This window comes from Streptomyces neyagawaensis (genome assembly GCF_023516595.1).
In the GTDB taxonomy this organism is placed as follows: Bacteria; Actinomycetota; Actinomycetes; order Streptomycetales; family Streptomycetaceae; genus Streptomyces; species Streptomyces neyagawaensis.
Genome location: NZ_JAMGBG010000092.1, coordinates 1 through 57,671, shown reverse-complemented (window position 1 = coordinate 57,671; position 57,671 = coordinate 1). Strand labels below are relative to the sequence as shown.

The following is a 57,671-nucleotide window of genomic DNA, read 5'->3' as shown; positions in this document are numbered from 1 at the left end:
GGGGCTACATCTTCAAGCAGAACATCGCCCCCGTCTGGGTGGGCGAGTTCGGTACGACCCTCCAGGCCACGGTCGACCAGCGCTGGCTGGCCGCCCTGGTGACCTACCTCCGCTCCACCTCGACGTACGGCAACGACTCCTTCCACTGGACCTTCTGGTCCTGGAACCCCAACTCCGGTGACACCGGCGGCATCCTGAAGGACGACTGGCAGACCGTCGACACGGTGAAGGACGGCTATCTGACGAGCATCAAGGCGCCGGGCTTCCCGCCGGGCGGCGGCTCCGGCGATCCGGGCGGCCCCGGTGACCCCGGGGGGCCCGGCGGCGGGACACCCGCCTGCGCCGCCGTCTACACCGTCAGCAGCGACTGGGGCGGCGGCTTCAACGCCGAGGTGAAGGTGACCAACAGCGGGACGACCGCGCTCAAGTCCTGGAAGGTCACCTGGACCTGGAGCGGCTCCCAGAAGGTCACGAACATGTGGAACGCGTCGTACACCCAGAGCGGTGCGACGGTCACCGCGACGAACGCCACCCACAACGGCGCCCTCTCCGCGGGCGCCTCGGCGACCCTCGGCTTCGGGGGCACGCCCGGGGGCGGAGGTGTGCCGAGCGTGAGCTGCACGGCGACCTGAACCCGAGGGGCGCCCGGTGACCGCCGGGCGCCCCGTCGACGTGATACCCGATCAGCCTGTTCTCGCGAGGAATCCCAGGGTTTCAGCCCTGGGAGGAAGCACATCCTCGTGCTCGTGGCGCGCAGCGCCGCGGTATCGCTGCCCGTACCCGGCCGCGGAGCGGCCGGGTGTCGTCTCCCGCGCAAACCCGGCCCTTCAGCGCCGGGTGGTTGACGAAAGGCCGGCGAGCAGGCTCTCGCCGACGGTGACGGCCGGCTCGGCGGCCTTGCGGGGGTCCGCCCCGGACGGCTGGTCCTCGACGCGGACGGCGACGGCGACCGGGTGGCCCTTCGCGCCGTCCGTGTACGCGATGAACCACGCGCTGCCCGTACCGTCCCGGCCGTCCGAGACCCACGCCGCCTTCGCGCCCGTCCCGGACCCGGCCTTGTCCCCGCCGCTGGACAGCACCTCGCCCGCGGTGGCCCCGAGCGCGTCCCTCAGCGCGTCGGCGGTGCGGGCGGAGACGGCCCGGCCCGTCCGGCCCTTCGCCTTGGACCGTACGGTGCCGCCGTCGGCCTTCGTCACCCGCTCCACCAGCGTAGGAGCCACCAGCCGTCCGCCGCTCGCGACCGCCGCGGCGACGCGGGCCATCGCCAGCGGGGTCGCCCGGAGGTCCCCGGCGCCGATGCCCGTGAGCGCCGTCGCGGGACGCGACACGCCCGCCCGGGGATAGACGCTCTCGGCGACCCGCACGGGCACGGTCAGCGTGTCGTCGTCGAACCCGAACCTCTCGGCCACCGAGCGCAGTTCGTCCGCACCGAGGTCGGACGCCATCTTGGCGAAGACGTTGTCGCAGGAGAGGCTCAGTGCCCGCGCGATCGGGGCGTCCTCGCACCCGGAGGACGCGCCGGTCACGCTGGTCGTCGACTGGGGCAGCACATAGGTGAGAGGGCTGTCGGTGCGCTCGTCCACCGACGCGTACAGCCCCTTCTCCAACGCGGCAGCGGCGACCACGACGTTGAAGGTCCCGCCCGGCGCGCCGACCTCGCGCAGCGCCCGGTTGAGCAGGGGCGAGCGCCGGTCGGCGGTGAGCGCCTTCCACGCCTTGGCGTCCGCCCGGCCGTGACCGCTGAACGTCGTGGGGTCGTACGAGGGCGTACTGACCACCGCGAGCAGCGCCCCCGACTCGGCGTCCAGGGCCACCGCGGCGCCCCGCCGGTCGCCCAGCGCCTCGAACGCGGCCTTCTGGGCCTTCGGGTCGATCGTCGTCATGACGTCGCCCGAGGCGTTCCCGGACGCGTCCGCGGCCAGGATGTCGCCGTACACGGATTCCAGGCCCGCGTTGCCGAAGGCCGTCGACCGGTATCCGGTGACCGCCGCGTAGAGGGGCCCGTCGGTGTAGGTGCGTTCGAAGGGCGCCTTGTCCTCGCCCGTCCTCCGTGAACCCGTGACGGGTTCGTCCCCGACGAGGATGTCGCCGAGGCCGGGGTGCGGCGGCGTCCTGTCCGTGCGCCGAGTGCCGTCCCCCGTGGCCGGTTTGTCGGCGGAGCCGGTCGGTGAGCCGCCCTGGTCGCAGCCGGCCGACAGAACGGCCAGCGCGACGAGAGCACTCGAGACGCCGAGCGCCCCCCTGATCGTCGAGTGCATGAGTACAGCGTAGAGAGTTCCGGAGCGACGGGGGCGGTGGACGGTTGTCCCGGTTGTGGGCAACTGGCGTTGTCTGTGGGCAATTTGAGTAATTCCAATGACTCAATTCAGTCAAGTCTTGGTCGAAACTGTTTATGCGCGGCGTGATCTTCAGGAACCATGCGGCACGGGCCGCGAACCTCGCGGACCTGGAACCCCCCTCACTGTTCAGAGAGAACTCCATGAAGAGAAGCGCAGCCGTGTTCAGCGGCGCCACTGTCGTACTGGCCGGGACGCTCGCAGCCGCCCCCGCCAGTGCCAACGCCGGCGCGCCGCACTCCGTGAACACCGTGCAGGTCGCCGCCGCGAAGGTCTCCTGGAAGAAGTGCGCCACGGACAGCGCCCCGACGATGCAGTGCGCGTCGGTGAAGGTACCGCTGGACTACGCCAAGCCGGGTGGGAAGAAGATCACGCTGGCTCTGTCCCGCGTGCCGCACACCGCGAAGAAGTACCAGGGCCCGCTGCTGGTCAACCCCGGCGGTCCCGGCGGCAGCGGCCTGGGCCTGGCCGGTTTCGTCGCCGGCTCCCTGCCCAAGGCCGTCGCGTCCCAGTACGACGTCATCGGCTTCGACCCGCGTGGCGTGGGGGCCAGCAAGCCCGCCCTGAACTGCAAGCCGGGCTACTTCAACCCGGTGCGGCCCGACTCCGTGCCCAGCACGCCCGCCCTCGAGAAGGCCAACCTCGACCGCGCCAAGTCCTTCGCCGCGGCCTGCGCGACCAAGTACAAGGACGTCCTGCCGCACATCAACACGGCCAACGCCGTGAAGGACATGGACGCGATCCGCAAGGCGCTCGGCGCCAAGAAGATCAACTACTTCGGCTACTCGTACGGCACGTACCTCGGCGCCGTCTACGCCAAGCAGTACCCGGACCGCGTGCGCCGCCTGGTGCTCGACTCCATAGTCGACCCGACGGGCGTCTGGTACGAGGACAACCTCGACCAGGACTACGCCTTCGACAAGCGCCACAAGGCGCTGATGAAGTGGATCGCCAAGAACAACGCCACCTACAAGCTCGGCACCGACCCGGCCAAGATCGAGGCCGAGTGGTACGCCATGCGGGCCGCTCTCGCCAAGAAGCCCGTGGGCGGCAAGGTGAAGGTGGGCGCCTCCGAGCTGGAGGACATCTTCATCCCCGGCGGCTACTACAACGGCTACTGGCCCACGCTCGCCGAGGCGTTCGCCGCCTACGTGGGCGACAAGAACGCCGAGCCGCTGGTCGAGGCGTACCAGAACATCGCCGCCGTCGACGCCTCCGGCGACAACGGCTACAGCATCTACACCGCCGTGCAGTGCCGTGACGCGTCCTGGCCGCGCAAGTGGAGCACGTGGCAGAAGGACAACTGGGACGTCTACAAGAAGGCGCCCTTCATGGCCTGGAGCAACGCCTGGTACAACGCGCCGTGCGCGTTCTGGCCGACCAAGACCCTCAAGCCGGTGAACGTCGCCAACTCCAAGCTCCCGCCGGTGCTGCTGTTCCAGGCGACGGACGACGCGGCCACCCCGTACGAGGGCGGCCTCACCGTCCACAAGCTGCTCAAGAACTCCAGCCTGGTCGTCGAGCAGGGCGGTGGCAACCACGGCATCTCGCTGAGCGGCAACTCCTGCCTCGACAAGTACCTGGCGACCTACCTGAGCAACGGCAAGGTGCCGCACGGCAAGGGCCAGATCGACGCCGTCTGCAAGAAGCTGCCGGACCCGAAGCCGCAGGCCGCGCAGAAGATGTCGGCGCAGTCGGGCGCGTCCACCGCGACGGGCGGTGCCGCCCTGCACGGCATCCTCGGCTTCCGCGGCTGATTCCGCACGACACGGGCAACACCCCGTAGGACGACACGAAGGGCGCCCGGTGACCCCACCGGGCGCCCTTCGGCGTCGTACCGCTGAACGGCTACGGCTAGAGCTTCTCGATCACGTAGTCGACGCACTTCGTGAGGGCCTCGACGTCCGCCGGGTCGATCGCCGGGAACATCGCGACGCGCAGCTGGTTGCGGCCGAGCTTGCGGTACGGCTCGGTGTCGACGATGCCGTTGGCGCGCAGGGCCTTGGCGACGGCCGCGGCGTCGATCTCGTCGGCGAAGTCGATCGTGCCGATGACCTGCGAGCGCTTGGCCGGGTCAGAGACGAACGGCGTCGCGTACTTGGACTCCTCCGCCCAGCCGTACAGGCGGGTCGAGGAGTCCTTCGTGCGGGCCGTGGACCAGGCGAGACCGCCCTGGCCGTTGATCCACTCCAGCTGCTGGTTCAGCAGGAACAGCGTGGCGAGCGCCGGGGTGTTGTACGTCTGGTTCTTGCGGGAGTTGTCGATCGCCGTCGGCAGCGAGAAGAACTCCGGGACGTGCCGCCCGCTCGCGTGGACCCGCTCGGAGCGCTCGATCGCGGCCGGGGAGAACACACCGATCCACAGGCCGCCGTCGGAGGCGAAGGACTTCTGCGGGGCGAAGTAGTAGACGTCCGTCTCGGCGATGTCCACGGGCAGACCGCCCGCGCCGGACGTGGCGTCGACCAGGACGAGGGCGCCCTCGTCGGCACCGGCCACCCGCTTGATCGGGGTGGCGACACCGGTGGAGGTCTCGTTGTGGGTGAAGGCGTAGACGTCGACGCCCGCCTCCGCGACCGGCTCCGGGTGCGTGCCGGGGTCGGAGGAGACGACGGTCGGCTCGGCCAGCCACGGGGCGAGCTTGGCGGCCTTGGCGAACTTCGAGCTGAACTCGCCGAAGGTCAGGTGCTGGCTCTTGTTCTCGATCAGGCCGTGCGTCGCGACGTCCCAGAACGCGGTGGAGCCGCCGTTGCCGAGGACCACCTCGTAGCCCTCGGGCAGGGAGAACAGCTCGCTGATGCCCTCGCGCACCTGGCCGACCAGGTTCTTCACCGGGGCCTGGCGGTGGGAGGTGCCGAGCAGGGAGGTGCCGGTCGCGGCCAGGGCGTCCAGCGCCTCCGTCCGCACCTTGGAGGGGCCAGCGCCGAAACGTCCGTCGGCGGGCTTGATGTCAGCGGGGATCTGGATATCAGCCACGGGTGCGAGCCTATCGGCTCCGTGAAACCTGGGCGAAACGTCGTCCGTCGGATGAGACGGGGTCCGTGCCGGGGCCGATGTCGCGGGCCCGGTCGCTCATCTGGTCCCAGAACCGGCGCATCCCGGCGACCGGCACCCCGCGCTGCCACGGCGCCTCCCGCCGGAACCGCAGCGAGGCCCACGCCCACGGCTGCCACTTCTTCAGCAGGTCCCGCTGGTGCAGGCAGAAGACCTCGCTGAACTCCATGCGCAGGCTCTCCACCTTGGCCGGGTAGGGGCACATCCGCAGCCAGCAGTCGTGTGTGCAGTTCGAGCCCGGTTGCGCGACGCGTTCCGCCCCGCGGACCGGACGCAGCCGGGTGCGGTCCCTGCGCAGGCACGACGGCGTCCGGGCCGGCTCCCGCGCACACCGCTCCAGGATCGGGAAACTCTCGTTCGGCCGGTGCGACCGCTCGCCGAGCACCATCAGCAGCAGGACGTCCGCCAGCAGCTGCTGTGCCCTCGGGTCCAGGGTGCTCCAGCCGGTGGACGGCGGTATCCACAGGTTGTGGGCCCGCTGTTCGCCCGGGGCCCCCACCTCGGTGCCGATGCAGGAGGCCAAGGCCGCCTCGTCGATCCACAGGAACCGCTCCGGCCGCCGGGTCTGCAACGCCCGCACCGCCAGCTTCGCCGCCCCCGCGACCAGCGGGTGCTCCTCTCGGCCCCGGTCGCCCAGCGCCAGCCACTCCCGCACCTGACCCCGGGGGTCCGAGCCGGGACCGCGGATCGGCTGGTCGGCGGTGACGTCATCGGGCAGGCTCCACAGCGTCAGGGCGTGCAGCAGGGTCAGCCGCGTGTACCAGAAGGTGCTCTGCTTCAGCAGGTCCCGCGCCTGTTTGACGAGGAAGTCGCGGGCCCCGCGGTTGACACCCGGACCCGGTCGCCGGTTGGCGGCGTACTTGAAACCCTGGGCCAGCGTCACCCCCAGGCCGACGGCCGCGCCGGGCCCGTCGTCGGTGATCGGCGCACGGGCCGCCCCGGTCGCCACCCGCACCCAGTTGTCCAGGTCGTCACGGGGACTGGCCCGGCGCCGGGCCATCACGGACGAGTCCACGAGCAGCGGCAGCAGCCAGGCCCGCATGGCGTTGCAGTTCCACCGGCCCTTCTCCGCCAGGGCCTCCTCCTCCGCCGCCCTGCGCTCCTCCCGCTCCCGCTGCTCCGCGAGATCCCACGAGAACGGGAGATGGCCGTCCACCTCGTCCGCCGACGGCGTCACCCGGCCCGCCGGACCCCTGCGCCGTCCGGCCTCCAGGGTGGCGCAGGGCTCCGTGAGCCGGGAGCACAGCGCCTGGTACGCCGGCTCGCCGCCCGCGCCCACCTCCTTCACCAGCGCCTCCCGCACCCGGCGGTCCGTCTCCTTGCGGCCGATCCGGAACATGACCTCGTACACCGGGTACGCCGGATGCTCGTCCCCGGGCGCCCGGCTCCGCACGGCGGCGACGCGGCGCACGGCGGTGCCGCACTGCCTCACCAGCGCGAGCTTCGCCTCCCGAAGCCGCGCGGGGTCCTCGTTCTGGCCGAGCCGGAGCCAGTCCCGCTCGATCTCCTTCACCAGGTCCTGCTGCCGGGGCGCGATCCCCACACTGTCGATCTCCACGGCCGTGCCGTAGTTCTCCAACGCCCGCAGCCGGGGGCTGTCGTGGTCGTCGAGCCCTCCGCCCCCGCTGTCCTGGCCGACCGTGTGCAGGGCGTCGGTCGCCTCGGCCAGCAGGCCCTTGGCCTGCGCGGTGAGCAGTTCCCGGGTCCGGTCGACGAAGCAGGCGTGCCGGCCCGCACCCGAGGGCCCGCACACACACCGCCCCTTGGGGGAGCGGGAGTACAGGGTGAGCGCGATGAGCAGTTCCCGCCCGCCCTGCCGCAACGCCCCGGCGATGTGCGCGTCGGGCGGGGCAGCGGCGGACGCCGGGGCGCTGCTCGGCTGCGGGTCCGCCGCGTCCGGGGGCCCGAACATCTCGTCCAGGAACCGGGAGCCGAGATACGCCTGCACGATGCTGTGCTGGAAGCGGACCTTGTCACCGTTCTCGTGGACCAGTCCCATCCGGGTGCCCCAGGTCGCGGCGATCCGGATGTCGATCCTGGGCCCCACCCACCAGTCGGAGCCGCCCGGGGCGCTCTGGCAGGGGTGCTGTCCCACGGTCCAGGGCGCGCCGCGCCTGACGGCGTACGTCTCCGGGCACCAGCGCAGCTCCGCCATCCGCCGGTCCAGTGCGCGGGCGACCCGCCGGTTCCACTCCGTGTTCGGGGCCGCCCGCATCCCGAGCCCCCGGCCCCACGACGCGCTGTCCGCCTCACCGAGGGCCGAGCTCAGTTCCCCGAGGCCCACGTCCGCGCTGTCCGAGGCCAGCCCCACGCACGCGAGCGCCGAGATGTACTCCACCACCGCCAGCCTCGTGTCGTGGTCGATCGGCAGCTCGGGATGCACGTCCCCGTCGACCAGCGCGTGGATCCACGTCTCCATCAGCTCCGCCCGCAGCCGCCAGCTGTCGTACAGCTGGAGGTCCTGGTCACCGCCGCCGTCCCACAGGGGTTCCAGCAGGTCCTGGGCGTGCAGATCCCTGGCGATCTTCAGATAGATGGGGGACTCCGCCATGTCGGCGGCCTCCACGATGCGGTCCAGCACGGTCAGGTCGGCGCGCCAGCTGCCGCTGCCGGCGATGTACCGCAACGCCGCCTCGTTGCTCAGCGGTTCCAGCTCCGACACGGCCGCCTGCATCGCGCGCAGCGGGTCGTGCGGCCGCGAGGCGATGACCAGCGGCAGCCCCTCCTCCCCGGCCCGGCGGATCGCCTCCCGGATCAGATTGTCCCGGCGGCCGGTCAGACCGTCCTCCGCGAACGCCTCCTCCAGGCCGTCCGCGAGGACCACGATCCGGTCCGCCCGCTGTCTGAGCCACCGCCAGATCCGGTCGACCTCGCCCTCGGACCGCACCTTCGGCCGCACGATCTCCCGGAACCGGGCCAGCGCCAACTCGGAGAAGTCCAGCGGCTCGTCGCCCTGCACGTCCCGCAGCCGTACGGGGATGGGCACCGCCCCCACCGCGGCGAGCTTCTGGGCCAGCCGGACCAACAGCGCGGTCTTGCCCGCGCCGACGCCCCCGACGACGACATGGGGGCGCCGGACCTTCTTGTCGTTGAGGTTCTTCATGAGGGCGTTGCAGAGCTGGTCCCGTCCGACCACCTCGTCCATCAGGCTCCCGGCGGTCTGCACCAGCCGCCCGGGGTCGTGCCGGGCCTGGTACGTGCAGTAGCGGCGGACCTGCCAGAGGCGCCAGGAGAGGAAGAGGAGCGTGGAGGCGGCGAACAGCAACAACGGCATCGCGACGCCGCTGACGGTGTCGCACGCCGCGGCGTTGCCGTTGTCGCACATCCCCTGCGGCCCGAAGTCCTTCACCACCTTCTTGGTGCCGGCCAGGTCCAACACCGCCAGGACCGACCACACCACGAGCCCCGCCGTCAGCACGGCCACCAGCGCCACCAGCGCCGTCGTGAACGGCGGGTTCCACCACCGCCCGGCGCGGGTGACGCCCCGGTGCAGCAGCCAGCGGCCGCGGAGATGCCAGAAGACGGAGACGAAGGGGCGTCGGAGATGCGCCCAGAACTCATGGAGAGGGCCCGCCTGTGGTGGTCCCGTGACGATCTTGACCTTGTGCGGGTGGAGTGCGTATCCCATCGACCACCACTCCGTCGGCTCGGCCGGGATCGGCCGGGGGCCGACGCTTCCTGGCTGCGGGATGTCGAGGCGGAGGGATCCCTGCCTTCAGTTCACCAGCAGGGTCCCGACCCCGCCACTCGACGCGGCACGGGTCACCGGCCGCCGACCGCGGGCGACGGCGAGAACCGCACCGGCAGCTCCACCAACCCCCGCAGCCAGGGCGAGGGCCGCCGGACGAGGGTCTCCTCCGGTACGGCGAGGTCGAGGTCCGGCAGCCGGTCCAGGACGACCTCGATACCGGTGCGCGCGATGACCTCGGCGATCTCCCGCGCCGGGAACGGGCAGCGGTGCTCGCCGTGCCCGAAGGAGAAGTGCGCGTTGTTGCCGCCGGTGAGCGCGGAGCCGTGGGTGCGTACGCGGGGGTCGGAGTTGGCGCCCTGGAGGCCGAGGAGGACAAGGTCCCCGGCGCGCAGGGCACGGCCGCCGAGCCGGGTGTCGCGGGAGAGCCAGCGGCCCGCCGCGTTCTGGATGGGGGCGTCCTCCCACAGCACCTCGTTCATGGCCTCCGCCACACTGCTGCGCCCGCCGAACAGGGAGGCCGCGAAACGCTCGTCGGTCAGCATCAGCCGCAGGGAGTTGCCGATCCAGTCGGTGGTCGGCTGGTGTCCCGCGGCCAGCATGACCATCACGTCGTGTGTGACCTCCTCGACGGAGAAGCCCTGGGCGGAGGCGTTCGCCAGCAGACGGGACACCACGTCGTCCGCGGGACGCTCCCGCCGCTCCGCCACCAGCCGGGTCATCGCCGTCGTCAGCCGCGCCTCGGCGGCCTGCGCCCGGCCCTGCCCGTCGAGGATGTCGGTCAACGCGACGACCAGATCCGGCCCCTGCTCCTCCGGGAAGCCGAAGAGGTACGCCAGCACCCGGACCGGCAGCAGCGCCGCGTACTGCGCGACGAGGTCGGCCGTGCCCGCCCCGCATACCGCGTCGAGCAGCTCGTCCGCGAACCGCTCGGCGTGGCGGCGCAGCGTGAACGCGTCGACCGCCTCCAGCGCCTCACCGAGCAGCGCGGCCCGCCGCCGGTGCCGTTCGCCGACCGAGCCGAGGATCGACGGCTGCTCCCGGCTGATCACCGGCAACAGGGGCCAGTCGGCGGGGATGTTCGGCCACTGGTTCCACAACTCGGAGTCCCTGCTGAACAGTTCCGGGTCGCTCGTCACCTGGTGCAGCTCGCGGTAGCCCAGCACCAGCCACGCCGGCACGTCCCCGTCGAGCAGCACGGGGACGACCTCGCCGTGCTCACGCCGCAGTTCGCGGTAGAGGGCGGCGGGGTCACCGCGGAAGCGGGCGCCGGTGAGGGCGACGGGGACGGGGCCGGGCCCGGGTCCGGGCGTCCGGCTGTCCCCGCCGTGCTCAGAGGTTGCGAAGTCCAACTAGTACCTGCTCCAGGATGTCCAGATCGATCAGCGTGGCCTTGTGCGGGTGCCGGGCGCTGACCCGGCCCGCGGCGAGGAGGTCGGACAGCAGCACCTTGGTGATGCTCACCGGCAGCCCCAGCCCGGCGGCGATCTCCACGACCGCCGTGGGCCGTTCCGTCAGCCGCAGGATCGCCGTGTGCTCCGACTGCATCCCCGGCACCGGCTGCGACTCGGCGGTGACCAGGGTGACCAGGTCGAAGGGGGTGCCGGGCGCGGACCGGCTGCGTCCTCCGGTGAGGGTGTACAGCCGGTCGGGCAGGTCGTCCCTGCCGGGCCGGCTCATGACGTACGGGGCGCCAGAGCCGTAGCCGAAGTAGCCGAGGTGGACGCCGTCGTCGCGGGGGAAGCGGGTGCGGGGGAAACGGTGGTGGTGGAGGTGGAGGTGGTGGGGGAGGTGGTCGAGGCCGGGGTCGGCGTGGTCGACAGGGTGGGCGTGGTCGGCTGTGTGTGTGCGGTCGGGTCCGCGGGTGCCTCCGGCCGGTGGCGCGGGCGGGCGCTGAGGTGTTCGCCCAGCTGCTCCACCAGTTCGCTCATGGTGTGTCCGACGAGACCCGCGTCGGCGTCCTCGTCCGTGACGACGGCCAGATGCGCGCCCTCGCCCGCCTCCACGATGAACAGGACCCCGCCGTGGAACTCCGCCATCGCCGACCGCACGCCGCCGCTGCCGTCGCCGAACTCCACGGAGGCGCCGTGGGACAGCGACTGCATGCCGGCGGCGATCGCGGCGAGCTGGTCCGCCTGGTCCACGGACAGCTCCGGCGTACGGCACAGCTTCAGCCCGTCCCGCGAGAGCACGAGAGCGTGCCGGGCGCCCGGAGTGCGTTCCAGCAAACCCTCCATGAGCCAGGTGAGCCTGTCGTCGGCGGTGGTGCCGGTGCCGGTCATGGGGTGGGGTCGCCTTCCAGGTCGGGATGTGGATGGGGGTCCGGATGAGGGGCGGGTGCGGGGTCGGCGTCGGCGCTGCCGGGGGCCGGGTGCGGGGGCGTGGGGGCGTGGGACGACGGCGCGTGGGCGGAGGGCGTGTTGTCGTCGGCCGGCGCGGGCCGGCCGTCCCGCAGGGGATCCCGGGCCAGCTCCCGCAACGCGTCCAACTGCCACTGGATGTCACGCACCGCCTCGGATTCCGGCACGGCCTCGGCCTGCCACGGGGTCTCCTGGACCGGCTCGGGCTCGTGCGTCGGGGTTCGGGTGGGCTCGGCCTGCCATGCCGTCTCCCGGACCGGTTCGGGCTCGTGCGGCGCGGTGCCTGCGGGCTCGGCCTGCCAGGGGGTCTCCCGGACCGGTTCGGCCTCGTGCGTCGGGGTTCGGGTGGGCTCGGCCTGCCACGGGGTCTCCCGGGCCGGCTCGGATTCCCGGAGGGGGATGCGGGCGAGTTCCGGCTGCCACGGTGTGTCGCCCACCGGTTGCCACGGCTCGTCCCGTACCGGTTCGAACTCCCACCGCGCGCCGCGCACGGGTTCCGGCTCCCACCCGGGGTCCGGTACGGGAGCGGTCGGCTCCCACTCGGGCTCCGGCGCCGGGGACGTCTCCCAGGTCGCCCCCCGGGCGACACCCCACTCGGGCTCCCGTGCGGGCTCCAGCGCGAGCGGCGGTACGGCCGCGCCGGGCGGCGGGATCGGGGCGTCCGTGGCGAGGTCGGGCACCGACTCCGCCAGGGGCTCGCGCACCGGCTCCCGCAAGGGTTCCGGCAGGAGTTCCCGTACGTACTCCGACCGGGTCTCCCCCACGAGGCCCGGCAGACCGTCCCGTACGGGTTCCGGGAGGCTCTCCCCTCCGGGGTTCGGAAGGTACCCCGTTGCCGGTTGCGTGAGCGGCGTGCCCGTCGTGATCGGCGCACCGGGCGTTCCCGGCGACTCCGCGCTGTCCGGCCGCCCCGTGTTCTCCCCGTGCTCCGGCCCCTCCGCGGGCCGGTGGAGACCCGTGGACGGTTCGTCGTCCGTGGACGTGCCCTGGACGAAGGCCTGGTCGAGGCCGCTCGTGCCGCGGACGGCGCGGCGGAAGCTGCTGAAGCGGACCGCGCCGGTGCTGGCGTCCTCGGCGGGCCGGGAGTCGCGGGCCGGTGGGCCGTCGGCGGCCTGGGCGCGTGTGCGGGCCTCGGCCTCGGCGAGGGACCGGCCGCGGCGGCGCCGGGGGAGGCCACCGGGGCCCGTCGGGGGCTCCTCGGGGCCGGCGGAGGCGCCGTACGGGGACTCGTGGGTCGGCGTCGGTTCGTCGTCCAGGTCGTGCGGTGCGGGCACGGGGGTGAACGGCGTCGACCGCTCGGCGTAGGCGGGTGTCCGCTCACCCGTGGGGGCCGGGGCCTCCGAGGGCATCCCCGCCGACGGCACCGTACCGGCCAGCACGTCCTGCGGGACGAGCATCAGGACGCCCGTGCCGCCGCGGGCGGAGGGGCGGAAGGAGACCTTGAGGCCGTGCTTGCGGGCGAGGCGGCCGACGACGGCGAGACCGAGGCGGGTGCCGGTGAGGCCGGTGAGGTCGGAGTCCTCGCCGGAGACGGCGCGTTCGGCGCGGCGCAGCTGGACGTCGCTCATGACGAGGCCCGCGTCCTCGACGGAGATGATGACGCCGGCCGGGACCTCCTCGACGTAGACGTGGACCTCGGCGGTCGGCGGCGAGAAGTTCGCCGCGTTGTCGAGGAGTTCGGCGAGCGCGTGCATCACGCCCTCGGCGGCGTGCCCGGCGACGGCGGACTCGCTGGAGGAGTGCAGCCGCACCCGGCGGTAGGCGCCGATGCGGCCCATCGCGCCCCGCAGGATCGACTCCATCGGGATGGGCTTGGCCCAGCGGCGCCCGGAGCGGGCACCCGCGAGGACGGCGACGGAGTCGGCGAGACGGCCCGCCTGGGCGGTGCGGTGGTCGAGGTGGAGCAGGTCGGCGAGGACGTCCTCGTCGGCGTGGCGCTCCTCCATGGCGCGCAGGTCGGCGAGGGTGCCGGTGGCGAGGGCCTGCATCCGGCCGGCCACGTTGGCGGTGACGGCGAGGGCGGCCGTCCGCTCGGTCTCGGCCTGCCGGGCGCGGTCGAGGAGACGGGACCTCTCCTCCTCGGCCCTGGTCTCCAGTTGGGCGCGCTCGTCAGCGAGCCGGCCGCGCTCGTGGTCGAGTTCGGCGGTGAGCCGGGTCCGTTCGCGGGCGTAGTCGGCGGCGATCCGGGCGCGGTCCTGGAGGAACTCCTCGGTGAGCCGCGCCCGTTCCTGCCCGAACTCGGCCGTCATCCGGGCCCGTTCCTGGAGGAGCATCCCGGTGTCACGGGACACGGCGTCGAGTCGGTGCCGCAGCGACCGCGCCGACTGCCGGGCGTGGACGGCGACCGCGACGGCGAGCGTCAGCAGCAGGGCGGCGGCGCCCGCGCCACCCGCCACCGGGACCTGTAAGGACGCGGGCGCCAGCGCGACCGAACCGCCGGCCGCGGCGGCGGTGAACACGGCGGTGACCAGGGGCAGGGGCAGGACTGAGCGGAGCGCTGGGCGGTCGCCCGGAGGGCGTGGGGGGCTGGGCGCGGTCATGGTCTGCTGTCCTCGGTCGGTTCTGGACTCGGTAACTCAGTCGGTTCCTGGTCTCGGTAACACGGTCGGTTCCTGTGCGAGAAGCGACACCTGGTGCTCAATTGGGCGTCACTATATGGGAGTTCGTGACCGGGGTCGGGCGGTTTCCGGTTAGCTCCCCAGAATCCGGCCATCGCCCCGGTACCGCCCCGCCGTCACCGCGTGGTCACTGTCAGTGGTGGGATGCATGCTGGAGGGATGGAAGGTCCAGGGGAGACGCGAGCAGGGGCACGGTCCGGGCCGGCGGCGGAGCGGCCCGCGGCCGGGGCGCGCTCGACGGCTGAGCGGCACTCGTCCAGGTCCGTGACGACGGCGGGGCGGCGCTCGGCGCGATCGGATGCGACGGCCGGGATGCGGGCGGCGCTGACGGCGGCCGTGCGGGGCGAGGTCGCGTTCGACGCGACCGCGCGGGCGCTGATGACCATGGACGCGTCCAACTACCGTCGGGTGCCGCTCGGCGTGGTCGCGCCCCGGGACGCTGACGACGTGGCGGCCGTCCTGGCGGTGTGCCGGGAGCACGGCGTGCCGGTCGTGCCGCGCGGCGGCGGCACGTCGATCGCCGGCCAGGCCACGGGCACGGGCGTCGTCCTGGACTTCACCCGCCATATGAACCGGCTGCTCGCCCTGGACCCCGAGGCGCGCACGGCCGTCGTCCAGCCGGGCCTGGTCCTGGACCGCCTCCAGGACGCCGCCGCCCCGCACGGCCTCCGCTTCGGCCCCGACCCCTCCACCCACAGCCGCTGCACCCTCGGCGGCATGATCGGCAACAACTCCTGCGGCTCCCACTCGGTGGCCTGGGGCACCACCGCCGACAGCGTGCGCGAGCTGTCGGTCCTCGACGGCAGGGGCGGGGCCCGCCGCCTCGGGCAGCGCTGGTCCGGCGCCCCGGAGGGCTTGCGGGCCCTGGTGGAAGGGGAGTTGGCGCTGCTGCGCACCGGCTTCCCCGACCTGCCCCGCCGCATCTCCGGGTACGCCCTCGACACCCTGCTCCCCGAGCGGGGCGCCGATGTGGCCCGCGCCTTCTGCGGCTCCGAGGGCACCCTCGGCGTCCTCACGGAGGCGGTCGTACGCCTCGTCGAGGCGCCCCGCGCGCGTGCCCTCACCGTCCTCGGGTACGCCGACGAGAGCGCGGCGGCCGAGGCGGCCCCCGCGCTGCTGCCGCACGGCCCGCTGACCGTGGAGGGCATGGCGGCGGACCTCGTACCCCCGGGCACGTCCGGGCTGCCGGCGGGCGGGGCGTGGCTGTTCGTGGAGACCGGCGGGGACACGGCCGCCGAGGCGCGGGCGCACGCCGACGCGATCGTGCGCGCGGCGGACGCGGCCGACGCGCTGGTGGTCACCGAGCCCGCCGCCCAGCGTGCCCTGTGGCGGGTCCGCGAGGACGCCAGCGGGACGGCGACGAGGATGCCCGACGGCAGCGAGGCCTGGCCCGGCTGGGAGGACTGCGCGGTCCCGCCCGCCCGACTCGGCACGTATCTCCGGGACTTCCGGGGCCTCCTCCGCGCCCACGACCTGCGCGGCACCCCCTACGGCCACTTCGGCGACGGCTGCATCCACGTCCGTATCGACTTCGACCTCCTCACCGGGCCGGGCGTCGCCCGTTTCCGCCGCTTCTCGGAGGACCTCGCCGACCTGGTGGTCTCCCACGGCGGCTCCCTCTCCGGGGAACACGGCGACGGCCAGGCGCGGGCCGAACTGCTGCCGAGGATGTACGGCCCCGACCTGATCGCGCTGTTCGAGCGCGCCAAGGCCCTCTGGGACCCCGACGACCTCCTGAACCCCGGCATGCTCGTCCGCCCGGCCCCCCTCGACACCAACCTGCGCTTCGCGCCGCTGCCCCGCGACCCGGTCCCGGTGGTGTTCGGATACCCGGAGGACGGCGGCGACTTCTCCGCGGCCGTACGACGCTGCGTGGGCGTCGCCAAATGCCGTACGACGGAGGCTGCCGCGGGCTCCGGCACGGTCATGTGCCCCTCCTTCCGCGCGACCGGCGAGGAGGAGCACTCGACGCGCGGCCGGGCCCGTCTCCTGCACGAGATGCTCGCCGGCGAGGTCGTCACCGCCGGCTGGCGCTCGCCCGAGGTACGGGACGCGCTGGACCTCTGCCTGTCCTGCAAGGGCTGCCGTTCGGACTGCCCCGTCGGCGTCGACATGGCCACGTACAAGGCGGAGTTCCTCCACCACCACTACGCGGGCCGCCCCCGCCCCGCCGCCCACTACACGATGGGCCGCCTGCCCGTATGGCTCCACCTGATCGCCCGCACCCGCACGGCCGGCCTCGTCAACCTCCTCGCCGGCGTACGCCCCTTGGCCGGCCTGGCGAAACGGCTGGGAGGGATCACGGGGGAACGGGACCTGCCGAGGCTGGCGCGGGTGCCGTTCTCACGGTGGTACCGGGGGTGGGGCGGGGAGGGGGACGGGCCGGATCAGGGGGACGAGCTGGACGAGGGTGTCGAGCCGGGTGAGGGTGTCGAGTGGGTCGAGTGGCTGGAGCGGGACCGTCCGAAGGAGCGGGGACCGAGGTGGGGGCCGAGACAGGTCCTCCGTCCGCCGGGCTCCGACGAACTGGCGGCGGGCGGCCTCGATGGCGCCGGGCTTCGGGCGGGTGACGAGGCCAAGCCCCGGGCGGGCGACGGGGCCATGCTCGGGTCGGGTCACGAGGCCGAGCCCCGGGCGGGTCGCGAGGCTACGCCCCGGGCGGGTCGCGAGGCCGGGCTCGGGGCGGGTGACGAGGCCAAGCTCGGGGCGGGTGACGAGGCCGGGCTAACGGCAGGCGCCGAGGACGGTGGGCGCGACGGGGACGGCGACGCGTACGGACTGCCGCCGGCCACCGTGTTGCTGTGGACCGACACCTTCACCGAGTACCTCTCCCCGTCCGTGGGGAAGGCCGCGCTGCGCGTGCTGGAGGCGGCCGGGTTGAAGGTGATCGTGCCGCCGACGCGCCGGACGAGCCGGAAACCGGCCTGGCTGAAGCGGAAAAAGGCGGGCCAGGGGGCCGACCTCACCCGAGGGCCACTCGCCCGCACCCCGTCCACGTCGCGACAGGGCAGGCCCTGCTGCAGCCTCACGTACATCTCGACGGGCCAGCTCGACCAGGCCCGCTCGGTGCTGCGCCGCACGCTGGACCTGCTGGACCCGTACCTCGCCTCCTCCCCCTCCCCGGCCCCGGAGGCGTCGCTGGAGGAGGGCACCGACCCCGCCCCGGCCGGTCTGCCCCTCGTCGTCCTCGAACCGAGCTGCGCGGCGACCCTCCGCTCGGACCTCCCCGAGTTGCTCCACGACGACCCGCGGGCGGCCAGGGTGGCCGCCTCCGTCGTCACGTTCGCCGAGGCCCTGGAGCGGTACGCCCCCGGCTGGACCCCGCCCGCGCTCGACCGCCCGGTGGTCGGCCAGACCCACTGCCACCAGCACGCGGTACTGGGCGACGCCCCCGACCGCCGCCTCCGCGCGGCCGCCGGCCTCACCGGCGACCTCAGCGGCGGTTGCTGCGGACTGGCCGGCAACTTCGGCTTCGAGAAGGGCCACTACGAGGTGTCCGTCGCCTGCGCCGAGGAGCAACTCCTCCCCGCGGTGAGGGCGGCGACGGAGGACACGCTGATCCTGGCGGACGGCTTCTCCTGCCGGACGCAGCTGGAGCACCTGGCGGGACGGCGGGGTGCGCACCTGGCGGAGGTACTGGCGGAAGGGCTGGACCGGGGAAAGAGGGGAGAGGGATGAGGGGAGAGGGATGAGGTCACCGGAACTGGACCGCGTGGCAGTGCTGTCGGACATCCACGGGGTGCTCCCCGCCCTGGAGGCCGTGCTGGCGGAGCCGGACGTGCGTACGGCGGACCGGATCGTGCTCACCGGTGACATCACGGCGGGCCCGCAACCGGCCGAGGTGCTGGACCTGTTGCGCGGGGAGGGCGACCGGGTGGTGTGGATCGGGGGGAACGCGGACCGTGAACTGGTCGAGTACCGCCGGGGCGACCGCGCCACCATCCCCGACCCGATCGGCCCGTACGCCGCGGAGGCGCTCAGCGACGAGCAGGTCGACTTCCTCGCGTCCCTGCCGAGGACGCGCACCCTGGCCGTCCGGGGCCTCGGGCCCACCCTCTTCTGTCATGCGACGCCCCGCGACGACGAGGAGGTGGTGCTGGTCGATTCCCGCCCCGCCCGCTGGACGGAGGTCCTCGCGGACGTGCCCGCTGAGGTCCGCACGATCGTCTGCGGCCACACGCACATGCCCTACACCCGCCTCGCCGAGGGCCGCCTGATCGTCAACCCGGGCAGCGTCGGCATGCCGTACGGCCGCCCCGGCGCACACTGGGCGCTGCTGGGCCCCTCCGTCGACCTCCGCACGACCTCGTTCGACATCCCCGCGGCCGTCGCCCGCCTCACCACTGCGTGCGGCTACGAGGACATTGCCGCCTGGGCCGACCACTACCTCAACGCCCGGACGACGGACGGGGAGGCGCTGGCGGTGTTCGGCCCGAAGGACGGCAGAGACGGCGTGTGAACGGGGACGTCAGAAGCGGCGCGTGAGCGGGGGCGCGTGCGGCGGGGACTCCGTCCGTACACCCCAGCGCGCCGCCCGGTGACCGTTCGGCGCCGCCCACCACAGGGGAGGTCATGGGGTGACTTCAGGTGGTTCATCCCCGGGCTCGCGGCAGGCGGAGGCACATGGAACAGCAGGACGGGGCGGCGGGGCCGGACGGGGCGGCGGCGCCGGCGGACGGAGCGACGGGGCCGGAAGGGACGACGGAACCACCAGGCGTCCGTGAGCCGACAGGCGTACGTGAGTCAGCAGAGGTCCGTGAGCCGGCAGGGGTCCGTGAGCCGACGCTGCCAAAGGAGCAGCGGGACCGGATCGCCGAGCACGTCATCGGGCATGTCATCGGCGGCGCCATCATCGGCGTGATGGCCTGGGCCTGGACGCACAGCCCCACCGGCTTCGCCATGACCGTGATCTGGGCCGGATGCGTCTACGGGTGGAACAAGAGCCCGCTGGTCCGCTCCTGGTCGAGGCGCCGCCGTATCCGTCTGGGCATCGCCTTGACCACGACGTACTGGCTGTTCGCGTTCCTGATCATGTAGCCGACCCGGCCGCCAGGCCCGCCCGGCCGCCAGGCCCGCCCGTCCGCCAGGCCCGCCCGTCCGCGTCAGCCGAGGTCCGTGACGTCCCTGAGCCCGGTGGCGCGCCCCTCCGCGTCCCACTCGACCTCCTGGATGCCGACCACGGCGTCCCGGTTGAGCGGTCCGAAGACATGGGGGAAGAGGACGTCGTCGCCGACACCGGGCGGCGGAGCAGGAGCCGCCGCCTCGAACTCCACGCGGGCGTCGAGCCGTTCCTCGTCGAGCATGAGCACGTGCAACGGCCTGGGGGCGTCCCGGTAGAACGCGTTGACGACCGCGACGGTCGTCGCCTCGTCCGGCGAACAGTGCACGAACCCGTCCTCGCCGAGCGTGTCGGGAGCGTAGGGCCGATCGGGCCGGGCGTTCCAGGCCTCGGGGGATACGACGTGGTGGATCATGGGCCGGTTATACAGCACACCCCGGCAGGCCCGACGCCTGATGCCTGACGCCTGACGCCCAACGCCCAACGCCCGACGCCTGACGCCCGACGCCTGACGCCCGACGCCTGACGCCCAACGCCCGACGCCCGGCGCTCGGCGCCCGACGGCGGCCGTGGCGGGCCGGTCCCCACCTTGATCGCCCACCGGCCACCGCCCTAGGCTCCCGTGTCCATGGGGAACGGGGTGCCGGACGCAGGCGGTCGGCCGGGGGTACGTCCAGCGGCCGGCCGGGGACGCGTTATCGCCGTCGTCCTGATCGGAACGGCCGTGTCCGTCGCGCTCGGCGCGCTGCTGGTCCTCCTGCCGGGCGTGGTCGTCGACCACGATCTCGCCGGGGCGAGCGTGGACGCGCGGGATCGGCTGAAGGCCGTGAGCGATGTCCGCACGACCCTGCTCCAGGCGATCGGCGGACTCGTGGTGCTCTTCGGCGCGTACGCGACCTGGCGTCAACTGCGGGTGAGCCAGGACGGGTTGCGTGCGACCCAGGAGGGTTACGTCACCGACCGGTTCAGCCGGGCGATCGACCAACTCGGCAGCGACAAGACGGACGTGCGCATCGGCGGGCTGCATGCGCTGTGGCGGATAGCGGAGCACTCGGCGAGGGACCGCGAGGCGATCCTGTCCATCCTGGCCGCGTATCTGCGTACGCATCTGCCGTGGCCGCCCGCGGATCCGGAGACGGTACCGGGGACGGCACCGGGGGCGGAGGCGCACATCAACGACGTGGCCCCCCTGGAGGTCCGGATGGCCGATGCCCAGGTGGCCCTGACGGGACTGGGAGTGCTGCTGCTGCACCCCAGGGAGCAGTCGTGGCTCAACCTCGGCGTCACCGACCTGCGGCGGGCCGACTGCGACGGACTGTGGCTGCCCGAGGTCAACCTCGACCGGTCCTGCATGGAGGGCGCGGGGCTCTACCACGCGAACCTCACCCAGTCCTCCCTGGTCTCCGTGAACTTGCGGCACGCGGACCTCACGACGGCGATCGTGCGCAGGGCGCGTCTCGTCGGGGCCGATCTGCGGGGCGCGAAACTGGTCGAGACCGACCTGCGGGACGCCGACTTCACCGAGGCCGACCTCCGCGAGGCGAACCTCCGCAAGGCCGACGCGTCCGGCACCGTCCTCCGCGGCGCCGACCTTCGTCTGGCCGATCTGCGCGGCGCCGACCTCAGCGCCGCCGATCTCCACGAGGCCCGGTTGACAGGCGCCCTCACCAGCGAACACACCCGCTGGCCCCCCGCCTTCGACCCCGCCACCGCCGGCGTCGTCCCCACGGAGGACCCGGGGCCCGAGCCCTCGCCCCTCCTCCAGCCGCCGGGCATCACCCACCAGTACCCACCCCTGCGCTCACTGCCGTGACCGGCTGACCCGGCGGGGCGGCCGGGGCTGTCGTAGCGGTTCGGTGGTTGACGTGTGAATCACTTTGGTGGGCATTGCCTACTGATCAGTCGTGTCCTATGCATGGCGATCAAGGAGTTCACACGGAACCCATAAGTGAGAGGACGACCTCCGCCGCCATGAAACCCCCCACTCCTCCTGCCCGTTCCCTGCTGCGCGGCACCCTCGCCGTCGTCGCCGCCGGGCTCGCCGCGTTACTGCCGGCGGCGGGCACCGCGAGCGCCACCCCCCTGACGGGCAAGGCGCAGCGGACCGTCACCACTGCCGACGGCGACACCTTCCGGCTGCGGCTGAAGGCCACGCCGGTCGTGCTGCCCGCCACCGGCGGCACCGTCCACGTCAGGGGTGCCGGGTACAACCGCACCCAGGGCATCCTCCTCGCCTTCTGCGTGATCCCGGACGGCGTCGAGGTCGGCGACCCGTCGACGTACACCACCCTCCCCGGCCCGTGCCTCGGCGGCCGTGAGGCCCAGGACGGTTCCTCGCGTCGCATCACCGACACCGGGGTGGGCACGCCGGGCGTCACCCTCCCGTACGAGGACGGCGGCGGGTTCAGGACCACGCTCAACCTGCGGCCCGAGATCGCGGACGGGAAGGTCTGCGGCCGGACCGTGCGCTGCGCCGTCGTCACCCGCGCCGACTTCGCCGCGACGAACGTACGGCTGTACGACCAGTACATCCCGGTGCACTTCGCGCCGTCCGGCGCGGAGGCGGGAGCAGCCGGGACGACCGCCGGCACGACGCCCCGACCGTAACCACGGGGTGCCGTCACCGGGCGCGGGCGCCGCAGAGGGTGCCCGCGCCATCGGGCCGGTGATCAGGTGCTGGTCAATGCCCACGTCTGGGGGCGTCAACGCGTAGGGGGCCCCGGAGTGGCATCTTCGGCGAAGCGGGGAAGGCGGAATGTTCGACACCTACGCCGAGAGCTTCGACGCGGTGTGGTCCACGGGGACGCCCGTACGCCACAAGGGGTGACCATGGCACGAACCGAGTACTACGACGACCCGAACGCGCCCGAACCGAACAGCATGGTGGTCGCAGCTTCGGCCGTCGTCACCGACGAGCAGGGCCGCATCCTGCTCCAGCGCCGACGCGACAACGATCTGTGGGCCCTTCCCGGCGGGGGCATGGACCTCACCGTCTCCCTCCCCGGCACGGCCGTCCATGAGGTCAAAGAAGAGACCGGCTTGGAGGTGAAGGTCACGGGTCTGGTCGGCACATACATCGACAAAAGGCACATCATCGCCTACTCGGATGGCGAGGTGTGCGGGCAGTTCAACGTCTGCTTCACCGCGCGGATCGTCAGCGGAGACCTGGCGATCTCCGACGAGTCGACGGAGCTACGGTTCGTCTCTCCAGGCGAGCTGGATCGCGATGTCTGAAGATCATCCCGCAGAGCGACGAAGGCTGACCGACGACTCCCCCGGAATGCCGCCGGTCCGCCTCGTTTGCACAGGTCAGTCAGCCAGCGGAAGGTAGACGCGGTTGCCGGTACCGGCGAACCTTCGACTTCTCTGGCATCCCGGCCTCGCGCCGCTCTGTCAGTCGAGCTGCCCCAGCCGCTGCCCACGGCTCTCGGCCACCCGTAGCGCGTCGCCGAGGGCCTCCGCCAATCTCTCCGCGATGAAACGGAGCTCCCCCCTGGGGGCGTCCGGCAACAGCTCGTGGGCATGGCCCAGAAGCTCGGCACCCATACCGAGTTGGATGGATTCCACGGCGTCCGCAAGCCGTGATACCGGTCCACCCTGATCATCGGTAATGACGTAGCAAGGCTTCTTCTCAGGGCCGGACCAGGGCAGCAGGCGGGCGACGCGTGGTGGGTCCGATGCTTCCTCGTCTGCGGCGGCGCTCACCAGGTGACATCCGTCCCGTGCGTCCGGCGCGGGCAGGACACGTTCAGGCCGACGGAGGCCATGGCCGGTTGTCGGCGTTGCTGTTCGCAGACGGTGACGTACGGGCGTACGGCGACAGTGGCGGTGCCGTCGAGCAGACCGTGGAGGCTGTATGGGCTGCGATGGGCGGGTAGTGCAGCGTCTGGCGTCGCTGGTGGGACGGGCACCGGAATCGTGGGCAGGGAACGTGCACGGTGTTTGCCGTGAGGTCTGCCGAGGGCGCTCATCCACGCGATGAGAGCACGGATAAGGTCGGTCATGTCATCAGCTCCGTCCATGTCGGTTGATGGCCATGCCCCCGGACGGCTTGCACCCGTCGCGGGGGTCTGTCTGTTGGGGCCTGCACGCAGAACCCCAACCGGTCCCGAGAGGAACGCGACGCGGCAAACCTTATCGCTATTCGCGAATAGTGGTGAGAGGTTTCCAGGGTGAATCGCTGTGTCGCTTACCGTGTGAAGCAGCAAGTTCGCACACGAGTGGTCCAGGAGGGCTCCTTTGGGCACGAGCAGGTGGGTCAGCGCCTCGATGCCTTACCTGATGCCGAGTGAGAACGGGCAGGGTGACGCGTGGGCCGCTGATGCGGCCGTGCAGGGCCGCCGGGGCACGCAGCGAATCGTGTACGCCGGTGAGGCTCCCGCACCCGCCGAGGTTGCGAGGCTGTTCGGGCTGCCGGAGCGAGAGCCGGTCGTCGTGCGCCGTCGTGTCATCCTTCTCGACGATCAGCCGAACGAGCTCACGGACACCTACTATCCGACCTCCATCGCCCGCGGCACCGCTCTGGCCGGAACCGCCAAGATCCGGGGCGGAGCCGTGACGCTGCTCGCCCAACTCGGACACGTCGGCGCTCTCGTACGTGAGGATGTCGTCGCGGACATGCCGGACGAGGAAGAACGGAAGGCCTTGCAGACCGCGCCCGGGGAGCCGGTCCTGCGGCTGACCCGGCTCACCTTGGACCGCGACGATCAACCGATCCAGATCGACTGCATGGTGATGCCGGGGCGACGGCAGCGGCTCCGATACGAGATCAGGATGGAATGACCGTGCCCAAGGCCCAGCCCGAAAGCCCCGACCGCCGCTCGCTGCATGAACGCATTGCCGCCGACCTGCGCGACGAGATCATGAGCGGAGAAATCCCCCCGGGAAGCAGCCTCCCTTCCACGGCCCACCTGAAGGCCCGCTTCGACGCGTCCAACGCCACGGTGCAGAAGGCACTGCAGTTGCTCAAGGACGAACGTCTGGTGGTAGGGCGGGCAGGTGCCGCGGTCACTGTTCGGGAGCACCGGCAGCGGACCGTGCGACCCGCCTCCTTCATGGCCCCGGCTTCGCCCGGAGAGCCGTATCGCTGGCTCGCCGAGGCGGCCAGGTCCGGCGCGAGCGCACGCAGCACCCTCCTGGACGTGGGCGAGCGTCGGCCACCGGCGGACGTGCGCACGGTGCTCGGCCTCCCGGAGGACGGTCTGGCGCTGCTCCGCAGCCAGATCCTGTTCATCGACGGTGAGCCGGTCGAACTCGTGGAGTCGTACTATCCGCTGGACATCGCCCGGGGCACGCCCTTGACGGGCCGTCGGAAGATCCCAGGTGGAAGTCCCACGCTCCTGGCCGAACTTGGCTATCCGCCTCGCCTCAGTGTCGACCGCGTGTCCGCCCGGGTGCCCACCCAGAGACAGTACGAAGCGCTGAACCTCCCTACCAGCCTTCCGGTGCTGCGTACTCTTCGTGTGGTTCACAGCGATCACGAACGCGTCATCGAGGTGACGGTTCTGGTGAAGGCCGGCCATCTCTATGAGCTGCAGTACGAGTTCACGCCTGAGTGAGAGGTCGCTTTCGCCCGACGTTCCCCCGGATTCGACTGATGACCCGGCCGCGTGTGCGGGAGAAGGTCCTTGGCACCGACCCCGGGAACCCAGGACCGGACGGCGGGTTGGGTCCGGCTGGGCACGTCAGGACTGGATCCGGGGCGTCCTCTACCCCGATGTGACACCGCCGTCTTGCCGCAGTGGCCCAGCCCAACCACCCTGAACGCAGACGCGTTGGCATCCTCGATCCTCGATCGCAGCGGAGGCACAGTGCCCGAACAACCGCCGTCACGCGACCTGCCTACCCGCATGATGATCTCCGCTGCAGCCCTCATGGTGCTGGTGCTCAAACTGTTTGCTCCGCAGCGGGTGGACATCACCGCCGTCGCGCTGCTCCTGCTCGTCTTGATCCCCTGGATGTCGACCATCCTGACGAGCGTGGATACCGCTGCTGGCGGGTTCGTGCTGCGCGAGATCAGACGAACCCAGGGCAGTCAGCAGGACGAGATCGGCCGCATGAAGTTCCTCTTCGAGCACCTCATTCCCGCCGAAGAACTGCGCCACTTGCAGCACCTCGCAGACGACACCCCCCTGCCCTACGACCGCGGCTATACCCGCCCCCACTTGGACGCCGAACTACGACGTCTGGCCGGAGTTGGTCTGATCGCGCGCAAGCCAGGTAAGTCCATCTCCGGCATGGGCGACACCGGTGATGTCAGAGAGCACTTCACCATCACCGACACAGGGCGAACCTACTTGGAAATCCTGCAGACATTTCGCTCCTGACCGAAGGCCGTCGGCCGACTCGGATGTCAGGGGATTTTCCCTAAGTCACGCTTCGGGGTGGGCAGCTCGGCTTCCCTGAGGTCGGCCGCCGCTTCGGCATAGGCCATACAGCTGGCGGGCCACGCGTGGTCGGCCCTTCGGCCAGTCGACCGGCGCGTTGTGAGCTTGCCCGCCATCCGAGGGCGGCCGCTACTTTCGCTTCGCCTGAGCGATGATCTCCGCTCGTCTCCGGGCATACTGGGCGATCGCCCCCGGCTCATCATCGAAGTAGTCCTCCCAGAAGCCGGGACGCTGCCACTCCGGGGGCGCCAGCGTCAGGGATCCGCCCTCCAAGGCGGCCACCCAGCAACTCGGCATCCGCTCGCTGACGACGGTGAACATCGCCGCGTCCCACAATCCGGGGCTGTCCAGGTCGGTGCTGGTGTCGAACCACTCAGGGATGCGCAGCAGCACGCGTTTCGCCGAGGTGATGATCTCCAGTACCGGGTAGTCCGCCCCCACCTGGATGCCCGGGTGCTCCGGCACCACCTTGCCGGTCGTGGGGCTGATGATTTGGTGGCATCGGACGATCATCCGTGCAATCTAACGGCATCGCACACTGTGACTGAGCACTGAACCTGTCGGGCTGTGCAGCGAGATCAGCGACTGCGAGTTCGGCCCGGCACCTACGCTGACGCTACCTTCCACCCTGTCCAGGAGTAGCGTGCCGCCTGCCTTCGTTCACCGGATCACGAAGTATGACCCCGCCGACCGTGATGAACACGGCAGCTACCGGGGCGCCGAGGCGACGGTCAGCGACCACGGTCTGGTCGAGGCCGCGTATCTGGAGGCGATCTCCGCGTTCGCGGAAGCTGCGGGCATTGACCGGCTGGAGATCCGTGAGCCCTCTGTCGCCGGGCTCGTCGACCTCGGTGCCCAGCCGGCGGTCGAGGGGCACGGTCTCAGCGGGCTCTTCCCGGCTGACCTCACCGGTTACCACGACGGGGCCGAGGTCTCCCTCGCGGTGGCCCTGGAGCTGATCCGCGTCATGCTCCGTGAGCAGGGCGCCTGGTGCCGACTGGAGGCGGGAGACGTTTTCGCCGTGCACGTCGGATGGGACCAGTACGTGTACGTGGGCAGCGACCAGCCCTGCACGGACGCCGTGGCCCGTACGCGGGAACTCGGCCTCTTCGCGGAACCGGTAGAGACTTCCCCCTACGCCGCGGAACCAGAGGTGACAGAGGCCGCCGACGAAGGCTTCTGGGCGTTGGTGCGCATCGAGTTGGCGGCACGGCATGGCCTGCTCCTGGAGGAGACCCTCGTCGTCAACGCCACACGCTGGCACCGTCTCACCACGGAAAACCTCAACGCGGTGCGCGCCGGTCTCGGCCCGCGCGCTCTGCTGACCGTCTGGCCCGACCTGCAACCCGACGTCGGCGCGGTCCTGACCGCGCTGCCGTCCGAATGGCACATTGAGTTGGTCTGGGAGACGAAGGAAGGAACGATCAGAGACGTGGTCGTCGATGAGACCGAGTACCAGGAGCTCGCTGCCCTGGTAGGCGACGCGCGAGCGGCCCGTGCTCTGCCCCTCTACACCGACGAACGCAGTCCCCTGCTCCAAGCCGTTCTACCCGACAGCGACGGCGTGCTGCGCGCACGATGGTGACGCCGATTCATGAAAGCCGGCCCGATGAAACCCGCGCGTCAGCATGCCCTCGGCCAGCCGAAGCCGAAGCCGAAGCCGAAGCCGAAGTCGGCGCTCAAGCGTCGTTCCCCGCCCCGGTCTCCTCGACGAAGTCCCTGATCGCCTCGGCGAGCTGTTCCGGCTGGTCCTCGGGTACGAGCGTGGAGGAGTCCTCGATCTCGATCAGCCGGCCCTTCGGGTAGAGCGCGGCCAGACGGGGGCCGTGCTCGCGCGGCATCAGACGGTCCTCCGTGGCCCACACGACCAGGACGGGTCGCTCGAAGCGCCGCAGCTCCTCGCTCCACTCCAGCAGGACAGCCCGGCCGGGCGCCGACGTGGCGAACTTGGCGAAGTCCCGCCGGATGGCCCGGCTGCGGGTCGCGGGGCCGAACCACTCGGCGAGGATCTCGTCCGGGATGCCTCGCAGGCTCATCCCGCCGTATCCGCGGGGGTTGTCCCGGAACGCGGGGACTCGCATCAGACGGGTCAGCAGCCGGACGCCGCCGGGTACCTTGCAGACCCTGGCCACGGCCTTGGCGGGGCCGGGCGGGAAGTTGTCGAACGCCTCGCAGGCGACCAGTACGAGCCGCCCGACCCTGTCGCCCCGCTCCTCCGTCACCAGGAACTGGCCGCCGCCCCAGTCGTTGAGGACGAGCGTCACGTCGTCCAGGCCCAGCCGCTCCATGAACTCGCCCAGCAGCCGGGCGACGCCGCGGTGGGACAGGTCGGCGTCGGGTCTCATCGGCCGACTGTGGCCGCCGAGCGGCAGCGTGGGCAGGACGCAGCGGTAACCGTCCAGGAGCGGGACGACCTTGCGCCACTGCGTCCCGGTCATCGGCAGACCATGGCCGAACACGAGCACGGGCCCGTCCCCGCCGGTGTCCTGATAGTCGATCGTCCCGGCCGACAACTCGACCTCCGGCACCACGCCACCCCCGTCCGACGACTCGCCCTCACCCGGACCGGCGGGGCCACGTCCAACCTAAGGCCGTTCCGGCCGTTCGCGGCGCGGGTTTTCCGGCCGCTTCGGCCCTCGGTGGGAAACCAGGTGAGACACACCCTCAGGGGTGCCTACCCTCCGGGAATGGATCTCCGCGAAGAGCGTCCGAGCGACAGCCAGGCCGTGCGGGCCGTTCATCTGGGGCGTTCGGTGACCATGGCCCGGCCGTGGCCGACCTGGTCGACACCCTGCGGGACACCCTTACGGCCGACGACGGCCTCTCGCTGGTCGCCGAGCACGACGGACAGGTCGTCGGGCATGTCATGTTCACCCGCGGCCTGCTCGACGCTCCCCGGCGGCTGGTCGACGTGCACGTCCTCAGTCCGCTGGCCGTGGTGCCACCGCTCCACGGGCACGGCATCGGCTCGGCGCTGGTCCGGCACGGACTGAGGATCCTCGCCGAACGGGCGGTCCCTCTCGTCTGGTTGGAGGGTGATCCCCGCTACTACACGCGTTTCGGTTTCGCGGCCGGTGGCGGGTTGGGCTTCCGTAGGCCGTCCCTGCGCATCCCGGATGGCGCCTTCCAGGTCCTCAGGCTCCCGGAGTACGAGCCGTGGATGACGGGGACGCTGGTCTACGCGGAGCCGTTCTGGCGGCATGACGCCGTCGGCCTCCGCGACCCCGGTGTGTGATCAGGCGCATGTCCGCGCAAGGCATGGCAGGAAATGGCAGGGCATGGCAGCGCATGCAGGCGGCGAGGACGTCATCCCGCCCCTGAGCCCGCCGTCACCCCCTTCGCCTTACCCCGCCCCACCTGCGTCCGCACCGCCCCCATGCTTGCGCCGATGACCAGCGCGATCGCGAGGGACTCCGTCGCGGACAGGGTCTGGTCGAGGATGAGGAAACCGGCGGCTGCCGCGAGCGCGGGCTCCAGGCTCATGAGGACGGCGAACGTGGAGGACGGCAGGCGGCGCAGCGCGAGGAGTTCCAGGGTGTAGGGGAGGACGGAGGACAGGACGGCGACCGCGGCGCCCAGCGCGAGGGTCGTCGGAGCGAGGAGCCGGGCCCCCGACTCCACCACCCCGAGCGGCAGGAACAGCACCGCCGCGACGACCATGGCGAGCGCCAGCCCGTCGGCCTGCGGGAACCGCCGGCCCGTACGGGCGCTGAAGACGATGTACGCCGCCCACATCGCCCCGGCGGACAGCGCGAACGCCACACCGACCGGGTCGAGGTCGCCGAAGCCGCCGCCCCCGCCGCCGAGGAGGAAGACGCCGCACAGGGCGAGTCCGGCCCATACGAGGTTCACCGCGCGGCGGGACGCGACGACGGACAGGGTCAGCGGGCCCAGCACCTCCAGGGTGACGGCGGGGCCGAGGGGGATGCGGGCGAGGGACTGGTAGAAGAGGCCGTTCATCGCGGCCATGGTGATGCCGAAGGCCACGACGGTGCCCCAGTCGGCGCGCGAGTGCCCGCGCAGCCGGGGCCGGCACACCACGAGCAGCACGAGCGCGGCCACCGCCAGCCGCAGCGTCACCACGCCGAGCGCCCCCGCCCGAGGCATCAGGCTCACCGCCAGCGCCCCACCGAACTGCACCGACACCCCACCGGCCAGCACCAGCCCGACGGGCCCGAGCGCACCGAGACCCCGGGTCCGGGCGGAGTGACGGGAAGCAGGGGAGGAGGTGGAGGAGGTGGGAGACGGGGCGGTCGACACCGGAGGGGTGGGTGCGGGCCGGTCAGCACGAGGAGGTGTCACGGGAGCCGTCCAGGAGCGGGGGAGTAGAGGGTGCGTTCAATGTGGATGACTGCACGGTCCAGGCTAGTGGACTGAGACAGGGGTGTAAATCTTTTTGAGGCTTACGCGTTCCCTGGGTACCCCGCCCCCCTCGGACTAAAAATGCAAGCATGCTTGCTTGTTTATGGGCGCCCTGCCATCCTCCCCCCATGGCCGACCCGACGCCCGTCATCGACGACCTCCGTGCCGAGAGCGATGAACTCGACGCCCTCGTCGCCGCGTTGCCCGTGGAACGGTGGGCGCTCGCGACCCCCGCGCCGCGCTGGACGATCGCCCACCAGATCGCCCATCTCGCCTGGACCGACCGTGCCGCGCTGCTCGCCGTCACCGATCAGCAGGCGTTCGCCCGCGAGGTGGAGAACGCGCTGACGCAGCCCGGCGACTTCGTGGACAACGGCGCCGAGGAGGGCGCGGACAAAGCGCCGGACCGGCTCCTCGCGGACTGGCGGGCGGGGCGCACGGCCCTGGAGGACGCGCTGCGGGCCGCCCCCGACGGCGTGCGGTTCCCGTGGTTCGGGCCGCCCATGTCGACCGCGTCGATGGCGAGCGCGCGGCTGATGGAGACCTGGGCCCACGGCCAGGACGTCGCCGACACCCTGGGCGTGAACCGGGTCCCCACCGACCGGCTCCGCCATGTCGCCCGGCTCGGCGTCCGCACCCGCGACTTCTCCTTCGGGGTCCACTTCCTGACCCCGCCCTTCGAGGAGTTCCGCGTCGAACTCACCGCCCCCTCCGGCGCGTTGTGGGCGTACGGCCCCGAGGACGCCGCCGAGCGGGTCACCGGCCCCGCGCTCGACTTCTGCCTCCTGGTCACCCAGCGCGCCCACCGCGCCGACCTCGCCCTGCGCGCCGAGGGCGCCGACGCCGACCACTGGCTGGATATCGCCCAGGCCTTCGCCGGTCCGCCGGGGCCGGGCCGCGAGCCGGGGGAGGCGGTGCGATGACCGTCCTGCGTATCGGCAACGCCTCCGGTTTCTACGGCGACCGCTTCGACGCCCTGCGCGAGATGCTCACCGGCGGCGACCTCGACGTCCTCACCGGCGACTACCTCGCCGAGCTGACCATGCTCATCCTCGGCCGCGACCGGCTGAAGGACCCCACCGCCGGGTACGCGCGCACGTTCCTGCGCCAGCTGGAGGAATGTCTGGGCCTCGCCCACGAGCGCGGCGTCCGTATCGTCACCAACGCGGGCGGCCTCAACCCCGCCGGACTCGCCGACGCCGTACGGGCGCTCGCCGACCGGCTCGGCCTCCCCGTGCGGGTCGCGCACGTCGAGGGCGACGACCTCACCGCCCGGCACCCCGGCAGCCTCGCCGCGCACGCCTACCTCGGCGGCTTCGGCATCGCGGCCTGTCTGCGGGAGGGCGCGGACGTCGTCGTCACCGGCCGCGTCACCGACGCCGCCCTGGTCACCGGGCCCGCCGCCGCCCACTTCGGCTGGGGACCGGGGGAGTACGACCGTCTCGCGGGCGCCGTCGTCGCCGGGCACGTGCTGGAGTGCGGGACCCAGGCCACCGGCGGCAACTACGCCTTCTTCGCCGACGGCGACATCCGCCGCCCCGGCTTCCCGCTCGCCGAACTCCACGAGGACGGCAGCTGCGTCATCACCAAACACCCCGGCACCGGCGGCTTCGTCGACACCGGCACCGTCACCGCCCAACTGCTGTACGAGACGCCCGGTGCCCGCTACGCCGGACCCGACGTCACCGCCCGCCTCGACACCGTGCGGCTCACCCAGGAAGGCCCCGACCGGGTGCGTGTCCAGGGCGTACGCGGCGAGGCACCGCCCCCCACCCTCAAGGTCGGACTCAACCGGCTCGGCGGCTTCCGCAACGAGGTCGTCTTCGTCCTGACCGGCCTCGACATCGAGGCGAAGGCCGCCGTCGTCAAGGCTCAGATGACGGACGCCCTCGCCAAGTCGCCGCCCAAGGAAGTGCGTTGGGAGCTGGCGCGGACCGACCGTCCCGACGCCCCCACCGAGGAGACCGCCAGCGCGCTGCTCCGCCTCGTCGTACGGGACCCGGACCCGGAGGCCGTGGGCCGCGCCTTCAGCGGGGCCGCCATCGAACTGGCCCTCGCCAGCTACCCCGGCTTCCATGTCCCGCAACCGCCGGGGAAGGGCGCCCCGTACGGGGTCTTCGACGCCGAGTACGTCGACCAGGGGGCCGTGGCGCACACCGCCGTCCTCCACGACGGCCGCCGGATCCCCGTACCCCCGCCGCACGACACCCTCGTACCGCGCCCCGTCGACGAACCGCCCCTGCCCCAGCCGCTGCCGGCCGGCCTGCCGACCCGGCGCGCGCCCCTCGGGCTGGTCGCCGGGGCCCGCAGCGGCGACAAGGGCGGCAACGCCAACATCGGGCTGTGGGCCCGCGGCGACGACGCCTGGCGGTGGCTCGCCCACACCCTCACCACCGACCGGCTGCGCGCCCTCCTCCCGGAGACCGCCGACCTGCCCGTCACCCGCCACCCGCTGCCCGGGCTGCGCGCCCTGAACTTCGTCGTCGAGGGCATCCTCGGCGCGGGCGTCGCCTCCCAGCACCGCTTCGACCCGCAGGCCAAGGCCCTCGGCGAATGGCTCCGCTCCCGCCACCTGGACATCCCGGAGGTACTCCTGTGACCGTCCGCCGCCCCGCCCCGCCGGAGGTCCACCCCGCCTCGCCGGACCCGACGTCACCGTCCGCCACGCCGGAGCCTGTCGCCCCGCCGGAGCCTGCCACCCGGCAGGACGTCCGCCCCGCACCGCCGGAGGCGCACCGATGACCGTTCTCGCCTCCGCCCTCGACCCGGGCGGCCCCGACCACACCGCGAACCGCGAGGCGATGCTCGCCAAGCTCGCCGAACTCGACGCCGAGCACGCCAAGGCCCTCGCGGGCGGCGGCGAGAAGTACGTCGCCCGCCACCGGGGGCGGGGCAAGCTGCTCGCCCGCGAACGCGTCGAACTGCTCCTCGACCCGGACACCCCCTTCCTGGAGCTGTCCCCGCTGGCCGCCTGGGGCAGCGACTACACGGTGGGCGCCTCCCTCGTCACCGGCATCGGTGTCGTCGAGGGCGTGGAATGCCTGATCACCGCCAACGACCCGACCGTACGCGGCGGCGCCTCCAACCCCTGGTCCCTGAAGAAGGCCCTGCGCGCCAACGACATCGCCCTCGCCAACCGGCTGCCCTGCATCAGCCTCGTCGAGTCCGGCGGTGCCGACCTGCCCTCGCAGAAGGAGATCTTCATCCCGGGCGGCGCCGTCTTCCGCGATCTCACCCGGCTGTCCGCCGCCGGCATCCCCACCGTCGCCGTCGTCTTCGGCAACTCCACCGCCGGCGGCGCCTACGTCCCCGGCATGTCCGACCACGTGATCATGGTCAAGGAGCGGGCCAAGGTGTTCCTCGGCGGCCCGCCGCTGGTGAAGATGGCCACCGGCGAGGAGAGCGACGACGAGTCCCTCGGCGGTGCCGAGATGCACGCGCGCGTGTCGGGCCTCGCCGACCAGTTCGCCGTCGACGAGCACGACGCCCTGCGCCAGGCCCGCCGTGTCGTCGCCCGCCTCAACCACCGCAAGGCCCACCCCGACCCCGGACCCGCTGAGCCCCCGAAGTACGACGCGGAGGACCTGCTGGGCATCGTCCCGGCCGACCCGAAGGTGCCCTTCGACCCCCGCGAGGTCATCGCCCGGATCGTCGACGCCTCCGACTTCGACGAGTTCAAGCCCCTCTACGGCCCCAGCCTCACCACCGGCTGGGCCACCCTCCACGGCTATCCCGTCGGCATCCTCGCCAACGCCCAAGGGGTCCTGTTCAGCGCGGAGTCGCAGAAGGCCGCCCAGTTCATCCAGCTCGCCAACCAGCGCGACATCCCGCTGCTCTTCCTCCACAACACCACCGGCTACATGGTCGGCAAGGAGTACGAGCAGGGCGGCATCATCAAGCACGGCGCGATGATGATCAACGCGGTCAGCAACTCGAAGGTCCCGCACCTGTCGGTCCTGTTGGGCGCCTCCTACGGCGCCGGCCACTACGGCATGTGCGGCCGCGCCTACGACCCCCGCTTCCTCTTCGCCTGGCCCAGCGCCAAGTCCGCCGTCATGGGCCCGCAGCAGCTCGCGGGCGTCCTGTCGATCGTCGCCCGCCAGTCGGCCGCCGCCAAGGGCCACCCGTACGACGAGGACGCGGACGCCGCGCTGCGCGCCATGGTGGAGCAGCAGATCGAGTCCGAGTCGCTGCCCATGTTCCTGTCGGGGCGGCTGTACGACGACGGCGTCATCGACCCGCGCGACACCCGCACCGTCCTCGGCCTGTGTCTGTCGGCCATCCACACCGCCCCCTACGAGGGCGCCCGCGGCGGCTTCGGCGTCTTCCGGATGTGAGGGACCACGTGATCACTTCAGTGCTCGTCGCCAACCGCGGCGAGATCGCCTGCCGGATCTTCCGCACCTGCCGTGAGCTGGGCATCCGCACCGTCGCCGTGCACTCCGACGCCGACGCCACCGCCCTGCACACACGCGTCGCCGACCAGGCGGTACGCCTCCCGGGCGCGGCCCCCGCCGACACCTACCTGCGCGGCGACCTGGTCGTGAAGGCCGCCCTCGCCGCCGGCGCCGACGCCGTCCACCCCGGTTACGGCTTCCTCTCCGAGAACGCCGACTTCGCCCGCGCCGTCCTCGACGCCGGCCTCACCTGGATCGGCCCGCCCCCCGAGGCGATCGAGGCGATGGCGTCGAAGACCCGCGCCAAACAGCTCATGGGCCTCGCGCCCCTGACCGAGGTCACCGAGGCCGACCTCCCGGTCCTGGTGAAGGCCGCCGCGGGTGGCGGCGGCCGCGGCATGCGCGTCGTCCGCCGCCTCGACGACCTCGACGCCGCCCTGGAGGCCGCCCGCGCCGAGGCCACGAGCGCCTTCGGCGACGGCGAGGTGTTCATCGAGCCGTACGTCGAGGTCGGCCGCCACGTCGAGGTGCAGATTCTCGCCGACACCCACGGCACCGTCTGGGCCCTCGGCACGCGCGACTGCTCCCTGCAACGCCGCCACCAGAAGGTCATCGAGGAGGCCCCCGCCCCCGGCCTCCCGGCGCACCTCGAAGCCGAACTGCGCACCCTCGCCGTACGCGCCGCGCACGCCGTCTCCTACGTCGGTGCCGGCACCGTCGAGTTCCTCGTCGCCGACGGCCGCGCCCACTTCCTGGAGATGAACACCCGCCTCCAGGTCGAACACCCGGTGACGGAAGCCGTGTTCGGCCTGGACCTGGTCGCCGAACAGCTCCGCGTCGCCGAGGGCGCCGCCCTGCCGCCCGAACCCCCGGCCCCGTACGGCCACGCCGTCGAGGCCCGCCTCTACGCCGAGGACCCCGCCACCGGCTGGACCCCCCGGACCGGCACCCTGCACCGCCTGACCGTCCCGGACGACGTCCGCCTCGACACCGGGTACACCGACGGCGACGAGATCGGCGTCCACTACGACCCGATGATCGCCAAGGTCGTCGCCCACGCCCCCACCCGTGCCGAGGCCCTCCGCAAGCTCGCCGGCGCCCTGGACCGCACCACGATCCACGGCCCCACCACCAATCGGGCCCTGCTGATCCACTCCCTGCGGCACGACGAGTTCACGACGGCCCGCATGACCACGGCCTTCTACGACCGCCACCTGCCCCGCCTCACCGCCCCGGCCCCCGACCCGCACGCCCCCCTGGCCGCCGCCCTCGCCGACGCGCGCGCCCACGGAGACCCCCGCTTCGGCGGCTGGCGCAACCTGCCCTCCCGCCCCCACACCAGGCGCTACGAACTGGCCGGTGAGGAGCACGAGGTGACGTACCGCCACACCAGGACGGGCCTCGACGCCGACGGCGTGACCGTCGTCCACGCCGACGCCGACCGGGTCGTCCTCGAAACCGACGGCATCCGCAGGACGTACGAGGTGACGCGCTACGGCGACACCCGCTACGTCAACACCACCGAGCTGAGGGCCCTGCCCCGCTTCCCCGACCCCACCACCACCCAGGCCGCCGGCTCCCTCCTGGCCCCCATGCCCGGCACGGTCGTCCGCCTCGCCGACAACGCCAAACCGGGCACCCCGGTCGAGGCGGGCCAACCCCTGCTCTGGCTGGAGGCAATGAAGATGGAACACAAGATCACCGCACCGGCGCCGGGAACCCTGACGGCCTTGCACGTGGTGGCCGGACAACAGGTGGAGCCCGGCATGTTGCTGGCGGTGGTGCAGCCGACGTAGGGGCGCGGGGCTGTTTCGATATGCGGCTCCGCCGCGTGAGCGCGACCAACCCCGACCACCCGCACCCTCCCGACAACAGCCGCCCACCCTCTTAGGAGCCCTTCATGTCCCCCGTGATCGAATCCGAAGAACACCAGGCCCTACGAGCCGCGGTCGCAGCCCTCGGCAAACGCCACGGCCGCGACTTCGCCCCGGAGGCCCTCTGGTCGGAGGCCGCCAAGCTCGGCTACCTCGGCGTCAACCTGCCGGAGGCATACGGCGGGGGCGGCGGCGGAATCGCCGAACTCTCCATCGTCCTGGAGGAACTCGGCGCCGCCGGCTGCCCCCTGCTCATGATGGTCGTGTCGCCCGCCATCTGCGGCACGGTCATCGCCCGCTTCGGCACCGACGCCCAGAAGAGCGAATGGCTGCCCGCCCTGGCGGACGGCACCCGCACCATGGCCTTCGGCATCACCGAACCCGACGCCGGCTCCAACAGTCACCGCATCACCACCACGGCCCGCCGCGACGGCGCCGACTGGCTGCTCACCGGCCGCAAGGTCTTCATCTCCGGCGTCGACAAGGCCGACGCCACCCTCATAGTCGGCCGCACGGAGGACGCCCGCACCGGCAGTCTGAAGCCCTGCCTGTTCATCGTCCCCAGGGACACCCCCGGCTTCGACTACCGGCCCATCGACATGGAACTCCGTGCCTCCGAGCGGCAGTTCGAGCTGGTCTTCGACGACATGAGGCTGCCCGCCGAGGCTCTCGTCGGCGACGAGAACGCCGGCCTGCTCCAGCTGTTCGCCGGCCTCAACCCCGAGCGCATCATGACCGCCGCGTTCGCCATCGGCATGGCCCGCCACGCCCTCGGCAGGGCCGTCGAGTACGCCCGTGAGCGCACCGTGTGGCGTCAGCCCATCGGCGCCCACCAGGCCATCGCCCACCCTCTCGCCCAGTCCCACATCGAACTCGAACTGGCCCGCCTGATGATGCAGAAGGCGGCTCACCTCTACGACAGCGGAGACGACGCGGCCGCCGGCGAGGCCGCCAACATGGCGAAGTACGCCGCCGGTGAGGCGTGCGTGAAAGCCGTCGACCAGTCCGTACACACCCTCGGTGGCAACGGCCTCACCCGCGAGTTCGGCCTCGCCTCCCTGATCACCGCCGCACGCGTGTCCCGGATCGCCCCCGTCAGCCGGGAGATGATCCTCAACTACGTCTCCCACCAGACCCTCGGCCTGCCCAAGTCGTACTGATGTCCGCCTGACCCTCCCTCTGAGCCGCCCCACCCGCATCCGGCCACCGACGCCCCCACCGGTGGTGAACGGCGGCCGCCGGGCCCCAGCCGCGCACGCCGCAGCCGACCTCAGCCGTACTGCCAGGAGGAACCATGTTCCGCAGCGAGTACGCAGACATCCCGCCCGTCGACCTGCCCATCCACGACGCCGTCCTCGGCCACGCCACCGATCACGGCGACACCCCGGCGCTGATCGACGGCACCGACGGCACCACCCTCACGTACGAGCAACTCGACCGCCTCCACCGGCGGCTCGCCGCCGCCCTCACCGAGGCCGGCGTCCGCAAGGGCGATGTCCTCGCCCTGCACAGCCCCAACACCATCGCCTACCCGACGGCCTTCTACGCCGCCACCCGCGCCGGGGCCACCGTCACCACCGCACACCCCCTCGCCACCGCCGACGAACTCGGCAAGCAGCTCAGCGACTCGGGCGCCCGCTGGATCATCACGGTCTCGCCCCTCCTCGACACCGCCCGCGCCGCCGCCGAACGCGCCGGTGGCATCCGGGAGATCCTCGTCTGCGACAGCGCCCCCGGCCACCGTTCCCTCATCGACCTGCTCGCCACCACCGCCCCCGAGCCGGCCGTCGACATCGACCCGGCGGCCGACCTCGCGGTGCTGCCGTACTCCTCCGGCACGACCGGCGTCCCCAAGGGCGTCATGCTCACCCACCGGTCCGTCGCCACCAACCTCGCCCAGCTCGAACCCGTCATGCCCGCCGCCCCCGGCGACCGCGTCCTCGCCGTCCTGCCCTTCTTCCACATCTACGGCCTCACCGCCCTGATGAACGCCCCGCTCCGCCGCGGCGCCACCGTCGTCGTCCTGCCCCGCTTCGACCTGGAGGCGTACCTGGCCGCCATCGAGAAGCACCGCATCACCCACCTCTACGTGGCGCCGCCCATCGTCCTCGCCCTGGCCAAGCACCCCGCCGCCGAGCGGTACGACCTCTCCTCGGTCCGGCACGTGCTGTCCGCCGCCGCGCCCCTGGACGCCCGGCTCGCCGCCGCGTGCTCCGTCCGCCTCGGCCTGCCGCCCGTCGTCCAGGGCTACGGCATGACGGAACTCTCGCCCTGCTCCCACGTGGTCCCCCTCGACCAGGCCGCCGCCGCGCCCCCCGGCACCGTCGGCAAGCTCATCGCGGGCACCGAGATGCGCATCGTCTCCCTCGACGACCCCGCCCGGGACGTCCCCGTGGGGGAGCCCGGTGAGGTCCTCATCCGCGGCCCCCAGGTCATGAAGGGCTACCTCGGCCGCCCCGACGCCACCGCCGCCATGATCGACGCCGACGGCTGGCTCGCCACCGGCGACATCGCCCACTGCGACGCCGACGGCTGGCTGTACGTCGTCGACCGCGTCAAGGAACTCATCAAGTACAAGGGCTTCCAGGTCGCGCCCGCCGAACTCGAAGCCCTCCTCATCACCCACCCCGGCATCGCCGACGCCGTCGTCATCGGCCACTACGACGCCGACGGCAACGAGGTCCCGCACGCCTTCGTCGTTCCCCACCCCACCACCACCGGGCTCACCGAGGGCGAGGTCATGATGTACGTCGCCGAACGCGTCGCCCCCTACAAACGCGTCCGCCGCGTCACCTTCATCGACGGCGTCCCCCGCGCGGCCTCCGGGAAGATCCTCCGCCGAGAACTCAGGGAGCGCCTGTGACGGACACCCCCGCACCCCTCGTACGCACCGCCCACCACCGCGGCATCACCACCCTCACCCTCGACTCCCCGGCCAACCGCAACGCCCTCTCCGCCGACCTCGTGCGGGAACTGGCCGAGGCCCTCGCCCACTGCGGCAAGGACGACGCCACCCGCGCCGTCCTCCTCACCCACACCGGCACCACCTTCTGCGCGGGCGCCGACCTGCGCCGACCACCCGAGCCCGGCGCCTTCGTCGGACTGCTCCGCCGGATCGTCGAGCTCCCCAGACCGGTCGTCGCCCGGGTCACCGGCCACGTCCGCGCCGGTGGCCTCGGCCTCCTCGGCGCCTGCGACATCACCGCCGCGGGGCCCGACGCCACCTTCGCGTTCACCGAGGTCCGCATCGGAGTCGCCCCCGCCGTCATCTCCCTCACCCTGCGCCCCCGCACCGACCCCCGCGCCCTCGCGCGCCACTACCTCACCGGGGAACGGTTCGGCCCCGACGAGGCCGCCCGTATCGGTCTGCTCACCGCCACCGGACCCGATGTCGACGCCGTCCTCGAACCCGTCCTCGATGGACTGCGCCGAGCCGCACCCAGGGCCCTGACGGAAACGAAACGCCTGCTCACGGCTAAGGTGCTGGAGAACTTCGACCTGGACGCGGGCGAACTGACCCGGCTCTCGTCCCGGCTGTTCGACTCCGACGACGCCCGCGAGGGCATGACGGCCTTCCTCGAAGGACGGGAACCGGGATGGGTGCTGTGAGCACGGCGGATACATCGACGGGCAGGTCCAAGGGCACGACGGCGGACACGGTGACAGCGGCGGCGACGGCCACGGACACGACGGCGGCCACGGTGACGGCCACGGACACCGCCGCCGTCGCCGAACGCGGTCCCAAGCAGGACCGCAGCCGCGTCACCCGCAAACGGCTCCTCGAAGCCGCCGTCTCCTGTCTCGCCGAACACGGCTGGGCCGGCTCCACCGTCTCCGTCGTCGCCGAGCGCGCCGGCGTCTCACGGGGCGCCGCCCAGCACCACTTCCGCACCCGCGAGGACCTCTTCACCGCCGCCGTCGAATACGTCGCCGAGGAACGCTCCCTCGCCCTGCGCGACCTCTTCCCCCACGGCCCCGCCGACCGCCGCGCCGTCGTCGCCGCCCTCGTCGACCTCTACACCGGCCCCCTCTTCCGGGCCGCCCTCCACCTCTGGGTCGCTGCCTCCAACGAGGACCAGCTCCGCCCCCGCGTCACCGAACTGGAGGCCCGCGTCGGCCGCGAGACCCACCGCATCGCCGTCGAGCTCCTGCACGCCGACGAGACCGTCCCCGGCGTCCGCGAAACCGTCCAGGGCATGCTCGACATGGCCCGCGGCCTCGGCCTCGCCAACCTCCTCACCGACGACACCGGCCGCCGCGACAAGGTCGTCGCCCAGTGGGCCGCACTCCTCGACGAGGTCCTGGACCGAGAGACCCGCCCGGTTAAGGGCTGAGTCGCTCCACCCGCCACGACCCGTCCGGCAGCGCCACGTACCGCAGCCGGTCGTGCAGCCGGTTGTACCGGCCCTGCCAGAACTCCACGCTCCGCGGCATCACCCGGAAACCGCCCCAGTGCGGCGGCACCGGCACCTGCTCGCCCTCCGGGTACCGGGCGGTCAACTCCGCGTACGCCGCCTCCAGCTCCGCCCGCGACGGGATCACCGAGGACTGCGCGCTCGCCCACGCCCCCAGCTGCGACCCGTGCGGCCGCACCCGGAAGTACGCCGCCGTCTCGTCCCGGCCCGTGCGCCGCGCCGTCCCCGTCACGATCACCTGCCGGGCGATCGCGTGCCAGGGGAAGACCAGCGACACATGGGGGTTCTCCGCAAGGTCACGCGCCTTGCGGGACTCGTAGTTCGTGTAGAACACGAAGCCCCGCTCGTCGTACGCCTTCATCAGCACCGTACGAGAACTCGGGTGCCCCTGCGCGTCGGCCGTCGACACCACCATCGCGTTCGGCTCGAACAGCCCGCCCTCCTGCGCGGCCTCCAGGAACCACCGCCCGAACTGCTCCATCGGGCCGGCGGCCAGCCCGCTCTCGTCGAGCCCGTCGGCGCGGTACTGCTTGCGCATCGCGGCGGGATCGGGCACGGGCTCCAGACCGGGATCGTTCACATGGTCATCCTGCCGTATCGCCCGCGGCCCCCGCCGACCGACGGCCCTCCCGGCCCCGTGGTGGCACTGAGTGCCGCACACCCTCCCCAAAGATGGCACTCAGGCGTATCGTGCAGGAACATTCTGGATGGACCCCGAACAGCCGATCCCCCTGTCGCACACATCACGAGGAGCCGCCTGATGTCCGACTTCGTACCCGGTCTCGAAGGAGTCGTCGCGTTCGAGACGGAGATCGCCGAACCGGACAAGGAGGGCGGCGCGCTCCGCTACCGCGGCGTCGACATCGAGGACCTCGTCGGCCACGTCTCGTTCGGCAACGTCTGGGGCCTGCTCGTCGACGGCGCCTTCCGCCCCGGCCTGCCCCCCGCCGAGCCCTTCCCCATCCCCGTCCACTCGGGCGACATCCGCGTCGACGTCCAGTCCGCCCTCGCCATGCTCGCCCCCGTCTGGGGCCTCAAACCGCTGCTCGACATCGACGAGGAGCAGGCCCGCGCGGACCTCGCCCGCGCCGCCGTCATGGCCCTGTCCTACGTCGCCCAGTCCGCCCGCGGCCAGGGCCTGCCCATGGTTCCGCAGCGCGAGATCGACAAGGCGCAGTCCGTCGTCGAACGCTTCATGATCCGCTGGCGTGGCGAGCCCGACCCCAAGCACGTCGCCGCCGTCGACGCCTACTGGACGAGCGCCGCCGAGCACGGCATGAACGCGTCCACCTTCACGGCCCGCGTCATCGCGTCCACCGGCGCCGACGTGGCGGCCGCCCTCTCCGGCGCGGTGGGAGCCATGTCCGGCCCCCTCCACGGCGGCGCCCCCTCCCGCGTCCTCGGCATGATCGAGGAGATCGAGCGCACCGGCGACGCCGACGCCTACGTCAAGCACGCCCTCGACAAGGGCGAACGCCTCATGGGCTTCGGCCACCGCGTCTACCGCGCCGAGGACCCCCGCGCCCGCGTGCTGCGCCGTACCGCCCGTGAGCTGGGCGCCCCCCGCTTCGAGATCGCCGAGGCCCTGGAGAAGGCCGCCCTCGCCGAGCTCCACGCCCGTCGGCCCGACCGTGTCCTCGCCACCAACGTCGAGTTCTGGGCCGCCATCGTCCTCGACTTCGCCGAGGTCCCGGCGCACATGTTCACCTCGATGTTCACCTGCGCCCGCACGGCCGGCTGGTCCGCCCACATCCTCGAACAGAAGCGCACCGGCCGCCTCGTCCGCCCCTCCGCCCGCTACACCGGCCCCGGCCCCCGCAGCCCCCGCGAGATCGAGGGCTACGAGGACATCGCGCACTGACGCGGCAGCCCCTGGGACGCGGGACCGCCGCGAGGCCCGTCACACGGGACGGGCACGGGACTCACGCGGGGCTGAGCAGCCCCGCGTGATGCCGCTCCGCCACCAGCGGATGCGCCCGCAGCTTCCCCTTCAGCTCGTTGAACCCGTACTCCGCGAACAGCGGATTCGCCGGATCGTCGGTCACGCCGGGCGCGGCCGAGGCGTACGGGAAGACCAGCGGCTCTATCCGCGCGTCCAGCCGGGGGTTGTAGAAGAACGGCACCGAGAACCGCTCGGTCGCGCCCGGCGGGCTCACCACCCGGTGGTTGGTCGCCACCAGATACCCCTGGGTGGCCACCTCCAGCAGCTCCCCGAGATTCACCACGAAGGCCCCCGGGATGGGCGGCACCTCATGGAACAGCCCGTCCTCCCGCTCCACCTGCAACCCGCCCACCTGGTCCTGGAGCAGCAGGGTCAGGAACCCGTAGTCCTTGTGGGCGCCCACCCCCTGGTCGGCGCCGTCCCCGGCGCTGCCCGGATACCGCACCAGCTTCAGATGCGGGTGCGCCCTCTCCCCGAAGATCGGCGCGTAGAAGTCCGCCGGGGCGCCGATCGACATCAGCAGCTCCCGCAGCAGCCGGTCGGCGACGCCGCTCAGCCGGTCGATCCACCCCAGCGCGACCTCCCGCAGCTCGGGCAGCGACTCCGGCCACTGGTTGGGCCCCTGCAACCACCAGTACGCGGGCTCCCCGTCCGCCGGCACCCGGGCCGGCCGCTCGGCGCCCACGTCCAGCTGGTCCCGCCAGTCCTGCCGGCCTCCGGTCCGCTCGTCCCCGGTGCGCGTGTAGCCCCGGAAGTGCGGCGACCGCACATTGTCGATGGCGAGCCGCTCACCCTCGGGCAACGCGAAGAACTCCCGCATGACCCGGGTGAGCCGCTCGATCTCCGCCTGCTCCACCCCGTGCCCGACGAGCTGGAAGAACCCCACATCGTGCGCCGCGCTGTGCAACTGCGCGTGCAACAGCCCGCGCGCCTCGGGCCCGCGCTCGGCCGCCGAGACATCGATGATGGGAAGCTGCTGATACATCATGAGACACGTCCGCAGGGTGTACGGGGGCCCGCGCCGGCGCCGAGGGTGGGGCGGGGCCGCGGGTGCCAAGGGGTAAGGGCAGGACAGCAGAAACGGGAAAGACCGAAGAGGCTGATCTCAGGCGGAACGCCGACAGCCCGTGCTTGTGACGCGCACGAAATCCACGTGCCGGCGTCGAACAAGCATCAGAACCATGCCCTCAGAATACTCCGCCCCCCACAAACGCAGACGACCCGCGGGCTCAGGTCTCTCTTCCGAAGGAAGAGAAAGCCGGCCGGACGTACCGGCGAGCCCACGGGTCGGGTGACTGCGTTGGATTGGCCGGCTGCACGCCCATGGGCGTACGGGTCCGGCGCCGAACCGAGTACGACAGCGGACTACTAGCCCGCAGCCACCTCTTCCGTCCGGTATTCATACATCTGCCGAACCACCTCCTCTCCGAAGTGAGCACAACATTAGGCAGCCGGATGGAGGCGCTCAAGCGATTTTCCGAGAGATTTTCCCGCCTCTCACCATGGTCGACGGGGCCCATGATCGCGGTCATGCTGCCCGTCCGGACCTGATCGCGATCGTGAACTAGGTCGCGCGGGCCGGGAGGGCTGTGCGTGATACCGGAGAGTGTCCGTCGGTCTTGCGGCAGGGGTGTGTGGGATGCCGGAACCGTTCTCGGTGTCGACGGTCCGCCGATCGACCGTCCCTGGCCTCGCAGTTGCGTGAACCGGGGGTGCCGGGATGTGGGGGGCCTCCTGTTGGGGATAGCTGCGGGGAAGGCGCACCTCGTTTGTTGATGAGATTTGGTGTGCTGATGTGTTGACCTCTGTTTGAGGTCTCTTCTACGTTGCGGAAGCCACAGAGCCGCCGACCTGCTGTCGAGGTTTCGCGGACGCAACTGCCCAGAAAGGGATGTCGTGTCACGAAAGAACCATCGGGGGACCGCTTGTCTGGGGGCGCTGTTGGCCGGCGCCACGGTGTTCGGCGGGGCCCTCGCCGCCCCGGCGTCCGCCGCTTCCGCGGCCGACTCCTCCACCGGCAAGGCCGTCCTCCCGGTGAGCGCCTTCAAGGGCGTCAACTGGGCGGACCCGCGTGACAACTACGCCGACGACGCGGTGGTCCCCTCGGGCCTGTCCACGTCCGACAGCTACGCCATCACCTACGCCAAGTCCACGGCGATCATCGGCGGGTTCGCGAAGCTCGGCGCCAACACCGTCCGCCTCCCGGTCAACCCGACCTCCGTGAACGGCCCGTTCTGGAAGTCGTACCGGGGTGCGATCGACGCCGCCACCGCCAAGGGCTTCAAGGTCATCCTCGGCTACTGGGAGGCCGACACCGCCAAGGACGGCAAGATCGACGACCAGGCCGCCTGGGACCGTATGTGGGCACGGATCACGTCGTCGTACGCGGGCAACGCCAAGGTGTACTTCGAGCCGATGAACGAGCCGTTCGGCTACACCTCGCAGGAATGGCGCGATGTCGCCGCCCGCTGGGTCAGGACGCACCGCTTCGTGCCGCGCGACCGGATCCTCATCGGCGGCGTCAAGTACAGCGAGGACGTCAAGCCGGTGTGCGCCGACAGCAGGCTGAACGGCACCCGTATCGCGCTGCACAACTACGGCTTCTGGCACACCGACTGGACGAGCGTCGACCAGTGGAAGGCCGACTTCAAGGAGCGCATCGGCACGTGCGCCTCGCGCACGATCCTCGACGAGTTCGGCGCCTCCATGACGACCGGCCTCGACTACAACGGCCCGGTGGGCGGCTCCAACGAGGTCGCGTACATCCGGGCCGCCACCGACACCATCCGGGAGCTGGGCCTGGGTTCGGTCTACTGGCCGGGCCTGCGCAACGGCGACACGTACTCCCTGACCACCCTCCAGGGCACGGGCACCCGCCTCAGCCTGAAGGTGAACAACCAGAGCGGACTGGACCGTCTGCACTGGGCGTGGAAGCGATGACCACGAACCGTGGGCCCGCCGCGAGCAGCGGGCCCACAGCGCGACACCGACGCTGACCCGTGACGCGCCCGCGTCAGTCGTGCAGGACGGCGAAGACAGCGCGGGCGCGGGTGCCGTCCTGCTGGTCCCAGTGGCCGGAGACATGCCCCAGGGCGTCCTCGGGACGGCCGGCAGCGGCGTCCGGGGCGGGCCGCAGGAGCCGGTTCAGACGGAGGGTGAGGCCCGGCGCGACGGCGATGCCGGTGGCGTCCTTGTCGTCCTCGGCGGAGGGTGCCTCGCCGGTGGGGGCCGGGGGCAGCGGCGCGGAGCCCGTGTAGGAGCGGACGATCTCGTGGTCCGGGGTGTCGGTGAGGCTCTGGGCCTGGGCCTGGGCGCGGCCCCCGAACAGGGCGAGGAGTTCTGTGACGAGTACGGGGTCGTGGCAGCCGTCGTAGACCCAGCGTGTGCCGAGCACGCCGTGCTCGGTGGTGCCGATCAGGGCGTGCTCGGCGCCGTCGAGGGGAGCGCCGCGGTAGGTGAGGGGCACCAGGTAGTGGACGGGTTCGGGGCCGGCGGTGTCGGTGGCCACCATGAACTCGATGCCGACCTCGCCCTCCGGATCGTCGAGCCGGAACCCTCCGGCCCTGGCCAACCGCGGCTCGCCCGCACCGCCCCGGTACCAGGGGCGGCCCGGCAGCCAGGCGGTGAGCAGTTCGAGCTTGGTGGGCGTGAGCGTGGTCCGGTGAATGATCGCCATCCCCCGATTCTCCGCCCGCCCACCACACCCACGCGATCCTTTTCCGGCGACCCGGGGCACCCCGTTCCGCTCCTCGCTTCGGACCGCCGCCTCGGACCGCAGGCCCTGCACGTGGGGACACCGACCGCGCTCCTGCCGACAGCCACGCACGCGTGGCCCAGGCGCTCACATCGCCGGGGCGCGGCCTCGCCATGCGCGCCGCCGTGCGCGGCGGCCTGACGCAGCCGTTCACGCTCGCGCCGACTCCTCCGCGCGCGAGCCGACCAACTGGGCCGCCTACTGGGCCGCCTTCCCCAGCGTCTCCAGATCCAGGGCCGCCGCGATGCGTACGGCGACGTCCTCCGCGTAGAGGGAGTCGGTGCGTTCGAACGGGGTGCGGCCGGCGTTCCGGAGGAAGGTGACGACGCCGAGGGTGCGGCCCCGGCTGCGCAGCACCGCGCAGAGGGCGTGGACCGTCTCCGGCGGCCACTGGCGGGCGGTGGCCCACTCGCGGGCGGCCTCCGGGGCGGCGGACCCGGCGCTGGCGCGTACCGACCCGGCCCGTTCCACGCATTGCAGGGCGGGGTGGCCCTGGCCGTAACGGACGGGGATGCCGGCGTGGCCGGCGAGGTTGCTGGGGCCGGGCGCGCCGGAGGGCGTGGCGGCGGCCCGCACGAGCCGTACGGGCCCGTCGTCGGCCGGCGGGGTGCCCGCGACCCGGTCGATGAGGGCGTGGTCGGCGAAGCCGGCGAGGGCGAAGTCGAGGTGCACGGTGGCGGCCTCGCCGGGGTCCTCGCACTCGGCGGCGGCGCGTGCCGCCCGGTGCAGCTGGTTGACGCGGAAACGGAGGAGGGCGGCCTCCTGTTCGCTCTGCTTGGCCTCGGTGATGTCCTGGAAGAGCCAGCCGACACCGAGGGGGACGGGTTCCTCGGCGAGCGGTGAGGCGAGACGGAGGAAGCCGCTGCGCCAGCAGCGACGTTTCTCTCCGGCGGGGGTTCGCACGCCGACCCAGATCTCGGCGGGCGCGGGCGGGGCGCCCTCGGCGAGGACGTGGGTGAGGGCGCTCTCCAGTTCCTCGACGCCCTGGGTGAGGAGCTCACCGAGGGGGCGCCCGAGGACGGCGGTGCGGCCCACGCCGAGGGAGCGGGCGGCGTGCGCGTTGACGACGGCGGCCCGCAGATCGACGTCGACGAGGACGACTCCCCACGAGGCGTCGTCGAAGAGGGCCTCGCTGAGCGCGATGGACCGCTCCAGGTCGATCTGGGCGTGGACCTCGCTGAAGGCGCAGTACAGGCCGGCGGGTTTGCCGTCGGGGCCGCGCACCGCGGCGGACTGGGTGCGCACGAGGACCCGTCCGCCGTCCTTGGTGACGAGGGCGAACTCGTGGACCTGCCGCCCGGAGGCGTGCATGGCGGCCATCAGCCGCGTCTCGACCTCCTCCGCGTCGGCGGTCCGTACGGCCCAGCCGGCGAAGCCGCGCCGTCCGACGGCTTCCTCGGCGCTCCAGCCGAGGATGCGCTCCGCCTCGCGGTTCCAGTGCGTGACGACCCCGTCGGCGTCGAAGGCGCACAGGGCCGCGTCCATGCCGTCGAGGAGGGCGGCGAGGAGATCCGCGCCACCGGGATCCACGGAGTCCACGGCGTCCTCCGTGTCGATGTCGTCTGCGGCGTCGGTGTCTTCGCCGTTGTCGCTGTGCACGCTCTGATCGGTGTCGTCGATCCGGCCGTCGCGGTTGCCCCGGCCGTTGCGGCCGGTGCCCGGACCGTTCTTTTCGGGCTCGTCGGGCCCCAGTGCGTCGGTGGCCCCTTTACGCCGGGAAGCACTCACCTGAACCCCCTGCAGGCTGCGTTGCGTCCGCACGTACGGCGCGTCGGTTCGCTCACTCGTCATCATTCAACTCGAACGTGACCCAGCCCACATCTGGTTCACGCAAGATTTGGACGAAATCGTTGTACGCCGGATTTCCTTCTCACCGTTCCCACGCACCACCGCCCTACACACCCGAAGGGCGCGTCGGGGGCGCCGGGCGGGGGTGGTACCGGCGCAGGCGACGGGCGGTGTCAGCGCAGGTAGAAGATGCGGTCGCCGTACTCCCGGAAGACATGGTCGTTCCAGTCGAGGCCGCCGTCGACGTTCCCGGACCGCAGCAGCGGGGGCTGGACGCCCCGGTCGGCGAGGTCGGCGGCGGCGGTGGCCATGACTGCCTGGAGGAGCGCGGAGGTGACGACGGTGGAGGCCGGGGCGAAGGGGGCGGGCACGGCGTCGTGGGTGAGTTCGGCGTCCCCGACGCCGATCTTGGAGTCGAGGACGAGGTCGCAGTGATCCTTGAGGAAGGTGCCCGAGGAGTGGCGTGAAGTCGTCGCGGTGGCGTACGCGACGGAGGTGACGCCGATGACCTTCACGCCGAGTTCGCGGGCGTGGAGTGCCATCTCGACGGGCAGGGCGTTGCGCCCCGACAGGGAGATGACGATCAGGAGGTCGCCGGCGCGCAGGGGGCTGCTGTCGAGCACGGCCGTCGCCAGTCCGTCGACCCGCTCCAGCGCGGAGCCCAGCGTCGCGGGCATCACGTCGACGCCGACGGCGCCGGGCACGGCCAGCAGGTTCATCAGGGCGAGGCCGCCGGCCCGGTAGACGAGGTCCTGGGCGGCGAGGGAGGAGTGACCGGCGCCGAACGCGAAGAGGCGGCCGCCGTCGACGACCGTGTCCGCGACGAGTTTCCCGGCGGCGGCGACGCTGTCGGCCTCCTCGTCCCGTACGCGCTCCACCAGCCCGATCGCCGCGTCCAGGAAACGCCGTGCCGCCGCAGTGCCGTCCGCCATGCCCGCACCCCTCCGTCCGTCCGACCTGCGATCACGTTAGAGGTCTGGACCAGTGGGGTGTCAATACGGCGGTCGGTGTCGATACGACGGTCGGTGCCAATACGGCGGTCGGGGAGAAGCGCGCGGAGAAGGGTGCCGGGACGGCGCCCACCCCGGGTCCTCGGAGGGCATCCTTGGAGGGCACCCTGGGAAAACGGCAGCGACGGCCCGGTTGTCAGTGGGATGCGTAAGAATTGAGTCCAGGGCCAGCGCAGCGAAGCCGCTGAATCTCATCGAGGGGCACGTATGTCCGGACTGATCGACACGACGGAGATGTATCTCCGCACCATCCTCGAACTCGAAGAGGAAGGTGTGGTCCCCATGCGTGCCCGGATCGCCGAGCGCCTCGATCAGAGCGGCCCGACGGTCAGCCAGACGGTCGCGCGCATGGAGCGCGACGGCCTGGTCTCCGTGGCCGCGGACCGGCATCTGGAGCTCACCGAGGAGGGCCGCCGCCTCGCGACGCGCGTGATGCGCAAGCACCGCCTCGCGGAGTGCCTGCTCGTCGACGTGATCGGCCTGGAGTGGGAGCAGGTCCACGCGGAGGCCTGCCGCTGGGAGCACGTGATGAGCGAGGCCGTCGAGCGCCGTGTGCTCGAACTGCTCCGCCACCCCACGGAGTCGCCGTACGGCAACCCCATCCCGGGCCTGGAGGAGCTGGGCGAGAAGGACGGCGCGGACCCGTTCCTCGACGAGGGCATGGTCTCCCTCGCGGACCTCGACCCGGGCAACGAGGGCAAGACCGTCGTCGTGCGCCGGATCGGCGAGCCCATCCAGACGGACGCGCAGCTGATGTACACGCTGCGGCGCGCGGGCGTGCAGCCCGGCTCCGTGGTGAGTGTGACGGAGGCGGCCGGCGGGGTGCTCGTGGGCAGCGGCGGCGAGGCCGCCGAGCTCGCGGCGGAGGTCGCCTCGCACGTGTTCGTCGCCAAGCGCTGACGCCCGCTGCCGTCGAGCGCCGCAGGCGCTTTCCCGCCGGTCCGTGGACGGGTCACGCCCGCCACCTCGGCCGTCCGCCGGCTGCCCCTCGAAGTCCGAGATTCAGTGCGCCGAATCGCAGCGCGCGGACCGTTCGCGTGCGAGGCTTGCCCGTGAGGCATATGACCTGAGGGGCTCTTGGCCGCCCGAGACGGCGATCTCGCGGTGGCGGAGGAGGGGGCGGGGCGGATATGTGCCGTGGACGTGAGGAGGGCCCCGGCGCCATGCGGCGCCGGGGCCTGTCCTCCCCTGTGCTGACCCGGAGCCCCGAGCTCCCAGGGTCATCCCCCTCGGACCGTTTTCCCCGAGCGGTCCGCCTCCCGTTGAAGATCTCCCCTCGGCGGCGGCGGGCAATCCTTGAGGGGGGTCACTCGAACGAGGGGTGTTGTCGTCAGGAACGGCTTCTTCGAATGTTTATTCGATAACCTGTACGGCGTGGCGTCACGTCGAGCGGCCCGTCCCGGACCGACCCACGCATCCCATACGTAACGTGCCGATCGATACGCGCGCTGTAACAACGAGGGCGCGCCGTTCGAGCGGCGTGCACCACGGCGCGAACAGCAAGGGCAGCACGACAGCGGTACGACAGCGGTCAGGACGAATGGACCACCCGGTTCGAAGCGCGGCGAGAGCTTCGGCGGCGGGCGGTCCGAGCGGGAGTGTGGGGGGTGCCAATGACGCGGCGCATCGACGTGACCGGAGCGGGCGGCGTGAGTCTCGCTGCCTGGGAGTTCGGGGACCCGCCCAAGACCGGGGACATACCCGGTGACCTGACCGGCGGACGGACCGAGCCGGGAGCGGGGGAGAAACCCGGCGGCGAGCCGGGGCCCGGCGTCCTGTTATTGCACGGCCTCATGGGCCGCGCCTCGCACTGGGCGCCCACCGCCCGATGGCTCTCCGAGCGGCACCGCGCCGTCGCCCTGGACCAGCGGGGCCACGGCCGGAGCGAGAAACCGGAGCAGGCCGCCTACACCCGTGAGGCCTATGTGGAGGACGCCGAGGCGGCGATCGAGCAGCTCGGCCTCGCCCCCGTCATCCTCATCGGCCACGCCATGGGCGCGCTCACCGGCTGGCAACTGGCCGCCAAGCGCCCGGACCTGGTGCGCGGTCTGATCATCTGCGACATGCGGGCCTCGGCGCTGGGCGCCGCCTCCCAGCGGGAGTGGGAGAGCTGGTTCAAGGCCTGGCCGCTGCCCTTCGCGACCCTCGCCGACGTCCGCAAGTGGTTCGGCGAGGACGACCCCTGGGTGGAGCGCCCCAACCCCTCGCGCGGCGAGTTCTACGCCGAGGTCATGCACGAGGGGCCCGACGGCTGGCGGCCCGTCTTCGACCCCGAGCAGATGCTGAAGACCCGCGAGACCTGGGTGTACGACGCGCACTGGGAGGAGCTGACCCAGGTCCGGTGCCCCACCCTCGTCGTCCGGGGCCTCGACGGTGAGCTGGGCCGCGCCGAGGCCCAGGAGATGGTCCGCGTCCTGCCCCACGGCCAGTACGCCGAGGTCGCCGACGCCGGCCACCTCGTCCACTACGACCAGCCGGACGCGTGGCGCGCCGCGATAGAGCCGTTCCTGGACGGCTTCACCGACTGAGCGGACGGCCCCCCGCCGTAAGGGCCCCGGAGCGGGATGCTTCCGGGGCCCTCGCGTGTCACGCGGGGCAGGACCCGGTGCGGCCCGGCTCCGCCCGTCAGGGTTCAGCTGTGGGCGCCCCTGCGGCGACGCATCCACCACACCAGGGCGCCGCCAGCCGCGACGACCGCGGCGGGCGATGCCGGAGAGCAGTCCGGCGGGGACGCCGGAGCCGGTGTCGGCGAGACCGCCTTCCGGGTCGGGCCGGTTCCCCGGCGGGTTCCCCGGCTCACCGCTCGCGGTGCCCGACGGGTCCGGCACCGGGGTCGTCGGGGTGTCGGACGGCTTCGGCCTGCCAGGGTCGGACGGTGTCGGGTCCGGGGCGGGGTCCTCGTAGACCGGGGCGGTTCGGGCGCTGTTGCTGTTGTCGCCGAGGAGGACCGTGTCGGTGTCCTGACAGATCGTCACGGCCTGGATGCTGGTCTTCGTGGTCCGGTCCAGACCGTTCGTGGTTCGGTCCAGACCGGGGTGATGCGGCCGCCCACCGACGGCCTGCGTCCGGTCGTCGAGCGGCGCGGCCTGAACCGGCGAAACTCCCGCCCGGCGCCGTTCCGCGGCCTCGGCCGCAGGGCGGACATCGTCCCCGGCGCCGGCCGCGATGGTCGTCGCGCGGCGAAAATCCCTGTCCCGGTGGACGGAAACGGCGGAGACTCGTCGCATGGCTGACATGGGGGCGTTCCGGCAGGCGGTCATCGAGTGGGCGGCGGGTGGGCCCGGCGACCCGGCGCGGGACCTGGTGGCGACGGCCGGTGTCCGGGCGGTCGTGCTGCTCGAAGGGCCGAGCGACGTCGCGGCGGTCGACGCACTCGCCGCGCGACGCGGGCGGGACCTCGCAGCCGAAGGAGTGTGCGTCCTGCCGATGGGCGGCGCGATGAGCGTCGGCCGCTTCGCCGGGCTCCTCGGCCCGTCGGGCCTCGGCCTCCGCCTCACCGGGCTGTGCGACGAGCGGGAGCGCGGCTACTACGCCCGCGGCTGGGAACGCGCCGGGGCGGCGCCCGAGGGGTACTTCGTGTGCGCGGCCGACCTGGAGGACGAGCTGATCCGCGCGCTCGGCACGACCCGCGTCCAGGAACTCGTCCGCGCGGAGGGCGACCTGCGCCCCCTGCAGACCTTCCTCCGCCAGCCCGCCCAGCAGGGCCGCCCCGCCCAGCAGCAGCTCCGCCGGTTCTTCGGCACGAAGAAGGGCCGCAAGATCCAGTACGGACGAGTCCTCGTCGAGGCCCTCGCCCCCGACCGCGTACCCGCCCCCCTGGACGACCTGTTCGCCACCCTCTGACCACCGACGACGGACCACCAACCGCCGCGCGCCGGCCGCCGCCTCGGACCGTCGCCCTCAAACTGCCGACCGTCGCCCGCCAGTTCGGTCCGACGAGTGGACAGGTTGCCGGGTCGGCAACGTCAAGTCAGCTCACTGCATGGGCAGTTGGATGTGGGATCACTCATCGCGCCACCCGGAGGGTTATCGGCGGCCGTCCCTGCCGCACGCGTACGCGAGGGGCGAGATCAGCTCCTCCGCGTCCGGCAGCCAGCGGTTCGCCGGGGTGGGGCGACGCGCCCACTGCACGGCACCCCGCGAGCCGTACCGGGTCGGCGGCGCCGCCACGTACTCGCCCTCGCCCAGCGCCCTGAGGTCGAGCGACAGCGGGGACCAGCCCAACTTCCGTACCAGATCGGGGACCTTGACCGACGCGCCCGGCAGCACGAAGAAGTGCATCCGGCGGTCCGGCGTCCAGGTCACCGGGCCGAGCGTCAGATCCATGCGCTCCATCCGGGCCAGCGCCAGCAGGCCGGCCGTCTCGGGAACGTCGATCGTGTCGAACGTACGCCCTGTCGGCAGCAGGATCGACGCGGTCGGCTGCTTGGACCACAGACGGCGTGCGACGGTCGCACTGCCTGTCGCCTGGGTCGCCCAGTCCTCACGCGCCGGGTGCGCGCCGGGGGTCGCGCACGTGGTGTTGCCGCAAGAGCAGTGCTGCACCCCGTCGACTGCTTCCAGCCACGCACCGGGAAACACGTCCCAGTGACGTTCTTCGGCGTATCGAACGGCGGTGTCCAGCAGCGTTTCACCACGCTGCTTCGGGATTTGGGCAGCTTCAGGGCCCGCGATGGTCTCTTCCACGATGAACACAACTCTAGCGCTCATCAGTGGTTACGGATGTCACATGCGCGGGGGAGAGCATCGTCGATCGGGGCGGGGCGCATGGGTGCATGTCCGGGGGCGCGCGGGCGGGATCACCGAGTGAGCCGGGTAGCCACGTGTGGGGTACAGCATCCGTGTTTACCCCGGCAATCGTGGAATGTCTCGCATCTTCGGTATGTCGGCGGGGCATTGATCTTCGAGGCCGGATCCGTTCGGCAGCTGGGTATGCGCTTTCGGTACGCGTGTTCGGCGCGCACCGTGTCGTATGTCCGGGTGCCCGAAGGGGATCGGCCGCTGAGGACACGTCAACTCGAAGCGTGGGCAGGCACCACAGCCACAGGGGGTACGCCATGGCCGCAAGGCCGCTCGTCGCAAGGCAGCCGAACGAACGGCTGCAGGCGCTCATCCAGGAAGCGGGCTGTTCCAACGCCGGGTTGGCCCGGCGGGTCAACATGTGCGGCGCGGAGCACGGACTCGACCTCCGCTACGACAAGACGTCCGTCGCGCGCTGGCTGCGCGGACAGCAGCCGCGGGGCCGGGCTCCCGCGATCATCGCCGAGGCGCTGGGGCGCAAGCTGGGCCGTACGGTCACGATCGACGAGATCGGCATGGCCAACGGCAAGAACCTCGCGTCCGGCGTCGGGCTCCAGTTCTCGCCGACGGTCCTCGGGGCCATCGAGCAGGTCTGCGAGCTGTGGCGCAGCGACGTGGGCCGGCGGGACTTCCTGTCGGGGTCGTCCGTCGCCGCCTCCGCGCTCGTCGAGCCCAGCCGTGACTGGCTGATTTCGGCGCCGGACTCCCAGGTGGCCCGCTCGGCGGGGCCCAGGGTCGGTCTGGCCGACGTGGCGGCCGTGACCGCGATGACCCAGGCGCTCGTCGACCTCGACCACCAATACGGCAGCGGGCATGTCCGGCCCGTCGTCGTGCACTACTTGAACAGCGTCGTCTCGGGGCTGCTGGCCGGCTCGTACCGGGAGGCGGTGGGCCGTGAGTTGTTCGCGGCGGTCTCCCGGCTGACCGAACTCGCCGGGTACATGGCCGTGGACACCGGGCAGCCCGGGCTCGCCCAGCGCTACTACATCCAGGCGCTGCGGCTCGCCCAGGCCGCGGGCGACCGGGCGTACGGCGGCTATGTGCTCGCCGCGTCCATGAGTCACCTCGCCGCGCAGCTCGGGAACCCGCGTGAGATCGCGCAACTGGCGCGGGCGGCGCAGGAAGGGGCGCGTGGGCGCGCCACACCGCGCGCGGAGTGCATGTTCCATGCGGCGGAGGCGCGCGGGCACGCACTGATGGGCGACGCGCGCGCCGCGCAGGCGGCGGCCGGGCGGGCCGTCGAGGCGCTGGAGGCGGCGGATTCGTCGTCCGGGGACGACCCGACGTGGATCAGGCACTTCGACGAGGCGTACCTCGCCGATGAGTTGGCGCACTGCCACCGGGACCTCGGGCAGGCGGAGGCGGCGGCGCGGCAGGCCGAGGAGTCGCTGGCCAAGCATCCCGAGTCGCGGGCCCGGCGGCGGGCGATCGGCTATGTGCTGCTCGCCACGGCGCAGGTGCAGCAGCGCGAGGTCGAGCAGGCGTGCCACACGGGCCTGAAGGCCGTGGAGCTGCTCGGGTCGCTGCGGTCGAACCGGGGGGCCGAGTATCTGGAGGACCTCCAGCAGAGGCTGGAGCCGTTCCGGGAGGAGGCGGTGGTCAGGGAGTTCGGGGCGCGGATGGAGCTCCAGGCGGCGTAACTCCGCCGGAAGGACCCCGGTCGTGCCGCCGGTGGGGCGGCTCGGTCGTCACGCGGCCGGGGTTCGGCGGGCCGGGGTCCTCCTGGGGCTGGGCCGGGGCGCTCGGTGGGGTGCGGGTGGTGCTGAGGTGGTCGCCGGGAACCGGTAGCGTGAGGCGACGATTCCGCAAGTCCCCCGTTCGTAGGAGTCCCGGTGACGCAGAGTGGACAGGGCGAGGAGCCCTCGGCGCGGCCCGCGCGCGAAGGCATCGTGCTGCCCTCCGACGGTGGGGCGCCGCTGCACCCGAGCGAGTTGCCCCCGGCTCCCCTGCCTCCCGGCGCGTCGGCCCCGACGTGGAACCAGGGCGGTCACGACGCGCGGAACCAGCCGCCCGCCGGTTCCTGGGGCGGCGCCCCCGAGTGGGGCGACCAGAGCGCCCGGTCCGGCGGCCTGCCGCTGCCCCCCGAGGGGCCGTCGCAGGCCGCGTACGGGTCCGAGGGGCCCCGGGGAGCGTATGGGCCGGAGGGGGCCGCGGGCGGGTACGGGTCCGAGGAGTCCGGGGGCGGATACAGGGCCGACGGGTCTCAGCCCGGGTACGGGACGGGCGGGTCGTCGCAGACCGGGTACGGGGCCGAGGGGTCTCAGGCCGGGTACGGAACCGAGGGGTCGGCGCAGGGCGCGTACGGAAGCGACGGGGCCCGGGCCGGGTACGGAGCGCAGGGAGCCTCCCAGGCCGGGTACGGGGCCGATGGGCCTGCGCAGGCCGCGTACGGGGCGCAGGGCGGGCCCCAGGGCGTGTACGGCGCGCCAGGGGCGGCGCAGGGGCCCTACGCGGGCGACGGGTATGCCGGGGGTGGTTCCGGGATGCCTCTGCCGCCGGTCGCGGGAGAGGTGTCGCTCGCGTCGGGCGGGGCGCCCATGCCGCCGGCCCCGCCGGTGGACGAGGGGGCCACCCAGTACCTTCCGCCGGTGCCGTCCGCCGGTCCGCTGCCCGGGGACGAGGCGGCGACGCAGTACATACCCCCGGTGCCCGCGGCGCCGGAGGCCGCCACCCAGTTCCTGCCGCCGGTGGGGCCGGGCGCGCTGCCGCCGGAGGCGTCGGCCGACGCGACGGCGTACCTCGGGCGGGTCCCGGACCACGGTGCCGGGCCCCTGCCGCCCACCGCGAACCCGGACGCCGAGCCCACCCAGTTCATCCCGCCGGTGCCCGCCCAGCCGCAGGCACCCGCCCCGGAGCGTCCCCAGGCGTACGGTGCGCAGCAGCAGCCGGACGTGTTCGACAGCCTCTTCCGCAGCGAGCCCGCGGGCGCCGGGCCTGCCGGGGCCACGCAGCAGATGCCGAGGATCGAGCAGCCGTACGGCGCCCAGCCGCCGCAGGGGCCCGGTGGTCCCCGTGGTCACGGCGGCCCCGGTGGTCCGGGTGGCCACGGAGGTCATCCCGGGCGGGCCACCGCGAGACGTGACGGCGGGGGTTCGGGGGGCGGACGTACGCGCTCCAAGGTGCCGCTGATCGCCGCCGTGGGTATCGGGATCGCCGTCCTCGGCATCGGGGCGGGCGCCCTGATGGCGAGCGGCGGCAAGGACGACCAGGGGCAGGGCGACGACAAGGCCGTGACGGCGTCCGAGCCGTCGGCCGAGGAGTCGTCGGCAGAGGCGGCCGACCCGGCGAAGGAGCAGGCGGTCGCGCTGGACAAGCTGCTCGCGGACAGCGGCAACAGCCGCAACAGCGTGATCAAGGCGGTCGCGAACATCCGGTCCTGCACCAACCTCGGCCAGGCCGCCACCGATCTGCGCAACGCGGCCAAGCAACGCAACGACCTCGTCACCAAGCTCGGCGAGCTGTCCGTCGACAAGCTGCCCGACAACGCCGCCCTGACCACCTCGCTCACCAAGGCGTGGCAGGCCTCCGCGTCCGCCGACAACCACTACGCCGCGTGGGCCGACCAGGTCGCCGGCAAGAGGAAGCTCTGCAAGCGGGGCCAGGCCCGCTCCACCGGCGAGACCCAGGCGGGCAACCAGGCCAGCAGCACGGCGAGCGCCGAGAAGACGAAGGCCGCGCAGCTGTGGAACGGCATCGCCGGCAAGTACGGCCTGACCCAGCGGCAGGCTGGCCAGCTCTAGAAGGTCGATGAAGATCTTGGTGAGGGGCTGTCCGGCCGTCAGGCCGGACAGCCCCTGTGGTCATGTACCGGCCGGTGCGATGTGCCAGGTG

General features: G+C 72.4%; 44 protein-coding genes and 3 pseudogenes (1 of these 47 running past the window's edge). 29 read left to right on the top strand and 18 right to left on the bottom strand.

Annotated features, from left to right (window positions below):
- Positions 1 to 632: the 3' end of a cellulase family glycosylhydrolase gene (locus M8J73_RS31585; protein ID WP_055541458.1), read on the top strand. The gene continues 907 nt to the left of window position 1, outside the view; only the last 632 of its 1,539 coding nucleotides appear in the window; its start codon lies beyond the left edge, outside the window; it ends in the stop codon at positions 630 to 632.
- 195 nt (positions 633 to 827) lie between these two features.
- Here the strand turns inward: M8J73_RS31585 and M8J73_RS31580 are convergent, their stop codons facing one another.
- Positions 828 to 2,258 carry a penicillin-binding transpeptidase domain-containing protein gene (locus M8J73_RS31580; protein WP_055541457.1) on the bottom strand — a complete coding sequence of 477 codons (1,431 nt, stop codon included), beginning with the start codon at positions 2,256 to 2,258 and terminating at the stop codon, positions 828 to 830.
- A 221-nt stretch (positions 2,259 to 2,479) separates the two neighbouring features.
- Here M8J73_RS31580 and M8J73_RS31575 point away from each other — a divergent pair, with 221 nt between their 5' ends.
- Entirely contained in the window at positions 2,480 to 4,093 is a 1,614-nt protein-coding gene (locus tag M8J73_RS31575; RefSeq protein WP_055541467.1) for an alpha/beta hydrolase, read from the top strand.
- Positions 4,094 to 4,190: 97 nt separating this feature from the next.
- Here the strand turns inward: M8J73_RS31575 and serC are convergent, their stop codons facing one another.
- The 6 genes and pseudogenes from serC to M8J73_RS45315 form a co-directional block, all read right to left on the bottom strand.
- Positions 4,191 to 5,309, bottom strand: a complete 1,119-nt coding sequence (gene serC, locus M8J73_RS31570) for a phosphoserine transaminase (protein WP_055541456.1) — start codon at positions 5,307 to 5,309, stop codon at positions 4,191 to 4,193.
- A 10-nt stretch (positions 5,310 to 5,319) separates the two neighbouring features.
- Complete coding sequence (locus M8J73_RS44985; RefSeq protein WP_055541455.1) at positions 5,320 to 9,015, bottom strand: NACHT domain-containing protein; 3,696 nt, start codon at positions 9,013 to 9,015, stop codon at positions 5,320 to 5,322.
- A gap of 134 nt (positions 9,016 to 9,149) precedes the next feature.
- Positions 9,150 to 10,427, bottom strand: a complete 1,278-nt coding sequence (locus tag M8J73_RS31560; RefSeq protein ID WP_055541454.1) for a cytochrome P450 — start codon at positions 10,425 to 10,427, stop codon at positions 9,150 to 9,152.
- The gene (locus M8J73_RS31555) at positions 10,408 to 10,755 is read right to left on the bottom strand and encodes a DUF742 domain-containing protein (protein WP_055541466.1); all 348 of its coding nucleotides are present in this window, start codon (positions 10,753 to 10,755) and stop codon (positions 10,408 to 10,410) included. Before M8J73_RS31555 ends, M8J73_RS31560 begins: the two co-directional genes overlap by 20 nt.
- Positions 10,756 to 10,955: 200 nt before the next feature.
- Positions 10,956 to 11,357, bottom strand: a pseudogene (locus M8J73_RS31550) (roadblock/LC7 domain-containing protein); the annotation flags it as partial.
- A complete protein-coding gene (locus M8J73_RS45315) occupies positions 11,354 to 13,975 on the bottom strand; it encodes a sensor histidine kinase (RefSeq protein ID WP_308408368.1) in 2,622 nt (873 codons plus the stop codon). The pseudogene M8J73_RS31550 and the gene M8J73_RS45315, both read right to left, overlap by 4 nt.
- A gap of 390 nt (positions 13,976 to 14,365) precedes the next feature.
- On the opposite strand from M8J73_RS45315, the gene M8J73_RS31540 reads away from it, so the two are divergent.
- From M8J73_RS31540 to M8J73_RS31530, 3 genes are all read left to right on the top strand, one after another.
- Positions 14,366 to 17,731 (top strand): FAD-binding and (Fe-S)-binding domain-containing protein, encoded by a 3,366-nt coding sequence (locus tag M8J73_RS31540; RefSeq protein WP_249829368.1) that lies wholly within the window; start codon positions 14,366 to 14,368, stop codon positions 17,729 to 17,731.
- 10 nt (positions 17,732 to 17,741) lie between these two features.
- Positions 17,742 to 18,512, top strand: a complete 771-nt coding sequence (locus tag M8J73_RS31535) for a metallophosphoesterase family protein (protein ID WP_055538548.1) — start codon at positions 17,742 to 17,744, stop codon at positions 18,510 to 18,512.
- Positions 18,513 to 18,676: 164 nt separating this feature from the next.
- Complete coding sequence (locus M8J73_RS31530) at positions 18,677 to 19,090, top strand: hypothetical protein (protein WP_055538547.1); 414 nt, start codon at positions 18,677 to 18,679, stop codon at positions 19,088 to 19,090.
- Between the two features lie 65 nt (positions 19,091 to 19,155).
- On the opposite strand, the gene M8J73_RS31525 is transcribed toward M8J73_RS31530, so the two are convergent.
- Positions 19,156 to 19,527 (bottom strand): DUF952 domain-containing protein, encoded by a 372-nt coding sequence (locus M8J73_RS31525; protein WP_055538546.1) that lies wholly within the window; start codon positions 19,525 to 19,527, stop codon positions 19,156 to 19,158.
- A gap of 309 nt (positions 19,528 to 19,836) precedes the next feature.
- On the opposite strand from M8J73_RS31525, the gene M8J73_RS31520 reads away from it, so the two are divergent.
- From M8J73_RS31520 to M8J73_RS31505, 4 genes and pseudogenes are all read left to right on the top strand, one after another.
- Entirely contained in the window at positions 19,837 to 20,925 is a 1,089-nt protein-coding gene (locus tag M8J73_RS31520) for a pentapeptide repeat-containing protein (protein ID WP_249829367.1), read from the top strand.
- Between the two features lie 158 nt (positions 20,926 to 21,083).
- Entirely contained in the window at positions 21,084 to 21,719 is a 636-nt protein-coding gene (locus M8J73_RS31515) for a hypothetical protein (protein WP_055540999.1), read from the top strand.
- A gap of 48 nt (positions 21,720 to 21,767) precedes the next feature.
- Positions 21,768 to 21,939: pseudogene (locus M8J73_RS31510) on the top strand (XRE family transcriptional regulator); the annotation flags it as partial.
- Positions 21,940 to 21,941: 2 nt separating this feature from the next.
- A pseudogene (locus tag M8J73_RS31505) lies at positions 21,942 to 22,337 on the top strand (NUDIX domain-containing protein); the annotation flags it as partial.
- A gap of 168 nt (positions 22,338 to 22,505) precedes the next feature.
- On the opposite strand, the gene M8J73_RS31500 reads toward M8J73_RS31505, so the two are convergent.
- On the bottom strand, positions 22,506 to 22,817 hold the full coding sequence (locus tag M8J73_RS31500; RefSeq protein WP_055540998.1) for a hypothetical protein: 312 nt from the start codon (positions 22,815 to 22,817) through the stop codon (positions 22,506 to 22,508).
- Between the two features lie 576 nt (positions 22,818 to 23,393).
- Here M8J73_RS31500 and M8J73_RS31495 point away from each other — a divergent pair.
- The 3 genes from M8J73_RS31495 to M8J73_RS31485 all read left to right on the top strand — a co-directional run bounded on the left by M8J73_RS31495 (position 23,394) and on the right by M8J73_RS31485 (position 25,438).
- On the top strand, positions 23,394 to 23,894 hold the full coding sequence (locus tag M8J73_RS31495; protein ID WP_372504049.1) for a UTRA domain-containing protein: 501 nt from the start codon (positions 23,394 to 23,396) through the stop codon (positions 23,892 to 23,894).
- Positions 23,891 to 24,670: a GntR family transcriptional regulator gene (locus tag M8J73_RS31490; RefSeq protein WP_055540997.1), complete on the top strand. Its 780-nt coding sequence runs from the start codon at positions 23,891 to 23,893 to the stop codon at positions 24,668 to 24,670. Before M8J73_RS31495 ends, M8J73_RS31490 begins: the two co-directional genes overlap by 4 nt.
- Positions 24,671 to 24,961: 291 nt before the next feature.
- Positions 24,962 to 25,438 carry a hypothetical protein gene (locus M8J73_RS31485; RefSeq protein WP_055540996.1) on the top strand — a complete coding sequence of 159 codons (477 nt, stop codon included), beginning with the start codon at positions 24,962 to 24,964 and terminating at the stop codon, positions 25,436 to 25,438.
- Positions 25,439 to 25,627: 189 nt separating this feature from the next.
- On the opposite strand, the gene M8J73_RS31480 is transcribed toward M8J73_RS31485, so the two are convergent.
- Positions 25,628 to 26,011, bottom strand: coding sequence for a hypothetical protein (locus tag M8J73_RS31480; RefSeq protein WP_055519884.1), 384 nt, complete (start codon positions 26,009 to 26,011; stop codon positions 25,628 to 25,630).
- A 130-nt stretch (positions 26,012 to 26,141) separates the two neighbouring features.
- Between M8J73_RS31480 and M8J73_RS31475 the strand changes: the two genes are divergently transcribed.
- Entirely contained in the window at positions 26,142 to 27,083 is a 942-nt protein-coding gene (locus tag M8J73_RS31475) for a hypothetical protein (protein WP_055540995.1), read from the top strand.
- Positions 27,084 to 27,177: 94 nt separating this feature from the next.
- Here M8J73_RS31475 and M8J73_RS31470 read toward each other — a convergent pair whose 3' ends face one another.
- Positions 27,178 to 28,026 (bottom strand): alpha/beta fold hydrolase, encoded by an 849-nt coding sequence (locus M8J73_RS31470; RefSeq protein ID WP_055541000.1) that lies wholly within the window; start codon positions 28,024 to 28,026, stop codon positions 27,178 to 27,180.
- Positions 28,027 to 28,268: 242 nt separating this feature from the next.
- Between M8J73_RS31470 and M8J73_RS31465 the strand changes: the two genes are divergently transcribed.
- Positions 28,269 to 28,733 (top strand): GNAT family N-acetyltransferase, encoded by a 465-nt coding sequence (locus tag M8J73_RS31465; protein ID WP_055540994.1) that lies wholly within the window; start codon positions 28,269 to 28,271, stop codon positions 28,731 to 28,733.
- Between the two features lie 71 nt (positions 28,734 to 28,804).
- On the opposite strand, the gene M8J73_RS31460 is transcribed toward M8J73_RS31465, so the two are convergent.
- A complete protein-coding gene (locus M8J73_RS31460; RefSeq protein WP_249829366.1) occupies positions 28,805 to 29,800 on the bottom strand; it encodes an EamA family transporter in 996 nt (331 codons plus the stop codon).
- Positions 29,801 to 29,988: 188 nt separating this feature from the next.
- Between M8J73_RS31460 and M8J73_RS31455 the strand changes: the two genes are divergently transcribed.
- The 8 genes from M8J73_RS31455 (at position 29,989) to M8J73_RS31420 (ending at position 40,465) form a co-directional block, all read left to right on the top strand.
- Positions 29,989 to 30,783: a TIGR03084 family metal-binding protein gene (locus M8J73_RS31455; RefSeq protein WP_055542813.1), complete on the top strand. Its 795-nt coding sequence runs from the start codon at positions 29,989 to 29,991 to the stop codon at positions 30,781 to 30,783.
- Positions 30,780 to 32,459: an acyclic terpene utilization AtuA family protein gene (locus M8J73_RS31450; RefSeq protein ID WP_055542812.1), complete on the top strand. Its 1,680-nt coding sequence runs from the start codon at positions 30,780 to 30,782 to the stop codon at positions 32,457 to 32,459. Before M8J73_RS31455 ends, M8J73_RS31450 begins: the two co-directional genes overlap by 4 nt.
- Positions 32,460 to 32,598: 139 nt before the next feature.
- Positions 32,599 to 34,197: an acyl-CoA carboxylase subunit beta gene (locus tag M8J73_RS31445; protein WP_055542811.1), complete on the top strand. Its 1,599-nt coding sequence runs from the start codon at positions 32,599 to 32,601 to the stop codon at positions 34,195 to 34,197.
- A gap of 8 nt (positions 34,198 to 34,205) precedes the next feature.
- A complete protein-coding gene (locus tag M8J73_RS31440; RefSeq protein WP_249829365.1) occupies positions 34,206 to 36,053 on the top strand; it encodes an acetyl/propionyl/methylcrotonyl-CoA carboxylase subunit alpha in 1,848 nt (615 codons plus the stop codon).
- 104 nt (positions 36,054 to 36,157) lie between these two features.
- Positions 36,158 to 37,291, top strand: coding sequence for an acyl-CoA dehydrogenase family protein (locus M8J73_RS31435; protein WP_055538708.1), 1,134 nt, complete (start codon positions 36,158 to 36,160; stop codon positions 37,289 to 37,291).
- Between the two features lie 134 nt (positions 37,292 to 37,425).
- Positions 37,426 to 38,994 carry a 4-coumarate--CoA ligase family protein gene (locus M8J73_RS31430; RefSeq protein ID WP_249829364.1) on the top strand — a complete coding sequence of 523 codons (1,569 nt, stop codon included), beginning with the start codon at positions 37,426 to 37,428 and terminating at the stop codon, positions 38,992 to 38,994.
- Complete coding sequence (locus M8J73_RS31425) at positions 38,991 to 39,740, top strand: enoyl-CoA hydratase family protein (protein WP_249829363.1); 750 nt, start codon at positions 38,991 to 38,993, stop codon at positions 39,738 to 39,740. Before M8J73_RS31430 ends, M8J73_RS31425 begins: the two co-directional genes overlap by 4 nt.
- Complete coding sequence (locus M8J73_RS31420; protein ID WP_079055267.1) at positions 39,728 to 40,465, top strand: TetR/AcrR family transcriptional regulator; 738 nt, start codon at positions 39,728 to 39,730, stop codon at positions 40,463 to 40,465. Before M8J73_RS31425 ends, M8J73_RS31420 begins: the two co-directional genes overlap by 13 nt.
- On the opposite strand, the gene pdxH is transcribed toward M8J73_RS31420, so the two are convergent.
- Positions 40,455 to 41,084: a pyridoxamine 5'-phosphate oxidase gene (gene pdxH / locus M8J73_RS31415; protein WP_055542921.1), complete on the bottom strand. Its 630-nt coding sequence runs from the start codon at positions 41,082 to 41,084 to the stop codon at positions 40,455 to 40,457. The two genes, M8J73_RS31420 and pdxH, sit on opposite strands and share 11 nt — an antisense overlap.
- 222 nt (positions 41,085 to 41,306) lie before the next feature.
- On the opposite strand from pdxH, the gene M8J73_RS31410 reads away from it, so the two are divergent.
- On the top strand, positions 41,307 to 42,407 hold the full coding sequence (locus M8J73_RS31410; protein ID WP_249829362.1) for a citrate synthase 2: 1,101 nt from the start codon (positions 41,307 to 41,309) through the stop codon (positions 42,405 to 42,407).
- A gap of 61 nt (positions 42,408 to 42,468) precedes the next feature.
- On the opposite strand, the gene M8J73_RS31405 is transcribed toward M8J73_RS31410, so the two are convergent.
- Positions 42,469 to 43,476 carry an isopenicillin N synthase family dioxygenase gene (locus M8J73_RS31405; protein ID WP_249829361.1) on the bottom strand — a complete coding sequence of 336 codons (1,008 nt, stop codon included), beginning with the start codon at positions 43,474 to 43,476 and terminating at the stop codon, positions 42,469 to 42,471.
- A 908-nt stretch (positions 43,477 to 44,384) separates the two neighbouring features.
- Between M8J73_RS31405 and M8J73_RS31400 the strand changes: the two genes are divergently transcribed.
- Positions 44,385 to 45,428: a glycoside hydrolase family 5 protein gene (locus M8J73_RS31400; protein WP_055539358.1), complete on the top strand. Its 1,044-nt coding sequence runs from the start codon at positions 44,385 to 44,387 to the stop codon at positions 45,426 to 45,428.
- Positions 45,429 to 45,501: 73 nt separating this feature from the next.
- On the opposite strand, the gene M8J73_RS31395 is transcribed toward M8J73_RS31400, so the two are convergent.
- The 3 genes from M8J73_RS31395 to M8J73_RS31385 form a co-directional block, all read right to left on the bottom strand.
- A complete protein-coding gene (locus M8J73_RS31395; protein ID WP_055539359.1) occupies positions 45,502 to 46,164 on the bottom strand; it encodes a maltokinase N-terminal cap-like domain-containing protein in 663 nt (220 codons plus the stop codon).
- Positions 46,165 to 46,440: 276 nt separating this feature from the next.
- Positions 46,441 to 47,970, bottom strand: a complete 1,530-nt coding sequence (locus tag M8J73_RS31390; RefSeq protein ID WP_055539363.1) for a PAS domain-containing protein — start codon at positions 47,968 to 47,970, stop codon at positions 46,441 to 46,443.
- Between the two features lie 233 nt (positions 47,971 to 48,203).
- Positions 48,204 to 48,962 carry an SIS domain-containing protein gene (locus M8J73_RS31385; protein WP_055539360.1) on the bottom strand — a complete coding sequence of 253 codons (759 nt, stop codon included), beginning with the start codon at positions 48,960 to 48,962 and terminating at the stop codon, positions 48,204 to 48,206.
- Between the two features lie 285 nt (positions 48,963 to 49,247).
- Between M8J73_RS31385 and M8J73_RS31380 the strand changes: the two genes are divergently transcribed.
- The 3 genes from M8J73_RS31380 to M8J73_RS31370 all read left to right on the top strand — a co-directional run bounded on the left by M8J73_RS31380 (position 49,248) and on the right by M8J73_RS31370 (position 52,883).
- On the top strand, positions 49,248 to 49,940 hold the full coding sequence (locus M8J73_RS31380) for an iron-dependent transcriptional repressor DtxR (RefSeq protein WP_055539361.1): 693 nt from the start codon (positions 49,248 to 49,250) through the stop codon (positions 49,938 to 49,940).
- A 713-nt stretch (positions 49,941 to 50,653) separates the two neighbouring features.
- Complete coding sequence (locus tag M8J73_RS31375) at positions 50,654 to 51,568, top strand: alpha/beta fold hydrolase (RefSeq protein ID WP_055539362.1); 915 nt, start codon at positions 50,654 to 50,656, stop codon at positions 51,566 to 51,568.
- A gap of 697 nt (positions 51,569 to 52,265) precedes the next feature.
- Positions 52,266 to 52,883 (top strand): TOPRIM nucleotidyl transferase/hydrolase domain-containing protein, encoded by a 618-nt coding sequence (locus M8J73_RS31370; RefSeq protein WP_249829360.1) that lies wholly within the window; start codon positions 52,266 to 52,268, stop codon positions 52,881 to 52,883.
- Positions 52,884 to 53,066: 183 nt separating this feature from the next.
- Here the strand turns inward: M8J73_RS31370 and M8J73_RS31365 are convergent, their stop codons facing one another.
- Positions 53,067 to 53,750: a bifunctional DNA primase/polymerase gene (locus M8J73_RS31365; protein WP_055543233.1), complete on the bottom strand. Its 684-nt coding sequence runs from the start codon at positions 53,748 to 53,750 to the stop codon at positions 53,067 to 53,069.
- 347 nt (positions 53,751 to 54,097) lie between these two features.
- Here M8J73_RS31365 and M8J73_RS31360 point away from each other — a divergent pair, with 347 nt between their 5' ends.
- On the top strand, positions 54,098 to 55,480 hold the full coding sequence (locus M8J73_RS31360; RefSeq protein WP_249829359.1) for an NsdA family TPR-like regulatory protein: 1,383 nt from the start codon (positions 54,098 to 54,100) through the stop codon (positions 55,478 to 55,480).
- Between the two features lie 192 nt (positions 55,481 to 55,672).
- Complete coding sequence (locus tag M8J73_RS31355) at positions 55,673 to 57,580, top strand: hypothetical protein (protein ID WP_249829358.1); 1,908 nt, start codon at positions 55,673 to 55,675, stop codon at positions 57,578 to 57,580.
- Positions 57,581 to 57,671: the final 91 nt, after the last annotated feature.

What these genes read in the sequence shown, in the direction of transcription:
- M8J73_RS31580 (WP_055541457.1), bottom strand. Translation starts at nt 2,258, where the DNA reads ATGCACTCGACGATCAGGGGGGCGCTCGGCGTCTCGAGTGCTCTCGTC.
- M8J73_RS31575 (WP_055541467.1), top strand. Translation starts at nt 2,480, where the DNA reads ATGAAGAGAAGCGCAGCCGTGTTCAGCGGCGCCACTGTCGTACTGGCC.
- M8J73_RS44985 (WP_055541455.1), bottom strand. Translation starts at nt 9,015, where the DNA reads ATGGGATACGCACTCCACCCGCACAAGGTCAAGATCGTCACGGGACCA.
- M8J73_RS31555 (WP_055541466.1), bottom strand. Translation starts at nt 10,755, where the DNA reads ATGAGCCGGCCCGGCAGGGACGACCTGCCCGACCGGCTGTACACCCTC.
- M8J73_RS45315 (WP_308408368.1), bottom strand. Translation starts at nt 13,975, where the DNA reads ATGACCGCGCCCAGCCCCCCACGCCCTCCGGGCGACCGCCCAGCGCTC.
- M8J73_RS31540 (WP_249829368.1), top strand. Translation starts at nt 14,366, where the DNA reads ATGCGGGCGGCGCTGACGGCGGCCGTGCGGGGCGAGGTCGCGTTCGAC.
- M8J73_RS31535 (WP_055538548.1), top strand. Translation starts at nt 17,742, where the DNA reads ATGAGGTCACCGGAACTGGACCGCGTGGCAGTGCTGTCGGACATCCAC.
- M8J73_RS31530 (WP_055538547.1), top strand. Translation starts at nt 18,677, where the DNA reads ATGGAACAGCAGGACGGGGCGGCGGGGCCGGACGGGGCGGCGGCGCCG.
- M8J73_RS31525 (WP_055538546.1), bottom strand. Translation starts at nt 19,527, where the DNA reads ATGATCCACCACGTCGTATCCCCCGAGGCCTGGAACGCCCGGCCCGAT.
- M8J73_RS31515 (WP_055540999.1), top strand. Translation starts at nt 21,084, where the DNA reads ATGAAACCCCCCACTCCTCCTGCCCGTTCCCTGCTGCGCGGCACCCTC.
- M8J73_RS31495 (WP_372504049.1), top strand. Translation starts at nt 23,394, where the DNA reads ATGCCGAGTGAGAACGGGCAGGGTGACGCGTGGGCCGCTGATGCGGCC.
- M8J73_RS31490 (WP_055540997.1), top strand. Translation starts at nt 23,891, where the DNA reads ATGACCGTGCCCAAGGCCCAGCCCGAAAGCCCCGACCGCCGCTCGCTG.
- M8J73_RS31485 (WP_055540996.1), top strand. Translation starts at nt 24,962, where the DNA reads ATGATGATCTCCGCTGCAGCCCTCATGGTGCTGGTGCTCAAACTGTTT.
- M8J73_RS31480 (WP_055519884.1), bottom strand. Translation starts at nt 26,011, where the DNA reads ATGATCGTCCGATGCCACCAAATCATCAGCCCCACGACCGGCAAGGTG.
- M8J73_RS31455 (WP_055542813.1), top strand. Translation starts at nt 29,989, where the DNA reads ATGGCCGACCCGACGCCCGTCATCGACGACCTCCGTGCCGAGAGCGAT.
- M8J73_RS31450 (WP_055542812.1), top strand. Translation starts at nt 30,780, where the DNA reads ATGACCGTCCTGCGTATCGGCAACGCCTCCGGTTTCTACGGCGACCGC.
- M8J73_RS31445 (WP_055542811.1), top strand. Translation starts at nt 32,599, where the DNA reads ATGACCGTTCTCGCCTCCGCCCTCGACCCGGGCGGCCCCGACCACACC.
- M8J73_RS31435 (WP_055538708.1), top strand. Translation starts at nt 36,158, where the DNA reads ATGTCCCCCGTGATCGAATCCGAAGAACACCAGGCCCTACGAGCCGCG.
- M8J73_RS31430 (WP_249829364.1), top strand. Translation starts at nt 37,426, where the DNA reads ATGTTCCGCAGCGAGTACGCAGACATCCCGCCCGTCGACCTGCCCATC.
- M8J73_RS31420 (WP_079055267.1), top strand. Translation starts at nt 39,728, where the DNA reads ATGGGTGCTGTGAGCACGGCGGATACATCGACGGGCAGGTCCAAGGGC.
- pdxH (WP_055542921.1), bottom strand. Translation starts at nt 41,084, where the DNA reads ATGCGCAAGCAGTACCGCGCCGACGGGCTCGACGAGAGCGGGCTGGCC.
- M8J73_RS31410 (WP_249829362.1), top strand. Translation starts at nt 41,307, where the DNA reads ATGTCCGACTTCGTACCCGGTCTCGAAGGAGTCGTCGCGTTCGAGACG.
- M8J73_RS31405 (WP_249829361.1), bottom strand. Translation starts at nt 43,476, where the DNA reads ATGATGTATCAGCAGCTTCCCATCATCGATGTCTCGGCGGCCGAGCGC.
- M8J73_RS31395 (WP_055539359.1), bottom strand. Translation starts at nt 46,164, where the DNA reads ATGGCGATCATTCACCGGACCACGCTCACGCCCACCAAGCTCGAACTG.
- M8J73_RS31385 (WP_055539360.1), bottom strand. Translation starts at nt 48,962, where the DNA reads ATGGCGGACGGCACTGCGGCGGCACGGCGTTTCCTGGACGCGGCGATC.
- M8J73_RS31380 (WP_055539361.1), top strand. Translation starts at nt 49,248, where the DNA reads ATGTCCGGACTGATCGACACGACGGAGATGTATCTCCGCACCATCCTC.
- M8J73_RS31375 (WP_055539362.1), top strand. Translation starts at nt 50,654, where the DNA reads ATGACGCGGCGCATCGACGTGACCGGAGCGGGCGGCGTGAGTCTCGCT.
- M8J73_RS31370 (WP_249829360.1), top strand. Translation starts at nt 52,266, where the DNA reads ATGGCTGACATGGGGGCGTTCCGGCAGGCGGTCATCGAGTGGGCGGCG.
- M8J73_RS31365 (WP_055543233.1), bottom strand. Translation starts at nt 53,750, where the DNA reads ATGAGCGCTAGAGTTGTGTTCATCGTGGAAGAGACCATCGCGGGCCCT.
- M8J73_RS31360 (WP_249829359.1), top strand. Translation starts at nt 54,098, where the DNA reads ATGGCCGCAAGGCCGCTCGTCGCAAGGCAGCCGAACGAACGGCTGCAG.